This window comes from Cupriavidus sp. HMR-1, assembly GCF_000319775.1.
Lineage (GTDB): Bacteria > Pseudomonadota > Gammaproteobacteria > Burkholderiales > Burkholderiaceae > Cupriavidus > Cupriavidus metallidurans.
Map to the genome: position 1 here is coordinate 57,672 of NZ_ANKP01000235.1, position 57,671 is coordinate 115,342.

The 57,671-nt window shown below is 65.1% G+C and carries 46 protein-coding genes (2 of these 46 cut by a window edge); 22 read left to right on the top strand and 24 right to left on the bottom strand.

The window, feature by feature from the left end:
• The 4 genes from torA to D769_RS24380 form a co-directional block, all read right to left on the bottom strand.
• Positions 1-2,443 carry the 5' portion of a trimethylamine-N-oxide reductase TorA gene (gene torA, locus D769_RS24365; protein ID WP_008650520.1) on the bottom strand. Its footprint begins 35 nt before the window's first position, so 2,443 of the gene's 2,478 nt are visible here — the first part of the coding sequence; the start codon lies at positions 2,441-2,443; the stop codon falls past the left edge of the window.
• A complete protein-coding gene (locus D769_RS24370) occupies positions 2,433-3,125 on the bottom strand; it encodes a molecular chaperone TorD family protein (protein ID WP_008650521.1) in 693 nt (230 codons plus the stop codon). Before D769_RS24370 ends, torA begins: the two co-directional genes overlap by 11 nt.
• Positions 3,122-4,720, bottom strand: a complete 1,599-nt coding sequence (locus tag D769_RS24375; RefSeq protein WP_040011227.1) for a c-type cytochrome — start codon at positions 4,718-4,720, stop codon at positions 3,122-3,124. Before D769_RS24375 ends, D769_RS24370 begins: the two co-directional genes overlap by 4 nt.
• A 554-nt stretch (positions 4,721-5,274) precedes the next feature.
• Complete coding sequence (locus D769_RS24380) at positions 5,275-6,177, bottom strand: flagellar brake protein (protein ID WP_008650523.1); 903 nt, start codon at positions 6,175-6,177, stop codon at positions 5,275-5,277.
• A gap of 303 nt (positions 6,178-6,480) precedes the next feature.
• Here D769_RS24380 and D769_RS24385 point away from each other — a divergent pair, with 303 nt between their 5' ends.
• Together D769_RS24385 and D769_RS24390 are read left to right on the top strand one after the other, a co-directional pair.
• On the top strand, positions 6,481-7,182 hold the full coding sequence (locus tag D769_RS24385) for an FCD domain-containing protein (RefSeq protein ID WP_008650524.1): 702 nt from the start codon (positions 6,481-6,483) through the stop codon (positions 7,180-7,182).
• 33 nt (positions 7,183-7,215) lie between these two features.
• Entirely contained in the window at positions 7,216-8,322 is a 1,107-nt protein-coding gene (locus D769_RS24390; protein WP_008650525.1) for an NAD(P)/FAD-dependent oxidoreductase, read from the top strand.
• An 82-nt stretch (positions 8,323-8,404) separates the two neighbouring features.
• Here D769_RS24390 and D769_RS24395 read toward each other — a convergent pair whose 3' ends face one another.
• The 5 genes from D769_RS24395 to D769_RS24415 all read right to left on the bottom strand — a co-directional run bounded on the left by D769_RS24395 (position 8,405) and on the right by D769_RS24415 (position 13,978).
• Positions 8,405-9,502: an MFS transporter gene (locus tag D769_RS24395; protein WP_008650526.1), complete on the bottom strand. Its 1,098-nt coding sequence runs from the start codon at positions 9,500-9,502 to the stop codon at positions 8,405-8,407.
• A gap of 83 nt (positions 9,503-9,585) precedes the next feature.
• Complete coding sequence (gene aroC / locus D769_RS24400) at positions 9,586-10,695, bottom strand: chorismate synthase (RefSeq protein ID WP_008650527.1); 1,110 nt, start codon at positions 10,693-10,695, stop codon at positions 9,586-9,588.
• A gap of 56 nt (positions 10,696-10,751) precedes the next feature.
• A complete protein-coding gene (locus D769_RS24405; protein WP_008650528.1) occupies positions 10,752-11,525 on the bottom strand; it encodes a glutathione S-transferase family protein in 774 nt (257 codons plus the stop codon).
• 2 nt (positions 11,526-11,527) lie between these two features.
• Positions 11,528-13,432, bottom strand: a complete 1,905-nt coding sequence (locus D769_RS24410; protein WP_008650529.1) for an MFS transporter — start codon at positions 13,430-13,432, stop codon at positions 11,528-11,530.
• A gap of 90 nt (positions 13,433-13,522) precedes the next feature.
• Complete coding sequence (locus D769_RS24415; protein ID WP_008650530.1) at positions 13,523-13,978, bottom strand: CBS domain-containing protein; 456 nt, start codon at positions 13,976-13,978, stop codon at positions 13,523-13,525.
• Between the two features lie 230 nt (positions 13,979-14,208).
• On the opposite strand from D769_RS24415, the gene D769_RS24420 reads away from it, so the two are divergent.
• Genes D769_RS24420 through D769_RS24430 form a run of 3 tightly spaced genes read left to right on the top strand, consistent with a single transcriptional unit; the run spans position 14,209 to position 16,676 of the window.
• Positions 14,209-15,510 carry an O-acetylhomoserine aminocarboxypropyltransferase gene (locus tag D769_RS24420; protein WP_008650532.1) on the top strand — a complete coding sequence of 434 codons (1,302 nt, stop codon included), beginning with the start codon at positions 14,209-14,211 and terminating at the stop codon, positions 15,508-15,510.
• Positions 15,510-16,325: an alpha/beta hydrolase gene (locus D769_RS24425; protein ID WP_008650534.1), complete on the top strand. Its 816-nt coding sequence runs from the start codon at positions 15,510-15,512 to the stop codon at positions 16,323-16,325. The genes D769_RS24420 and D769_RS24425 overlap by 1 nt, the downstream gene beginning before the upstream one ends.
• Positions 16,326-16,358: 33 nt before the next feature.
• On the top strand, positions 16,359-16,676 hold the full coding sequence (locus D769_RS24430) for a DUF962 domain-containing protein (RefSeq protein WP_008650535.1): 318 nt from the start codon (positions 16,359-16,361) through the stop codon (positions 16,674-16,676).
• 136 nt (positions 16,677-16,812) lie between these two features.
• Here the strand turns inward: D769_RS24430 and D769_RS24435 are convergent, their stop codons facing one another.
• Complete coding sequence (locus tag D769_RS24435) at positions 16,813-18,156, bottom strand: YihY family inner membrane protein (RefSeq protein ID WP_008650536.1); 1,344 nt, start codon at positions 18,154-18,156, stop codon at positions 16,813-16,815.
• A gap of 108 nt (positions 18,157-18,264) precedes the next feature.
• Here D769_RS24435 and wrbA point away from each other — a divergent pair, with 108 nt between their 5' ends.
• The 3 genes from wrbA to D769_RS24450 are packed head-to-tail and all read left to right on the top strand — an operon-like array spanning position 18,265 to position 20,749.
• Positions 18,265-18,858, top strand: coding sequence for an NAD(P)H:quinone oxidoreductase (gene wrbA / locus D769_RS24440; RefSeq protein WP_008650538.1), 594 nt, complete (start codon positions 18,265-18,267; stop codon positions 18,856-18,858).
• Positions 18,855-19,319 carry a DUF2069 domain-containing protein gene (locus D769_RS24445; RefSeq protein ID WP_008650542.1) on the top strand — a complete coding sequence of 155 codons (465 nt, stop codon included), beginning with the start codon at positions 18,855-18,857 and terminating at the stop codon, positions 19,317-19,319. The genes wrbA and D769_RS24445 overlap by 4 nt, the downstream gene beginning before the upstream one ends.
• Before the next feature lie 5 nt (positions 19,320-19,324).
• Positions 19,325-20,749, top strand: a complete 1,425-nt coding sequence (locus D769_RS24450; RefSeq protein ID WP_008650544.1) for an FAD-binding oxidoreductase — start codon at positions 19,325-19,327, stop codon at positions 20,747-20,749.
• Positions 20,750-20,792: 43 nt separating this feature from the next.
• On the opposite strand, the gene D769_RS24455 is transcribed toward D769_RS24450, so the two are convergent.
• From D769_RS24455 to D769_RS24480, 6 genes are all read right to left on the bottom strand, one after another.
• Positions 20,793-21,086 carry a hypothetical protein gene (locus D769_RS24455; RefSeq protein WP_008650545.1) on the bottom strand — a complete coding sequence of 98 codons (294 nt, stop codon included), beginning with the start codon at positions 21,084-21,086 and terminating at the stop codon, positions 20,793-20,795.
• Positions 21,083-22,510, bottom strand: coding sequence for a PLP-dependent aminotransferase family protein (locus tag D769_RS24460; protein WP_008650546.1), 1,428 nt, complete (start codon positions 22,508-22,510; stop codon positions 21,083-21,085). Before D769_RS24460 ends, D769_RS24455 begins: the two co-directional genes overlap by 4 nt.
• Before the next feature lie 55 nt (positions 22,511-22,565).
• Positions 22,566-23,426, bottom strand: a complete 861-nt coding sequence (fdhD, locus tag D769_RS24465; RefSeq protein WP_008650548.1) for a formate dehydrogenase accessory sulfurtransferase FdhD — start codon at positions 23,424-23,426, stop codon at positions 22,566-22,568.
• 14 nt (positions 23,427-23,440) lie between these two features.
• A complete protein-coding gene (locus D769_RS24470; protein ID WP_008650550.1) occupies positions 23,441-25,747 on the bottom strand; it encodes an FdhF/YdeP family oxidoreductase in 2,307 nt (768 codons plus the stop codon).
• Positions 25,748-25,909: 162 nt separating this feature from the next.
• Positions 25,910-26,821 carry an amino acid ABC transporter substrate-binding protein gene (locus D769_RS24475; RefSeq protein WP_008650556.1) on the bottom strand — a complete coding sequence of 304 codons (912 nt, stop codon included), beginning with the start codon at positions 26,819-26,821 and terminating at the stop codon, positions 25,910-25,912.
• Between the two features lie 4 nt (positions 26,822-26,825).
• On the bottom strand, positions 26,826-28,118 hold the full coding sequence (locus tag D769_RS24480; RefSeq protein WP_008650557.1) for a dicarboxylate/amino acid:cation symporter: 1,293 nt from the start codon (positions 28,116-28,118) through the stop codon (positions 26,826-26,828).
• 459 nt (positions 28,119-28,577) lie between these two features.
• Between D769_RS24480 and D769_RS24485 the strand changes: the two genes are divergently transcribed.
• The 13 genes from D769_RS24485 (at position 28,578) to D769_RS24545 (ending at position 47,436) form a co-directional block, all read left to right on the top strand.
• Complete coding sequence (locus D769_RS24485) at positions 28,578-31,712, top strand: multidrug efflux RND transporter permease subunit (RefSeq protein ID WP_008650558.1); 3,135 nt, start codon at positions 28,578-28,580, stop codon at positions 31,710-31,712.
• Positions 31,713-31,851: 139 nt separating this feature from the next.
• On the top strand, positions 31,852-32,352 hold the full coding sequence (locus tag D769_RS24490; protein ID WP_008650559.1) for a sigma-70 family RNA polymerase sigma factor: 501 nt from the start codon (positions 31,852-31,854) through the stop codon (positions 32,350-32,352).
• 96 nt (positions 32,353-32,448) lie between these two features.
• Positions 32,449-33,477 (top strand): FecR family protein, encoded by a 1,029-nt coding sequence (locus tag D769_RS24495; RefSeq protein WP_008650561.1) that lies wholly within the window; start codon positions 32,449-32,451, stop codon positions 33,475-33,477.
• A 197-nt stretch (positions 33,478-33,674) separates the two neighbouring features.
• Positions 33,675-36,089, top strand: a complete 2,415-nt coding sequence (locus tag D769_RS24500; protein ID WP_241227900.1) for a TonB-dependent receptor — start codon at positions 33,675-33,677, stop codon at positions 36,087-36,089.
• A 98-nt stretch (positions 36,090-36,187) separates the two neighbouring features.
• Positions 36,188-37,213, top strand: a complete 1,026-nt coding sequence (gene sbnA / locus D769_RS24505) for a 2,3-diaminopropionate biosynthesis protein SbnA (protein WP_008650565.1) — start codon at positions 36,188-36,190, stop codon at positions 37,211-37,213.
• On the top strand, positions 37,210-38,277 hold the full coding sequence (gene sbnB, locus D769_RS24510) for a 2,3-diaminopropionate biosynthesis protein SbnB (RefSeq protein WP_008650566.1): 1,068 nt from the start codon (positions 37,210-37,212) through the stop codon (positions 38,275-38,277). Before sbnA ends, sbnB begins: the two co-directional genes overlap by 4 nt.
• Positions 38,274-40,043, top strand: coding sequence for an IucA/IucC family protein (locus D769_RS24515; RefSeq protein ID WP_008650567.1), 1,770 nt, complete (start codon positions 38,274-38,276; stop codon positions 40,041-40,043). The genes sbnB and D769_RS24515 overlap by 4 nt, the downstream gene beginning before the upstream one ends.
• Before the next feature lie 2 nt (positions 40,044-40,045).
• Entirely contained in the window at positions 40,046-41,233 is a 1,188-nt protein-coding gene (locus tag D769_RS24520) for an MFS transporter (RefSeq protein ID WP_008650568.1), read from the top strand.
• A 4-nt stretch (positions 41,234-41,237) separates the two neighbouring features.
• On the top strand, positions 41,238-43,046 hold the full coding sequence (locus D769_RS24525; protein WP_241227898.1) for an IucA/IucC family protein: 1,809 nt from the start codon (positions 41,238-41,240) through the stop codon (positions 43,044-43,046).
• A gap of 5 nt (positions 43,047-43,051) precedes the next feature.
• Positions 43,052-44,929 carry an IucA/IucC family protein gene (locus D769_RS24530; RefSeq protein ID WP_008650570.1) on the top strand — a complete coding sequence of 626 codons (1,878 nt, stop codon included), beginning with the start codon at positions 43,052-43,054 and terminating at the stop codon, positions 44,927-44,929.
• Complete coding sequence (locus D769_RS24535; protein WP_040011228.1) at positions 44,917-45,681, top strand: aldolase/citrate lyase family protein; 765 nt, start codon at positions 44,917-44,919, stop codon at positions 45,679-45,681. Before D769_RS24530 ends, D769_RS24535 begins: the two co-directional genes overlap by 13 nt.
• Positions 45,682-45,719: 38 nt before the next feature.
• A complete protein-coding gene (locus D769_RS24540; protein ID WP_008650572.1) occupies positions 45,720-46,913 on the top strand; it encodes a type III PLP-dependent enzyme in 1,194 nt (397 codons plus the stop codon).
• Between the two features lie 154 nt (positions 46,914-47,067).
• The gene (locus tag D769_RS24545) at positions 47,068-47,436 is read left to right on the top strand and encodes an STAS/SEC14 domain-containing protein (RefSeq protein WP_008650574.1); all 369 of its coding nucleotides are present in this window, start codon (positions 47,068-47,070) and stop codon (positions 47,434-47,436) included.
• Positions 47,437-47,494: 58 nt separating this feature from the next.
• Here D769_RS24545 and D769_RS24550 read toward each other — a convergent pair whose 3' ends face one another.
• The 4 genes from D769_RS24550 to D769_RS24565 form a co-directional block, all read right to left on the bottom strand.
• The gene (locus D769_RS24550) at positions 47,495-49,711 is read right to left on the bottom strand and encodes a TonB-dependent siderophore receptor (RefSeq protein ID WP_241227899.1); all 2,217 of its coding nucleotides are present in this window, start codon (positions 49,709-49,711) and stop codon (positions 47,495-47,497) included.
• Between the two features lie 105 nt (positions 49,712-49,816).
• Entirely contained in the window at positions 49,817-50,179 is a 363-nt protein-coding gene (locus tag D769_RS24555; RefSeq protein ID WP_008650577.1) for a DUF3325 domain-containing protein, read from the bottom strand.
• A complete protein-coding gene (locus D769_RS24560; RefSeq protein ID WP_008650578.1) occupies positions 50,176-51,804 on the bottom strand; it encodes a PepSY-associated TM helix domain-containing protein in 1,629 nt (542 codons plus the stop codon). The genes D769_RS24555 and D769_RS24560 overlap by 4 nt, the downstream gene beginning before the upstream one ends.
• Positions 51,804-52,103 carry a DUF3649 domain-containing protein gene (locus D769_RS24565; protein ID WP_008650580.1) on the bottom strand — a complete coding sequence of 100 codons (300 nt, stop codon included), beginning with the start codon at positions 52,101-52,103 and terminating at the stop codon, positions 51,804-51,806. The genes D769_RS24560 and D769_RS24565 overlap by 1 nt, the downstream gene beginning before the upstream one ends.
• A gap of 359 nt (positions 52,104-52,462) precedes the next feature.
• Between D769_RS24565 and D769_RS24570 the strand changes: the two genes are divergently transcribed.
• Positions 52,463-54,649, top strand: coding sequence for a TonB-dependent siderophore receptor (locus tag D769_RS24570; RefSeq protein ID WP_008650582.1), 2,187 nt, complete (start codon positions 52,463-52,465; stop codon positions 54,647-54,649).
• Positions 54,650-54,710: 61 nt separating this feature from the next.
• On the opposite strand, the gene D769_RS24575 is transcribed toward D769_RS24570, so the two are convergent.
• The 4 genes in view from D769_RS24575 to cysS are tightly spaced (at most 50 nt apart) and all read right to left on the bottom strand, a layout consistent with a single transcriptional unit that may run on beyond the window.
• Entirely contained in the window at positions 54,711-56,108 is a 1,398-nt protein-coding gene (locus tag D769_RS24575) for a dihydroorotase (protein ID WP_008650592.1), read from the bottom strand.
• A gap of 50 nt (positions 56,109-56,158) precedes the next feature.
• On the bottom strand, positions 56,159-56,719 hold the full coding sequence (locus tag D769_RS24580) for a hypothetical protein (protein WP_008650594.1): 561 nt from the start codon (positions 56,717-56,719) through the stop codon (positions 56,159-56,161).
• Positions 56,716-57,300 (bottom strand): 6-carboxytetrahydropterin synthase, encoded by a 585-nt coding sequence (locus D769_RS24585; protein WP_008650596.1) that lies wholly within the window; start codon positions 57,298-57,300, stop codon positions 56,716-56,718. Before D769_RS24585 ends, D769_RS24580 begins: the two co-directional genes overlap by 4 nt.
• A gap of 26 nt (positions 57,301-57,326) precedes the next feature.
• Positions 57,327-57,671: the 3' portion of a cysteine--tRNA ligase gene (cysS, locus tag D769_RS24590; RefSeq protein WP_008650598.1), read on the bottom strand. The gene runs 1,074 nt beyond the window's last position; 345 of the gene's 1,419 nt are visible here — the last part of the coding sequence; its start codon lies off the right edge, out of view; its stop codon occupies positions 57,327-57,329.

The window sequence follows — 57,671 nt, forward strand, 5'->3', positions numbered from 1 at the left end:
CGACGGCAGGTGCCGGTTCCCGGTACTTCTCGACGTCGGCCATGGCAGTGTGTCCGCAATTGCCTTGCGCCAGCTTCGAGGTGCCGATGCCAGTCGTCAGGTTGTTGACGTCGCCATATCGGCACAGGGTCCCGGGCTTGCCTGGCTCTGCAGGGTCGTACCACCCGCCTTCGCACACGCGGATAACACCACGGCGTATGTCATCGGTAAGCCTGACACCCACCAGCATCTGCCCGCGATCGTTGAACACACGTACGATGTCGCCATCGGCAATCCCACGGGTCTTGGCATCTTCCGGATGCATCAGGCACGGCTCGCGTCCCTTGATGGCATAGCTCCCGCGCAGCACCGTGCCGCACAACTGCGAATGCAGGCGACTTCTGGGGTGGCTGCTGTCGACGTGCAACGGATACCTGGTCGTGGGTCCACCCAGCCGTTCCAGCGGCTCCATCCAGGTGGGATGAGGCGGGCAATCGTCGTATTTCATGCGTGCGATGTTCGACGAGTAGATCTCGATCCGTCCCGACGGCGTGCCGAGCGCGTTGAGCAGCGGGTCATCGCGGAACTCCTTGTGCCGGATGTAACCCTTCGCCTCCTCGCCGATCGGGAACGCCAGCGGCTTGTTGCTGTTCCAGAACACATCGAACACTGGCATTTCCATGCGCTTACCGCGTGCCTGAACGCGCGCCGCTTCGTAGAACGTTCGAATCCAGGCCATGTCGTCGCGCCCCTCGGTGAACGCCTTGCCGGTACCCATCCGCTCGCAGATCGCCGCGAAAATGTCGTAGTCGTCGCGCGCTTCGAACAATGGGGCCACCACCTTGCGCATCGCCAGGATGTGGCTCATCGAGTAGTCGCCAATACCTTCGATGTCATTGCGCTCGTAGCTCGTCGTGCACGGAAGCACGATGTCCGCATGACGCGCGGTGGCTGTCCACTGGAAGTCCTGCACGATGAACGTATCGAGCTTGCGCCACGCCTTGATCATCCGGTTGCGATCCTGATGATGCATGAACGGATTGCCACCGACCCAGTAGGCCAACCGGATGTCAGGGTACTTCGAGCGCTTGCCGTTGAAGTCGTACGGCTTGCCGGGATTCTCGAGCATCTCGACGATGCGCGAGACCGGTATCGTCTCCGTCCCGCCCGCTTCGAGCCACTCCGATCCCGGCGGCGGCTTCGCACCGCCGACGATACCCGGCAGCACTGGCCCGGTAGCCGTGGGGCTGCCGCCATTGGCATAGTGATAGGTGAAGCCATAGCCCCCACCGGGCAATCCGATCTGCCCCAGCATCGACGCCAGCGTCACCAGCATCCAGTGTGACTGCTCGCCATGATGCTGGCGCTGAATGGACCACCCTGCCGCCAGCATCGTGCGCTTCGAAGCGAATCGACGCGCGAGATCGCGGATCGTCTCCGCAGGTATCTCGCAGATGCTCGCCGCCCACTCCGCATTCTTGGCCACGCCATCGGACTCCCCCGTCAGATAGGGAACGAATCGATCGAAGCCGGTGGTATAGCGGGCCAGGAACTTCGCATCGTGCAGCTTTTCCGTGTACAGCGTATGCGCGATCCCGAGCATCATCGCGACATCGGTATGCGGGCGCGGCGCCAGCCATTCGGCATCGAAATAGCGACAGGTGTCCGTTCGCACCGGATCAATGCAGATCACCTTTACGCCCTTGCTCTTCAATGCTTCCATGCCAGGATAGGCGCCATGGTCAGGCACCTGCCAGCCGATCTGGTTCGTGACCATCGGATCGGCCGCCCAGAAGACCATCAGTTCCGTATGCTCGGCCAGCACCGGCCACGCGGTAGGTTGCTCGTAGACGTCGATCGATCCCACCACGTAAGGCAGGATCACCTGTGCCGCGCCGGTCGAGTAGTCCCCGCTGCGACTGACGAATCCGCCGTTGACGGTCAGCGCGCGTGCCAGCAACGTCTGGCAATTGTGCAGTTTGCCGGGACTCTTCCAGCCATAGGAGCCACCGAAGATCGAGGTCGGGCCGTGTTTCTTTCGCACACGCACCAGCTCCGCAGCCACGAGATCGAGCGCCTTCTCCCAACTGACCCGAACGAAATCGCCCTTGCCGCGCCCTTCGGGATCGGCGCCGGGCCCCCGTTCAAGCCAGGCCCGGCGCACCATCGGATGGCGGATGCGCGTCGGTGAGTACATCGAGTCCAGCACACCGGGCAGTTGATGCGATGGCTTCGGGTCCTTCTCCCACGGCCGGACGCCCGTTACCCGGCCATCGTCCACACGCATGTAGAACGCCCCCCAGTGCGATCCAGTCAGGACCTCGCGACTGCCCGCCGTCGCCGCCCGCGCACCCGACGCCAGTAGCGTGGCCCCAGTGGAACCTAACGCACCCGCGGCCAGCGCGCCCTGGATAAAGCGCCGGCGAGACATGTTCGTGTCCGACTTCCCAAATTCATTCGACATGGTGACTCCCGTCTTGTCCATCGATCACGGAGACGAGGTGGGGCTGACCATCGGGCCCCGGCGCCTCCAGCAGATTCAGATTGCCCAGCAGCCGCGCCAGCCCGCCATAGAAACCGTCCGGGTCCAGCGCGATACATTCGTCGATCAATGCCGGCATCCAGCCTGCCAGCCGCGCCCGCATCAAACCCTCGCCGGTGAGGTGACCCTTGCGCAACAGCGCCGCAAGGAGCGCGAGTTCGATCGATATATGGTCAGAGGCTTCGCGCGTGGCGCCGAGGCCCATCCTGAATTGCCGCAGCAGCGCATCCATCTCGCCTGCGGCGCGGCCGTACAGCCTCGGCTGCACCGGCACCTCGCAGTCGGCAACTGCATAGGTACTCTCATAAAGTGATACGGCAGGATTGCCGCAAACGCCTTCGAACAACCGCGTGTAGCTGACGGACAAATCCGCAGCCACGGTGTCCGCTGGCTTGCAAGGGTCCAGCGCCCTGCGAATCTGGAGCATGGCGGCATGACTCGACCATTCCGCCGCAATGGCGCCGAGAACCGCGCAACCCTCCGGCGAGCGCAATCGCGCGATCTGGTTCCCGGTCGGTGGCGCCACCAGCAAGCCCGCAATCCATTCGAGCACCAGCGTCACCGTCACGTCCGGGATTCCGCTCTCTTCCGTGGCACTCGTCATGGATGGCTACCCTTCGACGACGTACCGACGTCCTTCGAGTGATACTGCAGCCACGACAGCAGCAACCGGTACTCGGCATCGTCCAGCGACGTGTAGCGCTTCATGGCGCCGAGCGTCCCGATCCATTGGTTCGCGAGGAAATCCTCGCTGTGCGGCAGTGCGTGGCACGTGGCGCAAGACGCGCGATACGTTTCATCGCTGTGATGCCAGAGTTGTGCGAGATCCGCCGACAATCCCTTCTGAGCGATCCATACCTCCAGACTGACCTGATGCCACTGCTGGCCCGTATGCTCGTCCTCGATCGACGACAAACGCTTCACCCTGGCAATCGCCTCGGGCGACAGCACGGCCTGCAGGATCCGTTGCCCCTGGAGCGCGTAGACCGCGCTGTCCGAGCCATCGAGTTGCCAGCCGTCGACGCGTACCCGCATCCGGCCCCCGTCTCTCGACAGGACGGCAACCTTTGTGGCGCCAAGCAGCTTGCCATCCTCGGCCGTGCCGCTCGCCTCCAGCGTGAACGGCGCGGGAGAAACGACGTAGAGCGCATCGCTCTTGCCGATCACATCGGGCGATGCCAACAGCGCAGCCAGTTTCGAGGGCCCCGCCGCCGCATGGGCAGCCGGGAGCATGATCACCTCTGCCGTGCGGTTCGGCTTCGGCGCACCAGCGTTCGGTGCTTCGACGGCCGGCACAGACTTCAGGTACTCGGCCATCGCCAGTCGATCCTCGTGCGAAAGCCGCGCGGTGTTCTCGATGACCTCTTTCATGTCGCCGCCAGCCTTCATGCCGATCGGGCCGACACCGTCTTCAAGATAGCGCGCGATATCGTGCACGGACCAGTACCCGATGCCCGTCTCATCGGGCGTGATATTTGGGATGTATCCAGTGCCTTCGGGATTGGGACCCCCGGAGAAACGTTTCGAGAATGGCACGGCACCCGCCACGTTGCGCGGAGAGTGGCATTCCACGCAATGGCCCACGCCTTCCACCAGATACCTGCCGCGCCGCCAGAGTTCACTCTTGTCCGCCGCAACCTCCGGCAACGGTTTGCCATCGAGGAAAGCCAGCCGCCACAGGCCGACGCCGCGCCGCATCGAAAACGGGAATCTGAGTTCGTGATCGGGTATCGTGCCGGCCACCGGCTGCAGCGACTGCATGTAGGCGAACAGGTCGCGCAGGTCATTGGCCGTCATGCGTTGGTACGACGTATAGGGGAAGGCCGGATAGGCATTGCCCTTGCCAGGGATGACCCCCTCCCGCATGGCCATGATGAACTGCTCCAGCTTCCATTGGCCGATACCGTCGTTCGGATGCGACGAGATATTCGGCATGTGGAACGTGCCGAACGCGGTCTCGAGCGAACGTCCGCCGCCGAGCAGCGTATCGTCGCCCTTGCCTACCGACGCGTGGCATGTCGCGCAGTCGCCAGCGACGAACATGACACGTCCGTTTTTCAAGTCGGGGGGAGATGCGTCAGGCAGGTCACGTGACGCGTGCAGCAATCTCCAGGTGGTGGGAGCGGTAAGCGCGAGGAAGACAACGATGCCAATCGCCACGATTGCCGTGACGACGCGCAGGGACCATTTGCTTTTCATGTTTGACGACCTCTGTTGGGGAAACCCAAGTCGTCCATCACGCTACGCTTGCGAAAACGTGCGTGAATTGATGCTCGACAATCGAGCGTTAACGATGGCAGTTTGGTACAGACTCGATTCGCGATCCGCTAACAGGCCGCACTGTCGAGCGGCGCCCGGACAGCGTTATGGTTTGTTCGGCGGTCGATTCCACGGTGCCGCCTTAACAACGCCGACTACCTGAAGTCGAACCCCACGCTCAAGAATGCATGGAGGCCGACGGCACCTGATGTGCCTTGTGCCCATGCCACGGGCTGCCATATCGAAGTCGTTGGTACTACGCCGCGCCCGCTTGTTCAAGGCCTGTTCAAGGCCAGGTCGGGTCCAGGCGGGATGTCGACGCCCACCAGTGACGGCAATGCGCCGACACCAGCCCACAGTCTCGGCCGATGACGCGGATGGCACGGCGACGGCTACCGCCACGTCGCCATCCATCGTGCCATGCACCGGCGGCTGCAGGGTTCACTAGCCAAAGTACGCGCGTGCATTGCAGCGCGTCTCGATTCAGAACCGCGTCAAACCGGCATGCAGGTGGTGGCCAGCAACTGCTCGTAGATGAAGCATTGCAGCAGCGTCAACTCGCGCTCCCCCAGCGCATCGAATGCCACGCCGAAGGCCGGGAATTCGTCATCGTCCTGCGAAGCCGCGCTGCGCACCGTGCCGTCGATGATCACTTCGGCATCGAGCGAAGCCGTCTTCAGACGAAAGCGCAGACGCACCTTCTGACCCACGGCAGGGGCCAGGGAGGATGTCTGCACAAGTGCCCCGCCGGTGCTGAGATCGGACAGCACGCCCAGCCGCGCCATCCCTTGGCTCATACGATCATCCATGCCGGCATTGGACGGCTGACCATCCTCGTCCGCGCCTTCGGTCAGATACGCCGCCAATCGCGTAGGCACACGCGCCGCACGCCGCACGGGCATCTGCTCGGTCTGCGCCGGCGCCGACAGCACCAGATACCGGAACGGGCTGCGGCAGACCGCCGTGATCGTCGAGGTGAAGCTGTGGATGGCCTGGCCCGAGAAGCCGCGTAGCAGCAAGGGCTCGCCGGCCTGCAGCATCAGGTCCCGCCCCCCGAGTGTTGGCCACGTGATGAACAATCCCTGATCGACAAACCCGATCAGGCGGCTGGCGGCGGCGCGCGACTTCTCGCCTGGCGTCTTCACGTGCAGCAGCGTGCCAACCTGCAAGCCGAGCGGGCCAGCGGAGAGGCGCGAAGCGGTTTGCACCTCGGGTTCGTTGCCGGCTTCGGGTATGTCATCTGGCCGGCAGACCTGTCCGTGGCGGAAGACCAGGGCCAGGTCGCGGGCGTCGGGAATGATGCTGCCGCTGTCGAGCATCAGGTTGCCCTGCTCGTCGAGCAGCGACCAGGGTAATGGCTGCCCCACTGGCAGGTCCTGGGGAGATAGCAGAATCATGGTGTGAACGCGGCTCCATGAGATGCGCCGGGACCGGACGAGCGGAAATGCGGCGCGATGCATGTATGAAAGGCGGCCGTGCCAAACCGATGGACTCCCGGCCCTTGAAGGCTGCTATCGGCCAATGTGACGAAACCTTGACCCTTCTGGGAGCAGGTCCCCGGCAGACAGCACACCTCAGATAGCGGGCGATCATCGGCCACCTGTAGCGCTCGGGCAGATTGCCGCTTGACGCGGCTCAATCATCACCGCAAAATCAGCCACTTGCGCAAAGCTGTCTGACAGCCTGACATATCGAATCCAATGAATCGTCTCTCCCGCCCCGCCTCCCTTGCCAGCCGCATCGCCCAGGCCCTGCGCGACGATATCGCCGCCGGACGCTTTGCCGCCGGCGCCCGGTTGCCGGCCGAGGCCACGCTGGCAGAGACGTTCGATGTAAGCCGGCCGATCGTCCGCGAAGCCATCGCCCTGCTGAAGGCCGACGGGATACTGGTCACCCGCAAGGGGTCCGGCGCCTATGTCTCCGAGACACCGGGCGGGCAAGTCTGGCGCGTAGCCAGCGCCCCGGACGGTGGCCCGACGCTGGCCCAGCTATTCGAATTACGGCGCGTCGTGGAAACCGCGTGCGCCGAAATGGCGGCCGCACGCCGCACCGATGCCGATCTGGTCACGATCCGTGCCGCACTGGCCACGATGCAGGTCCACGCCACAGACTTCCCGAGCGCGGCCGCCGCCGACATTGCGTTCCACCACGCAATTGCCCAGGCTGCCCACAACCCCTGCTTCACCGGACTGACGGATTTCGTCAGCCAGCAATTGCTCGTGGCGCGCCAGCACGCCTGGGAGAACAGCGCCCGCCTCGGCGCATTGCATGGCACACCACGCGCTGCCGACGCCGAACATGCGGCCCTGGTCGAGGCCATCGCGGCCGGCGACCCCTCGGCAGCCCGCGCGGCGGCCACCGCCCACCTGTCCGCCGCCGCTGCGCGCATGGGCCTCGACTGAACAACAGATATCAGAGCAACAAGGAGCAGAGAAATGGAACAAGTAGATTGCGTCGTGATCGGCGCTGGCGTGGTCGGCCTGGCCGTTGCGCGCGCGCTGGCGCTGCAGGGCCGCGAGGTCATCATTCTTGAGGCCGAGAACGCGTTCGGCACGATTACGAGCGCGCGCAACAGCGAGGTGATCCACGCCGGCATCTACTATCCCGCGGGGTCGCTCAAGGCCGAACTGTGCGTGCGCGGCAAGGCGATGCTCTACGACTACTGCGCCAGCCACCATGTCGCCCATCAGCGCTGCGGCAAGCTGATCGTGGCCACCAGCACCGCCCAGGTGGCCACGCTGGAAGGCATCCGCGCCAAGGCCGCCGCCAACGGCGTGCATGACATGCAACTGCTGACGCGCGACGAAGCGCGGGCGATGGAACCCCAGCTCGAATGCGAAGCCGCCCTGCTCTCACCTTCCACCGGCATCATCGACAGCCACGGCCTGATGACCGCGCTGCTTGGCGATGCCGAGCGGGCCGGCGCGATGCTGGCCGTGCAGTCGCCGGTGCTGTCGGGCGCGGTGACGCCGGACGGCATCCGGCTCGAGGTCGGTAGCGATGATGGATCGACCGTGCTGCTCGCCCGTACGGTCGTCAATTCGGCGGGGCTGACCGCGCCGGACCTGGCGCGCCGCATCGACGGCATTCCGCCGGAACATATCCCACCGCAGTACTACGCCAAGGGCTGCTATTTCACGCTCGCCGGCCGCGCCCCGTTCTCGCGGCTGATCTATCCGGTGCCCGAAGCAGCCGGGCTGGGCGTGCATCTGACGCTAGACATGGGTGGTCAGGCACGCTTCGGCCCCAACGTGCGCTGGATCGACGAGATCGAATACAGCGTGCCGCCGCACGATGCCGACAGTTTCTACGACGAAGTCCGCCGCTACTGGCCCGGCCTGGCCGACGGCGCACTGCAGCCGGGTTATGCAGGCATCCGGCCGAAGGTCAGTGGCCCGACGGAGGTTGCGGCCGATTTCCGGATCGACGGGCCTCGGACGCATGGCGTGCCGGGGCTGGTGAACCTGTTCGGCATCGAGTCGCCCGGGCTGACATCGTCGCTGGCGATCGCGGAACGCGTGGCAGGGTTGCTGGAGAACTGATGGTTTGCACCCCTATTCCGCGCGCGGTGTAGAGACCGGAGAGGGGTGCGTGTAGTGCCGGACATCCGTCAGATCGACAATCTCAGGCCCGTTCGGCCTCCCCACGAAAACTCATCACGGCGCATCCCGCGCCAATCAGTGCCGCCAGCGCCGCCAGCCCGAACGTGTGCATCGGCGCGAGCGTCTTCCACGTCCAGCCCATCGCCAGGCCGCCGAGCGTGCCGCCCACGCCGTAGGAAATCCCTGTGTACAGCGCCTGCCCCCGCCCCTGCAGCGGGCCGGCGAACCAGCGTTGCAGGCGCTTGAGGCTGGCACTGTGGTGCGCGCCAAAGGTGGCTGCGTGCAGGATCTGCACTAGCGCCATCAGCCAGGCGTACTGCGCGAAGTAGCCGGTCAGGCCGAAACGCAGCGCGGCCAGCACGAATGTGCCAGCCAGAATCGTGCGCAGCGCCAGCGCGCCGAACAGCTTGCCCTGATAGAAGAAGAACACGATCTCGGCCACCACGCCGATGGTCCACATCACGCCAATCGCGAACTTGCTGTAGCCAAGCTGTTCCAGATAGAGCGAGTAGAAGACGTAAAGCGCCGCGTGAGCGAACATCATCAGGAAGGCCGATGCCAGGAACCAGGCCACATCGGGCCGCCGCAGCAGAGGCAGCGCCGGTGGGGGTGTCGCGCGCGGGCCCTCGTCGGGCGCGTCGCGCATGCCGAAGACCACCAGCGCGAACAGCGCCAGCATCGTGCTGGCCAGCCACGGAAACGCCGGCATGCCGAAGCGCTCAAACAGCGCGCCGCCCGTCAGCACCGCGGCGATAAAGCCGATCGAGCCGAACATCCGCACACGCCCATAGCGATGGTCGAACGCACCGTGGCGGCGCAGCGTCGAGATCGTCAGCGCGTCGCCCAGCGGCGACATGGCGCTCGTGATCAGGTTGAGCCCGATCATCATCGCCATCATGCCGCCGTAGCTCTGGATACCGGGCACGGTCAGGAACGCCAGCAATGCCGTGACCGCGGCCAGCCGCAACAGCTTCACGCGTGTGTGCATCACGTCCGAGAGCCAGCCCCACAGATACGGGCCCACGATGCGGGATAGCTGAAAACAGGCCATCAGCACGCCGATTTGCACCGGCGAATAGCCCCGGTCGGCGAAAAACAGGCTGACGTACGGCGATATCACGCCGACGTAGCCGTAATAGCCGAGATAGAAGAGTCCGAAACGGAAATAGGTCCCCGGGTCGATCGACCCGGAAACGCGGGTGCTCAGGATTTGCCCGGTGCTTGCGCCGGGATGCGCGGGGTGTCGACGCGGACGTCACCGCATTGGGCGCGATGCCGCAATGCGTGGTCCATCAGCACCAGCGCGAGCATGGCTTCGGCGATCGGTGTGGCGCGGATGCCGACGCACGGGTCGTGGCGGCCGAACGTTTCCACGCTGGCCGGGCTGCCAGCCTTGTCGATCGACTCACGTGCGGTACGGATGCTCGACGTCGGCTTGATCGCCAGCGATACCTTGATGTCCTGTCCCGTGGAAATCCCGCCGAGCACGCCACCCGAGTTATTCGTGCGGAACCCCTCCGGCGTCAGTTCGTCGCCATGCACGGTGCCGCGCTGGGACACGCTGTCGAAGCCAGCGCCGATCTCGACGCCCTTGACCGCGTTGATACCCATCATTGCGTGCGCGATATCGGCGTCGAGCTTGTCGAACAGCGGCTCGCCCAGACCCACCGGCACATGGCTGGCCACCACTTCAATACGCGCGCCGACGGAGTCGCCGTCGCGGCGCAACGCATCCATGTAGGTTTCCAATTCGGGAACGATATCGGCGTTCGCGGCGAAGAACGGGTTCTCCGGCACGTATTTCCAGTCGGAGAACGGCACTTCGACCTCACCGAGCTGCGACATGTAGCCACGAATCTCGGTGCCGTACTGCTCATTCAGCCATTTCTTAGCGATTGCCGCGGCGGCCACCACGGGCGCGGTCAGGCGCGCCGACGAGCGGCCACCACCGCGATAGTCGCGGATACCGTACTTGTGCCAGTAGGTGTAGTCGGCATGGCCGGGGCGGAACGTCTCGACGATGTTGCCGTAGTCCTTGCTGCGCTGGTCGGTGTTGCGGATCAGCAGGCAGATTGGCGTGCCCGTGGTCTTGCCTTCGAATACGCCGGACAGGATCTCCACCTGGTCCGCTTCCTGGCGCTGCGTCACGTGGCGCGACGTGCCGGGCTTGCGGCGGTCCAGATCGATCTGGATATCGGCTTCAGTCAACGACATCCCCGGCGGGCAGCCATCCACTACCGCGCCGATGGCCGGCCCGTGCGATTCGCCGAACGTGGTAACTGTGAAAAGCAGGCCGAGAGTATTGCCAGACATGATCGAAACCGCACAGGAATTGGGGACGGCCTACATTGTACGGCTATTTTGCAGGGCTATTGCTGCCCGAAAGCCGCCTCGGGCCGGCCTGCCGTGGCGGCGGAGGCTGGCGCGAAGACCCCGCTACCCTGGAAATCGGGGTAGTACCGGGCCCGCATCCGGGCCATATAGGCAATCAGGTTCGGATGTGACTCGGCCGCGGCGCGAATCGGCGTCTCGAATACCGGGGACAGCAGGCTGGCCGCGAATGCGAACAGCGTGGCGTCCGCGCCGCATGGGTTGTTTCCCATCAGGTAGGGCTTGTCACCAAGGATGTCGGTGATCGCCTTGATGCCCTGCACCGCCATCGCCGTCATGTCCTGCTCGCTATGCCGACCAAGGCCCTGCGCCCAGAGCATCTGCCGCACCTTGCGGCGTACCAGCACCTTGACCAGGCCACGCAACGGCCCCGGCACGACGTTGAAGAACTGCGCTGGACCGCGCTCGAAGTTGTCACGCTCCAGCCAGCGCACACGCGCCACCGCCCAATAGAGGTTGTCCTCCATGAGCTTTTCCACGGCCCAGGCGGTGCCCCGCTCGGCCGGGCTCAGTCCTTCGTCGAAATCGACGTGATATGTCTTCTCGATATGCCAGCGGATCAGCGTCGAGTCCGCGACGATCCGGCCCATGTCGTCCAGGTACGGCAGCTTGCCCTTGGGCGCGCGCCGCAGGTTGCCACGCGCGGTCTGGTACGGCAGGCCGGCCATCTTCAGCAGCAACTCGGCCTTCATGACGAACGGGCTCGCATCGGGCAGGCCGAACGACGGGCCGAACGTGAAGAGCGTGATCATGGCTATTTCCAGTCGCCGCGCAGCGCGAGCACCATTTGTTGAAGACTCTCCGGCGTGGCCGCTTCGGGCGGCACCGGCTCACCAACCACCAGTTCCAGCTTGCTCAGGATGCCGCGCCGGAACGGACGGGTCATCGCCGGCGCGCCTTTGCGCGAGAAGAAGCTTCCCCAGAGCCCGCGCAACGCCATCGGCACCACCGGCACCGGCGTTCGCTCAATAATCTGGCGCACACCGCTCTTGAACGGATTGACGTCGCCAGTGGCTGTGATCTTGCCTTCGGGGAAGATGCAGACGAGGTCGCCATCAGCCAGCGCGGCCGCCACGGTGTCGTAGGCGCGCGCCAGCATCTCCGGATTTTCGTGCGCGGGTGCGATCGGAATCGCCTTGGCCTGCCGGAAGAACCACGACAGCAACGGCACCTTGAAGATGTTGTGGTCCATCACGAAGCGCACCGGCCGGGGGCTGGCCGCCATCAGCACCACCGCATCGGCAAAGCTGACATGGTTGCAGACCAGCACCGCCGGCCCCTCCTCCGGGATGCGTTCGGCGTTGATGCGGCGCAGGCGGTAGATCGTATGCACCAGCACCCAGGCGATAAAACGCAGCAGGAACTCGGGCACCAGCGTGTAGATGTAGATCGCCACCACGGCGTTGAGCAGCCCCACCACCAGGAACAGTTGCGGAATGGTGTAGCCGGCCTGGGTCATGTACACGCCCAGCAGCGAGGCGCCGATCATGAAGAAGCTGTTCAGGATGTTGTTGGCCGCGATGATCCGTGCGCGGTGCGTGGGTGCGGACCGGCTCTGGATCAGCGCATAGAGCGGCACGCTGTAGAAGCCGCCGAACATCGCCACGCCGAACAGATCCACCAGCACACGCCAGGTGCCCGGCTGAGCCAGGAATCCGGGGATGCCGTTCAGCGAGGCGCCGGCGCCGAGCCCGTGCGAAGCCAGGTACAGATCGACGGCGAACACCGTCATGCCGATCGAGCCGAACGGCACCAGGCCGATTTCCACGTGACGCCCGGACAGCCGCTCGCACAGCAGCGACCCGGTGCCGATGCCGATCGAGAATACGGCCAGCAGCAGCGTCACCACGTTCTGATCGCCGCCCAGCACGTCCTTGGCGAAGCTGAAGAACGAGGTCAGGAATGTCGCCCCGAGAAACCAGAGCCACGAAATACCGAGCAGGCTCAGGAACACCACGCGGCGCTCGCGCGCAAGCATGAGGTTGCGCCAGGTCTCGGTGAACGGGTTCCAGTTGATGCGGAGGTCCGGCTGCGGGGCGGGCGACAGGGGGATACCCTGCGACACCGCCCGCCCCGCCACGGCGATAGCCACACAGGCGATACCGACGTACAGCGGACCGATCACGGTGCCATCGCCGCGCGCGATGCCGGCCATCTCGCCGCCAAGCAGCGTGCCGAACAGAATGGCCACGAACGTGCCCATTTCCACCAGACCGTTGCCGCCGACCAGTTCGGTCTGGTCCAGATGCTGCGGCAGATAGGCGAATTTGACCGGGCCGAACAGGGTCGAATGCAGCCCCATCAGGAAAGTGCCGAGGTATAGCAGTGTGGCGCTGTGCAGATAGAAGCCGGCCAGCCCGACCAGCATGATCGCGATCTCCAGCGACTTGACCAGCCGGATCAGCTTCGATTTTTCGATCTTGTCGGCAATCTGGCCGCTCGTGGCGGAGAACAGCACGAACGGCGCGATGAAGATCGCTGAAATCAGGAATGCCGCGCTGTGGGGGTCGACACCCTCGAACAGCGTGGCATGGTAGGTAACCAGGGAAGTGAAAGCGACCTTGAAGACGTTGTCGTTCATCGCCCCAAGGAACTGCGTCCAGAAGAACGGCGCAAACCGGCGCGCGCCAAGCAGGCGAAACTGGCTTTGTTGGCTCATGAGCAGCGTTTCTTATTGACCCCGGTTACCCGCCGGGGCATCAGGCCGCCGCCATCATACCTGCAAGGGGCGCCAGGACTGCCGAGGGGATCAGCCGGCGCGCTCTTCCTTCTCTTCGGGCCAGTCGCGGATATAGGCCTTGAGCATCTTGTTCTCGAAGCTCTGCTCTTCCACCACGGATTTGGCTACGTCGTAGAACGAGATCACGCCCATCAGTGTGCGATTGTCGAGTACTGGCAGGTAACGGGTGTGGCGCTCCAGCATCATGCGGCGCACTTCGTTGACGTCGGTCTCGGGGGTGCAGGTCAGCGGCGCGTCGTCCATGAGCTTGCGGATGCTGTGGGTGCCCAGCGTGCCGTTGTTGGCGGCCATTGTCTCGATGATCTCGCGGAAGGTCAGCATCCCGACGAGATCGCCGTATTCCATCACCACCAGCGAGCCAATGTCGTGCTCGGCCATCGCCTGGACGGCCTGCATCAGTGGCGTATCCGGCGTGACGGTAAAGAGCGTGTTGCCCTTGAGTTGCAGGATATCGCTGACTTTCATGATGGTGTCTCCGCTGCTTTGCGTATTGCTGTGCCTGATGGTATTCAGGCTGGTTTCGTGAGGGGCGCGCCCGATGGTCGATCCTAGCCCAAACCGCCGTCTCAAGTAAAGCGAGCGCGGCTTCCAGCGCCCGTCCCGCCGTGGATTCCCGGGTTACGCATGTGGCGTATGGTGCTACGATGCCGGACGGAGACAACTACCCATGGCTCGGCAAACCGAGCCCTTTCACCATGTCCGGTACCCGCTTTGACACGCTGGCCCTGCACGCCGGCGCCGCGCCCGACCCCACCACCGGGGCCCGCGCCACACCGATCCATCTGACCACATCCTTCGTATTCCGCGACAGCGAGCACGCCGCATCGCTGTTCAATATGGAACGCGCCGGACACGTCTATTCGCGCATCAGCAACCCCACGGTCGCCGTGTTCGAGGAGCGCGTGGCCGCGCTGGAAAACGGCGCGGGCGCCATTGCCACGGCCTCGGGCCAGGCCGCCCTGCACCTGGCCGTAGCCACGCTGATGGGCGCGGGCGCCCATATCGTGGCGTCCACCGCGCTCTATGGCGGGTCCCACAACCTGCTGCACTACACGCTGCGCCGCTTCGGCATCGAGACCACCTTCGTCAATCCGCGCGACATCGACGCCTGGCGCGCCGCGATCCGCCCCGAGACGAAGCTGCTCTTCGGTGAAACACTGGGCAACCCCGGCCTGGACGTGCTCGACATCGCCACCGTGGCCCAGATCGGCCAGGAACACGGCATTCCGCTGCTGGTGGATTCGACGTTCACCACGCCCTACCTGCTGCGCCCGTTCGACCACGGCGCCGGGCTGCTCTACCACTCGGCCACCAAGTTCCTGGGCGGCCATGGCACGACGATCGGCGGTGTGCTCTCGGAAGGCGGCACGTTTGATTTCGAAGCCTCGGGCCGCTTCCCGGAACTGTCCGAGCCGTACGAGGGCTTCCACAACATGGTGTTCACCGAGGAAAGCACGGTTGCGCCGTTTCTGCTGCGCGCGCGGCGCGAGGGCCTGCGCGACTTCGGCGCCTGCATGAATCCGATGGCTGCCTGGCAGCTCCTGCAGGGCATCGAGACACTGCCGCTGCGCATGAGCCGCCACGTCGACAACACGCGGCGCGTGGTGCAGTTCCTGGCCAGCCACCCGATGGTCGAGTCGGTAGCCTATCCGGAGCTCGAATCGCACCCGGACTACGAACTGGCCAAGCGCCTGCTGCCGCGCGGCTGCGGCGCGGTGTTCAGCTTCAACCTCAAGGCCGACCGCACCGCCGGCCAGCGCTTCATCGAAAGCCTGTCGCTGTTCTCGCACCTGGCCAACGTGGGCGATGCACGCTCACTGGTGATCCATCCGGCGTCCACCACCCACTTCCGCATGGACGCCGCAGCGCTGCGCGCGGCCGGCATCGGCGAAGGCACAATCCGCCTGTCGATCGGCCTGGAGGATCCGGACGACCTGATCGACGACCTGAAACGCGGCCTCAAGGCCGCCGAGAAGGCCATGGGAGGGAAAGCCTGATGGAACTGAACCTCTCCGGCCACAAGGCCTACGCCTACACCGGCGGCAAGCCGTTCGACCCCGCCCTGCCCTGCGCCGTCTTCGTGCACGGCGCGCAGAACGATCACAGCGTCTGGGGGCTGCAGACGCGCTGGTTCGCCAATCACGGTTTCTCGGTGCTGGCCGTCGACCTGCCCGGCCACAATCGCAGCGAAGGCGCGCCGCTGACGTCGGTCGAGGAATTGGCCGACTGGGTGATGGCGCTGGTCGCGGCAGCCGGCGTGAAGGCGCCGGCACTGGTGTTCGGCCACAGCATGGGCTCCCTGATCGCGCTCGAATGCGCGGCGCGGCACCCCCAGGCGGTGCGCGCGATCGGCCTGCTGGCCACCGCCTATCCGATGAAGGTGTCCGACGCCCTGCTCGACGCCGCCTTGAACCGCGAGGGCGATGCCATCGCGATGGTCAACCAGTGGTCGATCTCTAGCCTTGCCAGCAAGCCCTCCTCCCCCGGCCCGGGCGCGTGGATGCACGGCGGCAGCCAGCGCCTGATGGAGCGGATCTCGGCGCGCAATCCCGGGGCACATGTGTTCCATACCGACTTCTCGGCGTGCAACGGCTACGCGCATGGCGAGGAAGCCGCAGCGGCGGTGGCATGTCCGGCGCTGTTCGTGGTGGGGACCAAGGACATGATGACGTCGCCCAAGGCAGCCCAGGCCCTGGCCGGCAAGATGAAGAACGCCAGGATCGTCACGGTGCCGAGCGGACACGCCATGATGGGAGAAAAGCCCGACGAGGTGCTGGACGCCCTGGCGGGATTCGCGAAGACCGCCCGCTAGGAAACACCAAAAAGAAGAAAACAGGAGACTGCCATGGCCCAGGCCCACACCAAGGAGTTCGCCAGCTTTGCCGATTTCTACCCGTTCTACCTGAACGAGCACCGGAACCGCACCTGCCGCCGCCTGCATTTCGTCGGGTCGACGGTCGCGCTGGCCTGCCTGGTGACGCTACTGGTCACCGGCAATGCGTGGTGGCTACTGGCGGCCCTGGTGTCAGGCTATGCGTTTGCCTGGGTCGGGCACTTCGGCTTCGAGAAGAACCGCCCGGCCACGTTCAAGCATCCGTTCTACAGCCTGATGGGCGACTGGGTCATGTACGCGGACATCCTGCGCGGCAAGATCAGGTTCTGAACGGCTGTCCTGCCACCCAAAAACGGAAGCCGTATAGGGATGAAGCGCAGCCGTTCTGGCTTGACGCGGGGCGCAAACAGTACCGGTGGTACGGCAAGGCCCCGCAACGACGCCAGAAACAATCTAAAACGGTTTCCTAGACCTGCCCGTGCCAGCCCGGCGGGACGACTTCCACCACCTTGCGATCGCGGCGGCCCGTTTCCTCGTTCGCGGCCGCCCCGGCCGTCTGCTGGCGGAACACCGCGTCCAGCGTCTGCTCGAGTTGCGGATTCTCCAGGATCGACCGCAATGCCTCCGCCCCCTGCATCTGTTGGGCCAGCGCGGTGCGCGGCAGGCGCGCCATGTTCAGCACCAGCCTGTCGTGCAGCGTGCGTAGCGTGACCTGCGACGGATCGCAGAGCAACGCCCAGTGTGCCTGCCCCCGATCCTGCTGAAGCTTGCCCACCAGATGCATGGCCTTGAGCTTGGTCAGCAGGCCGGAGAGATAGTCGGCCTCCATCCGCAGCTTGCGACCCATATCCAGTTCGCCGACGGTACGCGGCACCTCGTCCCGCGCGCGGTACAGCAGATACAGGATGCCAAGGGCATCGAAGAACTCACTGCCCGCGAACGTCCGCCGACGCCAGTGTCCCTCGCGGATCACCGGCAGATTGGCCGCGATCGTCGCGCCGAGCAGCGTCACCAGCCAGCTCACGTACATCCACAGCAGGAACAGCGGCAGCACGGCGAAGGTGCCATATACGGCTGTGTAGGTGGGGATATGGGTGATGAAGTAGCCAAAGCCGCGCTTGGCGACTTCAAAGGCGACAGCCGCCACGATGCCGGCGACGATCGCATCGCGCCACTCCACGTAGGCATAGGGCACCGCCATGTAAAGGAAGGCAAAGGCGAGCGCGGAGAGCAGCACCGGCACCAGGCTGATCACGACCCCGACGCCGAACGGCAGGTTGCCGACGTAGCCCATCGAGACCGACATCAGGTACGAGCTGACGGACAGGCTCGCGCCGATCAGCACCGGCCCGAGCGTCAGCACGGCCCAGAACACCAGCACCCGTTGCGCGAATGGCCGGCGCCGCCTGACGCGCCAGATCGCATTGAGCGCGTCCTCGACGGTCAGCATCGTCAGCACGGACGTCACCATCAGCCCAGCCAGGCCCAATGCCGTCAGGCCACGCGCGCTGCGGGAGAACTGTCCGATATAACGCGACACCGAGTCGCTGACATTGCCGCCCGGAATCAGGTTCTGGAACAGGAACATCTCGATCTGGCCACGGAAATCCCGGAACACCGGAAACGCGGCCAGCAGCGCGAAGGCAACGGTCAGCACCGGCACCACCGCCAGCACGGTCGTGAACGTCAGGCTGGCCGATACCTGGGGCAGGCGGTCCTCGCCGGCGCGGCGCAACGCATAGCGGGCAAGTGCACGCACTTTCTGCAGGTTCCACTCCCTGCGCAGGCGGGCGATGCGTACAGCGGTCATGCGGGGGCTTTCTCCTCGATCGGATGATCCTCAATGGGATGATGGCAAACTCACGCAAATATAATACGCGCAATGCACTTGCGCCGACCGCGCCCCGCCAAACCATCCATGACCGACATTCTCGTCCTTTACTACAGCCGTCACGGCGCCACCCGCAAGCTCGCCGAACTGATCGCCCGCGGTATCGACAGCGTGCCCGGCGCCCAATCCCGCCTGCGCACCGTCCCACCGGTTTCCACGGTCTGCGAGGCCACCGCGCCGGACATCCCGCCCGAAGGCGCCCCGTATGCCGAACTGCGCGACCTCGAGGAATGCGCCGGACTGGCGCTGGGCAGCCCGACGCGCTTCGGCAACATGGCCGCGCCGATGAAGTACTTTCTCGACGGCACCGTCGCCCAGTGGCTCTCCGGCGCGCTGACTGGCAAGCCGGCCTGCGTGTTCACGTCGACGGGCAGCCTGCACGGCGGCCAGGAGACCACACTGCTCTCGATGATGCTGCCGCTGCTGCACCACGGCATGTTGATCGTCGGCCTGCCCTACGCCGAGTCCGGCCTGATGACGACCACGGCAGGCGGCACGCCGTATGGCCCGAGCCATTACGCCCACGTGGACAATCACGGCCCGATCACCGAGCAGGAAGCATCGCTCGCCACCGCGATGGGCCGCCGCCTGGCGGAAACCGCATTGAAGCTGGCGCGATGAACTCACCGGACATCCATCGGGACGGCTCGCCCGACGCCCTGCACAACCCGGCGCTCTGGCGCCTGAGCCTGGCCAGCCTGATCGCCCTGATGCTGCTCTGCATCGCATGGGAGTGGTTCCTGGCGCCGTTGCGTCCGGGCGGTTCCCGGCTGGTCTTGAAATTCGTGCTGCTGCTGCCGGTGCTGCGCGGTGTGCTCGCACGCAACCGCTATACGATGCAGTGGTCGTCGATGCTGATCCTGCTCTACTTCACCGAGGGCATCGTCCGCGCGACCAGCGACCGGGCCCCCTCTTCCTGGCTGGCCTGGGGCGAGGTAGCGCTGACGCTGCTGTTCTTCTCCAGCACGATCCTCTACCTGCGCCCCTTCAAACGGCGCGCCAAGGCATTGGCCAAAACAGCGACCAAGACGGCAACCAAAACGGCAACCAAAACGGCAACCAAAACGCAATCCAACCACTGACTGCCATGCACTCCGATTCCTTCCTCGATCTTTGCCGCGCAGCCATCGGTTCGCAGAACGTGCTGACCGACCCGGCCGACAAGGCCCCCTACCTGACCGACTGGCGCCACCGTTACACCGGCGACGCGCTGGCCGTGCTGCGTCCCGGCTCGACCGAGGAAGTCGCGGCGGTGATGCGTGCCTGCCATGCGCACAAGCTGGCCGTGGTGCCTCAGGGCGGCAACACGGGCCTGTGCGGCGGCGCCACCCCCGAGCCCGGCGATGCCGCCGCGCGTGGCACGGTGGTGCTGTCCCTGCAGCGCATGAACCGCGTGCGGCAGGTCGACCCGCTCAATAACACGATCACCGTCGAGGCCGGCGTGATCCTGCAGCAATTGCAGGAGGTCGCGCAGACACACGGCCGGCTGTTCCCGCTCTCGCTGGCGGCCGAAGGCAGCTGCACGATCGGCGGCAACCTGTCGACCAACGCGGGCGGCACGGCCGTGCTGCGCTACGGCAACACGCGCGAACTCTGTCTGGGGCTCGAGGTCGTGAACATCAAGGGCGAGGTCTGGGACGGCCTGCGCGGCCTGCGCAAGGACAATACCGGCTATGACCTGCGCGACCTGTTCATCGGCGCCGAAGGCACGCTCGGTATCATCACCGCGGCGGTCATGAAACTGTTTCCGGCGCCGCGCGCACGGGTCACCGCGCTGGCCGCCGTTGAAAGCCCACGCGCCGCGCTGGCGCTGCTGGCCATCGCGCAGTCGCACGCGGGCGCCATGCTGACCGGTTTCGAGCTGATGTCCGCGATGTGCATGGATCTGGTGACGAAGCACTACCCGCAGTTGCGCTACCCGTTCACCGCCCATCATCCGCAACTCGTTCTGCTGGAACTGTCCGACAGCGAGAGCGAGGAACACGCGCGGACGATCTTCGAAAAGATGATGGAGGTCGCGTTCGAAGCCGGCGTGGTCAAGGATGCCGTGGTAGCCGAATCGGTACAGCAGTCACGCGATTTCTGGAACCTGCGCGAACACATTCCGCTGGCGCAGGTCGAGGAAGGCAAGAACATCAAGCACGATATCGCCGTGCCGATCTCGCGCGTGGCGGACTTCATCGAGACCACCGACACGCTGCTGCAAGACGCCTTCCCCGGCGCGCGCATGGTCACGTTCGGCCATCTTGGCGATGGCAACCTGCACTACAACGTGTCACCGCCGGTCGGCGTGGATCATGACCAGTTCCTGTCGCATCAGGATGCGATCAACCTGATCGTCCACAACAGCGTGCACGTCCACAACGGCTCGATCTCGGCGGAACACGGTCTTGGCCAGCTCAAGCGCGAAGAGAACCGCCGCTACAAGAGCGAGGTGGAGCTGACGATGATGCGGGCCATCAAGCAGGCGCTGGATCCGCAAGGCTTGATGAACCCCGGAAAGGTGGTTTGAGAGTTCGGGCGGGGCATGGCAACCACATGCCCCACATGCCCCGTCAATGCGGCATCCGCCCGTCATCCCCCTCGAACAACTGCCCGCACAACGCCTCGCCCTCCTCCGTCAGCCGCGCCGAGCCCCGGCCATCCTCTTCCAGCGTCATCACCGCCAGTCCCGCGTCGGCCAGTTGCGTCAGCACCCGCCTCAGCACGCTCATCTGCGCCTCGGCCCGCTTGCTGAGTCGCGCCAGCGACAGGTCGCCGCCGGCTTCCCGTGCATGCTCCCAAAGCGCGCGGAGGATCGCCTCCAGCACCGGGTCGATGCCCTCCTGTTCGTTCACGTCATCGCTCATATTGCCTCCCGCGCCTGCAATGTCGCCACCAGCTTGCCGAGCGTGACGACGGCCGCTTCCATGTCTGGCGTCCACGCGCTGCTGTAGTTGAGTCGGATGCAGTTGGCATAGGTCGGCACCGGCGAGAAGATGTGGCCGGGTGCCACCGTGATGCGTCGCTCCAGCGCCGCGTGATAGAGGGCCATCGCGTCCACCTCCTCCGGCAACTCCACCCACAGCACATACCCGCCAGCGGGACGCGACACGCGCGTGCCCTGCGGAAAGAAGCGACGCACGGCCGCCGCCATGATGTTGGCCTGCTGCGCATAGGCTTTGCGCACGCGCCGCAGATGGAAGTCGTAGCCGTCCTTGCGCAGGAATTCGGCGATGGCCAATTGCGGAATCGTCGAGGTGGTCAGCGTGTTCAGGAACTTGAGCCGCTCCACCCTCTCCCGGTACCGTCCCGGCAGCGCCCAGCCGATGCGGTACGCATTGGTCAACGTCTTCGAGAACGACGAGCAATGCAGTACGATGCCGGCCCGATCGTAGGACTTGAGCGAGGTCGGATGCACGTCGCCGTAGAACAGCTCGCCATAGACGTCGTTCTCGATCACCGGGATATCGCGCGCCGTCAGCAATTCCACCAGCGCCTGCTTGCGATCGTCCGGCATCTGGAAGCCAAGCGGATTCTGGAAATTCGGCATCACCATGCACGCGGCCACGGGGCGTTCGTCGAGCAGCTTCGCCAGCGCCTGCACGTCGATGCCCTCCACGGGATCGGTCGCCACTTCCACGGCACGCATCCCCAGCCGCTCGATCGCGTGCAGCATCGCGTAGTACGTTGGCGATTCCACGGCAATGGTGTCGCCCGGCTTTGCCACGGCCTGCAGGCACAGGTTGATGGCCTCGGTGGCGCCGATCGTGACGATTACTTCGTTCGGATCGACGGCCAGCCCGTTCTCCAGGTAGCGACGCGTGATCTGGCGAATCAGTGGCGGCGCGCCGGGTGGCAGGTCGTCGAGCACGCTCCACGTGTCGTAGCGCTTGGCGATGGCATTGGCGTACTGCGTGATGCGCTGCCACGGATAGAGCCGGGGGTCGGGATATGGCGAGCCGAGCGGCACCGCGTCATCGACACGGATCGAGCGCAGCGTCGACAACACGAGCGCGCTCACATCCACCGCCGAAGGGCGTGCCGCGGGTCGGGTCGGCAGCAGGTCGATCGGTGGCTCGCCGGGCCGGGCACGCACGAAGTAGCCTGATTGCGGCCGGCTCTCCAGAATGCCGCGCGACTCCAGCAGCAGGTACGCACGCACGACCGTGGTGATGCTCAGGCGATGATGCTGCGCCGCCTGCCGCACCGAGGGGATCTTTTCGCCCGGAAGCAGTACGCCTTGCTGGACCAGCGCCTCGATATCGGCCGCAAGTTTTTCGTAGAGAGTCACACCGCCAACCTTTCGCCAGTAATTTCCGATCTGGCTGGCGGTGCCCGGCCGGGCGTCAGCCCGGTACCGCCAGCGGCTCAGATCGTAATACGAAACCCTCGTTCTCTGCTGGCGCCGTGTACTCGACGAAACCGTCCTTGCGGCAGAAACTCAGCAGGCGCAGGCCGGCCTGCGTGGCAATGCGGATAGCCAGCGACGTCGGCGCGGAGATCGTGGCCAGCATCTGGATGCGCATTCGCGCGGCCTTGCGCACGAGTTCATAGCTGGCGCGGCTGGATAGCAGGACAAAGCCATCGCCGAACGTCGTGCGGGTGCGGGCCAGATGGCCGATCAGCTTGTCCAGCGCATTGTGGCGACCCACGTCCTCGAACACGGCAACGACGTTGCCCTGCGCGTCGCACCATGCCGCCGCGTGAACGCCTCCGGTGGCGGCCATCAACACCTGCCGTGCCTGCAATGCGTCGGTGGCGCGACGGAGCATCGCAGGCGTCGGTTCAATCCGTCGCGCAGGCACGCCAACCGGCGTCGGCTCCAGATCGAGCAGCGCCAGGCTTTCGGTTCCGCACACGCCACAGCCAGTACGCCCGGCCAGCGTGCGCCGGTGCGCGCGCAGCGCCATGAACGAACGCTGGCCGATCTCGATACGCACCTCGATGCCGTCGCAGCCCGGCGCGATCTCGATGTCGCGGATCTCGGCAACGCTGTCGACGATCCCCTCGGTCAGCGAGAAGCCAATCGCGAACGCTTCCAGATCGAGCGGCGTGGCCATCATCACGGCGTGCGAGATGCCGTTGTAGACCAGCGCGACCGGCACTTCTTCCGCCACGTCATCGATCTCGGGAACGGTGTGGCCCCCGATGTGGCGCAGAATCTCGCGCTCGACGTAGCCGGCCTGCCCATACTCGTCTTCCACCATGCTCCTGCCTCCGGTCAGCCCGCGCGCCGCAGCCGCACGGGAATCGATTTCGACGTCGGGGTGCCGGATCGGTCGCCGATGCTCTCCAGCGGCACCAGTGGATTGGTCTCCGGATAGTACGCACCCAGGCAACCCTCGGGGATGTCGTAATCGACCAGACGGAAATCCTGCACATGGCGCGTCACGCCGTCTTCCCAGACGCTCGTGATATCGACGTGCTCGCCTTCCGCGAAGCCCAGCCGGGCGCGGTCCGCGGGATGGATGAACACCACGCGGCGCAGCCCGTACACGCCACGATAGCGATCGTCGAGTCCGTAGATGGTGGTGTTGTACTGGTCGTGCGAACGCGTGGTCATCATGACCATCATGTCGTCGCCGTAGCGGGCGCGGGCGCGCTTGATCGGCGTGTCCTTGTCGATGGCATGCACCAGGAACTGGGCCTTGCCCGACGCGGTCTTCCAGACCCGGTTGCGCGATGCCGGGGTCAGATGAAAGCCACCCGGATGCGCCACGCGCTCGTTGAAGCGCTCGAAGCCCGGAATCACCTTTTCAATCGCGTCGCGGATGCGTGCATAGTCCTGCGCGTACCAGCGCCAGTCGACCTTGTCCGAGCCGAGCGTGGCGTCGGCCATGCGCGCCACGATGGCGGTCTCCGACAGCAGGTGCGGCGATGCCGGCTTGTTCATGCCGTACGAGAGATGGACCATGCACACCGAGTCCTCGACCGTCACACCCTGCGGCACGCCGTTCTGCTCGTCGATCTCGGTGCGGCCCAGCGTCGGCAGCAACAGCGAATCCTTCCCGATCACCAGATGGCTGCGGTTGAGCTTGGTGGCGATATTGACCGTGAGATCGCACTGGCGCAGCGCCTCCCACGTGCGCGGCGTATCGGGTGTGGCGATCGAGAAATTCCCGCCCAGACCCACGAACACCTTGACCTTGCCGGCCAGCATCGCGTTGATCGCGGCCACCACGTCCTGCCCGTGGGCGCGCGGCGGCTTGAAATCGAACGTGGCGCCAAGGCGGTCCAGGAAGGCGTCGTCAGGCTGCTCCTCAATGCCCATCGTGCGGTCGCCCTGCACGTTCGAGTGGCCGCGTACCGGCATCAGGCCTGCGCCGGGCCGGCCGATGTTCCCACGCAACATCATCACGTTCGACAGCAACTGGATCGTGCGCACTGAATCCTTGTGCTGCGTCAGTCCCATGCCCCAGCAGGCAATCGTGCGTTCGCTGTGGACATAGACGTCGGCCAACGCATCGATGTCCGCGCGCGTCACGCCGGACTCCGCGACGATATCGGCCCAGCTCTCGGCGCGCAGATCCGTAGCGAAGGCATCGAAATCGGCGGTGTGCTCGCGGATGAAATCCACGTCCACCACACGCTTGCCGCCCGTGGCAACGGCCGCGTCGTCGAGTTCGATCACACGCTTGCCCAGGCCCTTGAGCAGCGCGAAGTCACCGGCCAGCTTCGGACGAACGAACATCGTGGCGATCTTCGTGCTGCCGCCGGTAAGCATCTCGCTGACGTGCTGCGGACTCGTGAAGCGCTGCAGGCCGCGCTCCTTGAGCGGGTTGATCGAAACGATTGTGGCGCCGCGCTTCGCCGCATCGCGCAACTCGTTGAGCATGCGCGGATGGTTGGTAGCGGGATTCTGGCCGAACACCATGATCGTGTCGGCAAGCTGGAAGTCATCGAGCACCACCGTGGCCTTACCCACGCCCACCGTCACCGGCAGGCCACGGCTAGTGGCCTCGTGGCACATGTTCGAGCAATCCGGGAAGTTGTTCGTCCCGTACATCCGCACGAACAGCTGGAACAGGAAGGCTGCCTCGTTGCTGGCACGGCCCGAGGTGTAGAACGTGGCGCGGTCGGGGTCGTCCAGCCGGCGCAGATGATCGGCGATCAGGCGGAATGCCTCGTCCCAGTCCACCGGCACGTACTTGTCGGTGGCGGCGTCATAGCGCACCGGGTGCGTCAGGCGACCATGCTGCTCGAGCTCGTAGTCGGACTGCCGCATCAGCTCGGTGACCGTGTACTGCGCAAAGAACGCGTTGGTCACGCGCTTGCTGGTGGCCTCGGCCGCCACGGCCTTGACGCCGTTCTCGCAGAATTCGAAGGTCGACGCGTGCTGGCGGTCCGGCCAGGCGCAGCCTGGACAGTCGAAGCCGTCCGGCTGGTTCTGTTTGAACAGCGTCTTGTACTTGCCGCCGGCAACCTTCTCCTTGACGAGGTTGATGGCGACCTGCTTGAGCGCGCCCCAGCCGGCGGCCGGGTGCGTATAGGGGGCAACATGGCCCTTTTCGGGCGTTGGGGTAGTCATCGGGGGGCGACTTTTGCTGCAATGCACGAGAGACTAGGCCCTCGATGTGACGCCCGTGACGTACAGAATTACCCCGCCAGGAAGAGTACAGTTTGCGCCATCGCGGCGCACCAATCCGGAACTGTGCTTGTCAACGCCGCATAAGTGCGCAAATGCGCATATCTATTCTGGCCGTTCCGGCGTGGCGTCGATGATGCCCTCCAGCTCCGCGCTCATCGGAATGCCCAGCCGCTCGCCGGTCGGCAACTTGTTCATGAACCATTGCTTGTAGAGCCGCTCCATGTCGCCCGAGGTGATCACGTCGCGCACGGCCTTGCCCACCAGCGTCGCGAACTGCGGATCGTTCTTGCGCAGCATGATCCCGTACGGGTCATACGAAATGAAGTCGCGCGTGATGATGAACTTCTTGCCGGCGCCGTAATGGGCCAGAAAGCCATACAGCAGCACATCGTCGCCAGCGTAGGCATCGGCGCCGCCCCGACTCAACACCGCGAATGCGTCGGCATGGTCGCGCACGCGGATCAGGTTGATGTTCAGGTCGAAGCGCTTCGACAACTGCGCGACGGCCTGCTCGTTGGTCGTGCCCGCCGTGACCACCACGGTCTTGCCCTTCAGGTCGCGGAACGACTTGATCGGTGACGCGCGCGGCACCATCAGCTTGGTGCCAGCGATAAAGATCACCGGGGAGAACGCCACGGTCTGCATGCGCTCGGCATTGCGCGTGGTCGATCCGCATTCGAGATCGATCCTGCCCGAGGTAATCGCCTCGAAACGGTTTTCCGACGTCACCGGCACCCACTTCACGGCCAGCTCGCGGCCCACCTCCTCGCTTGCGGCCTGCACGATGTCCGTGCAGATGTCGATCGAGTAGCCGATAGGCCGGCTGGCCTGGTTCAGGTACGAAAACGGCAGCGACGACTCGCGATAGCCGATCACCAGCGTGCCGGTGTCCCTGGCTTTCTTGAGCGTGCCGCTCAACACGGTGGCGTCCTGGGCCACGGCCAGCGTCGCGCCAAACGTCGCGACCAGCCCCAGCCACAGTGCGGCCAGCATTCCCGGCAAGCGCGCCGCCATGATGTCAGGCCTCCGCCGTGCTCGCATCGTCCGCAGCGATCGCGCTCTCGGTCTCGGCAACCGGCCCGGACGACAACTGCCCTTCCCACTTGGCCACCACGGCGGCGGCGATCGAATTGCCGACCGCGTTGGTCGCCGACCTGCCCATGTCGAGGAACTGGTCCACGCCCATGATCAGCAGCAAACCCGCCTCCGGAATGCCGAACTGGTTCAGCGTGGCGGCGATCACCACCAGCGAGGCGCGCGGCACGCCGGCCATTCCCTTCGAAGTCAGCATCAGCAGCAGCAGCATCGTGATCTGCGTGCCCAGCGGCAGGTGGATGTCATACGCCTGCGCAATGAACAGCACCGCGAACGTGCAGTACATCATCGAGCCGTCAAGGTTGAACGAATAGCCGAGCGGCAGCACGAAGCTCGAAATCTTGCGATCGACGCCGAAACGGTCGAGCGAATCGAGCAGCTTCGGATAGGCCGCTTCGGAGCTCGCCGTCGAAAACGAAATCAGGAACGGCTCGCGGATGAGCCGGATCAGTGTGAAGACGCGGCTACCGAGGAAAATGTAGCCGGCCAGCGCCAGCAGCGCCCAGAGCACAAACAGCGACAGGTAGAAGCTGCCCATGAACTTGGCGAAGGTCACCAGGATGCCGAGCCCCTGCGTGGTCACCGTCGACGCAATCGCCGCGAACACGGCGATCGGTGCCAGCCACATCACCGCGCCGGTGATCTTGAGCATGATCTGCGCGAGGTCGTCGATCACGCCGGCCATGCGCGCGCCACGTTCGCCGAGCATCGAGATTGCGGTGCCGAAGAAGATCGAGAACACCACGATCTGCAGGATCTCGTTGTTCGCCATCGCCTCGCCCACCGATCTGGGCACCAGATGGGTGACGAAGTCCTTCAGCGTGAAGGCGTTGGTCTTGAGGTTGGTCGCAGAGCCCACGTCGGGCAACGGCAGGCCGATGTTGTGGCCCGGCGCCAGCATCGTCGCCATGATCAGGCCAAGGGTCAGCGACACCAGCGACGCGGTAATGAACCACGCCATCGCCTTGCCGCCCACCCGTCCCACGGTGCCCGCATCCCCCATATGGGCGATGCCGATCACCAGGGTAGAGAACACGAGTGGCGCGATGATCATCTTGATCAGTCGCAGGAACACATCCGTGATGAGCGAGATGTACCCGGCCACTTCCTTGGCCACCTTCGGGTCGGGAAACGCGATGTAGCACGCATAGCCAACGGCGGCACCCAGGATCATCGCAATCAGAATCCAGGTCGTGATATGGGACTTCGTGCTCATGACATCTCCTTTGGGGGGGGCGGCCATCCGGATGTCCTGCGTGTCCTGCGTGTCCTGCGTGTCATACGTGCCGTGCCAGCCTGCATGTCCTGCGTCTGCGCCAGCACTCTAGGTAACGATAGGACGTGCTGGTGCAATTCCGCAAACCCGGAAAACACCTGCGCGTCCCGATGACCCATCGCGCGTCATGGCTCGATTGCGACGCCCATGCGCCATGTATATAATCCGCCACACTCGCCCCCGCATCCATCTTTGCCGGAGCGTCATACCGACAAGCGCGCGCAGCGCCACCCGGCTGAGCCACCGGGCCGCGCGGACCGTGCCCCCGGGCCTTGCCGGCCCGCGTGCCGCCTATTTCTTCCGGCGGCCGATTTACATACCTACCTAACCCACGCCGAACCTCGGTGCGCCGCCGCATAGGCGGAGCAATGACCCGGCGTCAGCAGTCGCACGTCATACATGGCGCAATTCTTTCTTCGCCGACCCGCCTTCGCGTGGGTGCTGGCAATCCTGACCATGATTGCAGGGCTCGTTGCCCTGAAGAACATTCCGGTGGCCCAGTACCCGGCGGTGGCCCCACCGACGGTCATCCTCTACGCCGACTACCCGGGCGCCACCGCGCGCACCGTGGAAGACCGCGTCACGGCCGTGCTCGAACAGCAGATGCATGGGATACCGGGGCTGCTCTATATCGATTCGAGCAGCGAGGCCGGCACGGCCACGGTCACCATCGGCTTCCGGCAAGGCACCGATCCGCAACTCGCGCAGGTGAACGTGCGCAACCGCGTGTCCCAGGCCGAGCCGCTGCTGCCCGAGGTGGTGCGGCGCGGCGGGGTCTATGTCGATCAGGCCAGCGCCAGCCCGTTCATGTACGTGTCGCTGATCTCGAAGACCGGCACGATGTCCGAGACCGCGCTGGCCGACTACGCCGCCGGCACGGTCCTGCCCATGCTGCGGCGACTGCCCGGCATCGGCAAGGTGGAGGCATACAGCGCCGAGTACGCGCTGCGCGTCTGGTTCAATCCCGATCAGCTCAATGCCTATGGCCTGACCACGGCCGACGTGGAAGCCGCGATTCGCGCGCGCAATGGCAGCGTCACGCCGGGCCAGCTTGGCGGCGCGCCATCGAAGCCCGGGCAGTCCTACCAGGCGGTCGTGCGCCCGCCTGCGCCGCTGGCCAACCCCGAAGCGTTCGGTCGCATCGTGCTGCGCTCGGCCGCCGATGGCTCCGCTGTCTTGCTGCGCGACGTGGCGCGCGTGGAGATGGCCGCCGCCGACTATCGCTACAGCTCCACGCTCAATGGCCGCGAGGCCGCCTCGATGGGCCTGAAGCTCGCGGACGGCGCCAACGTACTGGCCACTTCGCGCACGGTCCGGGACGCGCTCGACGAGGCCGCCAAGGCCTTTCCGGCTGGCGTGGCGTATGACATCTCGTACGACACCGCGCACTTCGTGCAAAGCTCGATTTCGCGCGTGCTGATGACGCTGGCCGAGGCCACGGTGCTGGTGTTCCTGATCCTGTACCTGTTCCTCGGCAACCTGCGGGCCACGCTGATCCCGTGCATCGTCGTGCCGGTTTCGCTGCTCGGCACGGTGGCATGTCTCTACGCGTTCGGGCTGTCGCTGAACGTGATCACGCTGTTCGGCGTGGTGCTGGCCATCGGCATCCTGGTGGACGATGCGATCGTTGTGGTCGAGAACGTCGAGCGGATCATGCGCGAGGAAGGCGTCGATGCCTTTACCGCCGCGTCGCGTTCGATGCGCGAGGTCTCGGGCGCGCTGCTCGCGGTGACGCTGGTGCTCTGCGCCGTGTTCGTGCCGATGGCTTTCCTGGGCAGCGCCGTGGGGGTGATCTATCGCCACTTCGCCATGACGCTGGCCATCTCGATCGCGTTCTCGCTGTTCTTCGCGCTGTCGCTGGCGCCCGCGATGTGCGCCTCGCTGCTGCGCCACGGCGCCCAGCCCGCGCGCGGTCCACTAGCGTGGTTCGAGCATCGCTTCGCCGCGTTCACCACGCGCTATGCCGGTTGGGTGCAGCGGCTTCAGCAACGCCGCCTGCGGTGGCTGGCGGTCTATCTGGCCATGGCCGCGGTCTGCGCGATCGGGCTCTGGCAACTGCCTAGCGGCTTTCTGCCCGAGGAGGACACTGGTGAACTCGTGATCGACGTGGAGCTGCCGCCGGGCAGCACCCAGGCGCAGACTCGGGAGACCATCGCGCAACTGGAACAGTGGATGAAACAGCAGCGCTTTCCGGTCAAGACGTCGTTCGCGCTGTTCGGCTGGAACAGCGGCGGCTCTGGCGAGCAACGCGCCAGCGTGTTTCTGTCGCTCGACGACTGGAAGCTGCGTGGGCGCGAGAACGCGGCGGACGTCGTGCTGGCACGGCTGACCAAGGGCCTCGAGGAATGGCCCGGACGCGGCGATGCCCAGCTCTACCCGTACAACGGCACGGCGCTGCCGGAACTGGGCAGCACCAGCGGGCTGGACATGCGGCTCGTCACGCGACTGGAAGGCGGTCGTCCGAGCCTCTATGCCGCGCGCGACAAACTGATCGAACGCGCCAAGGCCGACCCGGTGTTCGCCGAAGTCCGCGCCACGGCGGGCCAGCCCGTGCCCGCGCTCGACCTAGCGATCGACTACCGCAAGGCCGAGAGCTTCGGCGTCGATACCGAGGCGATCCACCACGCGCTGGCGGCCACGCTCGGCTCCCGCTACATCGACGAACTGGCCCGCGACGGTCGCGTGCGGCGCGTGATCCTGCAGGCGGATGCGCCGTTCCGAATGCAGCCGGAGGATCTGGCACGCCTGCACGTGCGCAACGCGCAGGGCCAGATGGTGTCGCTCGGCGCGTTCGCCACGCTGGAATGGGGCAACGGCGAGGCCACGCTCGAACGCTACAACGGCCTGATCTCGGTACGTATCAATGCCGACGTGACGCCGGGTACCAGTACCGGTACCGCGATGGCGCGGCTCGAATCGCTGGTGCGCGAACTCGGCCCCGACTACGAGGTGCGCTGGAGCGGCCGCGCGTTCGAGCAGCAGCAAAGCGGCACGCAGGCGCCGTGGCTGTTCGCGCTGTCGATGCTGTTCATCTTCCTGTGCCTGGTGGCGTTGTACGAAAGCTGGACGCTGCCGCTGGCGGTACTGGCAATCGTGCCGGCCGGTCTGGTCGGCGCCGCGTCGGCCGTCTGGCTGCGGGGGCTGCCCAACGATGTCTACTTCAAGGTCGGTGTGATCGTGATCATGGGGCTCGCGGCCAAGAACGCGATTCTCGTGGTCGAGTACGCCGAGCAACTGCGGCGCGATGGACTGGAGCGCGTGCAGGCCGCCACCCAAGCGGCACGCCAGCGGCTGCGTCCGGTGGTGATGACCTCGCTCGCGTTCATCCTGGGCGTGGTGCCGCTGGCGATCAGCACCGGCCCCGGCGCCGGCGCCCAACGTGCGGTGGGCACGGGCGTGCTGGGTGGCATGCTCGGCGCGACGATCCTCGGCACGCTGGTCATCCCGCTGCTCTATGCCTGGATCGCCCGCTGGTCGAACGCGCGCGCCACCACCGAACCCGCCCAGGCGCCGGCCTCTGAACCCGGCGCCTGAAAGCGCCGCACAAGCCACAGCCGCCACACCCGCGACGTGCAGCCACACATTGCATGTCGCGGTTGACGCCTTCATCACCTACAAATGATAATAGGTCGCATTTGCATCAAAACGCTTACTCTTAGCTGACACTCCATCCATGGCCTCGACGCGCCTGCGTGCCCTCGGTCTGTACGTGCACTACCAGGAGCTGGTCGGTACCTGGACGCGCAGGCTCAGCAATCGGCACGAGGCCGAGGACCTGTCGCAAGAAGCCATGCTGCGCGTGCTGGAGGCCCGGGTGACGCCCGAGCAGCCGCGCGCCTATCTGCACCAGACCGCCCGTAATATCGCGATCGACACCTTCCGCAAACGAGACGGGCACGAGCACCTGCCGCTTGACAGCATCGAGTCGATTCACGCACCCTCCGGGAATCCCGAGGCAGACCTGCATGCCGTGCAGGTGGTCGCGGGGCTGGAGCGCGCGCTGGCCGAACTGCCCTTGAAGTGCCGCCAGGTCTTTATCTGGCAACGACTGGATGGGTGCTCCCAGCAGGAAATCGCCGAGCGGCTGAATATCTCGAAGAACATGGTCGAGAAATACATGATTCGCGCGATGCGACACCTGCGCGACCAACTGGGCCAACTCTCACCTCAATAGAACGATCTTGTCGATGCCTGCCCCCTATCCGTCTGGCGGCGTCTGCTCCCCCCCAAGCAGCCCATGCAGCGGTCTTGCGCCCCGGTCGAGAATCCGATGAGCCAATCCGTCGACGTCCGCGAAGCCGCGGCGCGCTGGTTCTCGCGCAATCAGGCCCCGGCGCTCAGCCCGGCCGAGCAACAGGCATTTGCCGCCTGGCTGGCGGCCAGCGCCGACCATCGCGCCGAATACGCGGCGCTCGAACGCGTCTGGCAAGCCGCGGCAGCCATCGATCCGGACAGGCTGCGCAGGCTGGCCGTGGATGAAAGCACCTGCCCGACACCCCCACTATCGCCTCCGCTATCGCCTTCACCCTCGCGCCGGGCATCGCCCGGCTGGCGCCCCGCCCTGCTCGGGCTGTGCGCGGCACTGGCCATCGGCATTGGCTGGATCGGCTGGCAGCATGACGCGGCGGTTGCCACCAACGGTGAATACCAGACCGCACCGGGCGAACGCAGAACACTGACGCTCGACGACGGATCGCGCATCGAACTCAATACCCGCTCGCGCCTCGAGATTCATTACAGCGCCGGCACCCGTCGCGTGACCTTGCGCGAGGGCGAGGCGATGTTCGAGGTGTCGCACGACGCCGCGCGCCCGTTCGTGGTTGATGCAGGCATGGGCACCGTTACCGTGACCGGCACCCGTTTCGACGTCCGGCGTGACACATCGGGCGTGGACGTATCGGTCGAATCCGGCTCGGTAGACGTCAGAGGCAGCGCGAAAGACGGCATAAAAGGCAACGCCAGCCGGACACCCGACACGCGCCTGTCCGCAGGGCTCGGCGCGCGCATCGCCAGCGACGGTACCGTGACCGGCGCGTCCTCGATCGACGTGCCCGGCGTCCTGGCCTGGCGCGAAGGCAAGCTCGTCTTCAACGACGCGCCGCTCTCGGCCGTGGCGGCCGAAGTCTCCCGCTATCGGCAACAGCCCGTGCGCGTGGCAGATGCCGCGACGGGCAGCCTGCGCGTCAGCAGCGTGTTCAGCGCCGACGACACGTCGGGCCTGCTGGCCGCGCTACCGCAGATGCTGCCGGTAGGCGTGCGTAACCTGCCAGACGGCAGCACCGAAATTTTTTCGCACTAGGCATTCAGGTTTTTCTTCCGGATTTCGTCTTCCTACCGATAGCCAGCAAAGCCGCGGCTGTCGTGTTCTGAAGTAATCCAAGAAAACCTGACGTGACACATTCAAATTCGACTACGGGGAACCGGGCCGGCGCCGCCGCCCGAGATTTGGGACGGCGTGGGTCCATGGCCGCGCTTGCGGCCGCCGTCCTGATGAGCATGGCCGTGGCACCCGCCACTGCCCAGACGCCGCGCGGTGACGTGCCAATCCACATCGAGGCACAGCCGCTGGCCGATGCCCTGCTGCAACTCGGCCGCCAGACATCGCTGCAACTGTATTTCCCGCCCGAACTGGTGGCGGGCAAACGGGCGCCGGCCGTGAACGGCACGATGCGTCCAGAAGCCGCGCTGGACTCGCTGCTCAAGGGCAGCGGCATCCAGTACCAGCGCAGCGGCAACCAGGGCTTCGTGCTGCGGCCGGTTTCCGCGGCACCGGCCGCAGCACCGGCGATGGCATCCGACACGCTCCACGCCACGGCCCAGCCCACCACCGTGCTGGCCGCGGTGGAGGTCACCGCGTCGCGGACATCGAGCGATCTGGTCCGCCCGACGCGTCAATCGACGGTGCTGGAACGCACCGAACTCGAGGAACTGAAAACGGGCTCGGACAGCCTGGCCACAGTGCTGTCCAAGGTGATCCCCGGCATGGCCGACTCCAGCCACACGGTGACAGACTTCGGCCAGACATTGCGCGGGCGCGGCATGCTGGTGCTGCTCGACGGCATTCCGCTGAACACCAATCGCGACTCCGCACGCAACCTGGCCAATATCGATCCGGCGCTGGTGGAACGCGTGGAGGTGCTGCGAGGCAGTAGCGCGATCTACGGCGGCGGCGCCACGGGCGGTATCGTCTCGATCACCACCCGGCCGGCTGGCGGCGAGCCCAAGGCCGATACCACGGTGACGATGTCCACCCCGCTTTCCCGACTGCGCGCGGACGGCCTGAGCGCCAACGTGCAGCAGCACTTCTCGGGCAGCAGCGGGATGCTCGACTATGCGTTCGACCTTGGCGCGCGCCATATCGGCAATTCGTATGACGCAAAGGGCCAGCGCATTGCGCCAGAGCCGAGCCAGGGCGATCTGTTCGACTCGAACAACTACAACGTCGGCGGCAAGCTCGGCCTGCGCTTCGCGCCCGACCAGCGCATCCAGCTAGCCTTCAGCCATTTTGACGCCAAGCAGGACACGCGCTGGGCATCGGATCCGAGCGTGGCCAAACTGCCGCCGGGCAGCGTGCCCGCACGCGCGCTCGATGGGCTGCAACTTGCCGACCAGAACCAGATCCGCAACACGCTCGTCAATCTCGAATACGAACACCGCGACCTGCTCGGCAGCCAGTTGTCGGCGCAGTTCTACTACCGGAACTACTACAGCCGCTTCACGCCGTTCGACGCCCGCGCCGTGCCCGTGCGCGGCGCCAACGTCGACCAGGCAATGCAGGATTCCGAGGTCTTCGGCAGCCGCCTGACCATCAAGACGCCGCTCGGCGCGGACAAGCGCACCCGCGTGATCTGGGGCATGGACTTCGAGCAGGAGACCAGCGACATGCCCATCGACATCTTCGACCCGAAGGCGTATGACGCCAGCGGCGGCCGGATCTTCAACAAGATCGGCACGCTGACCTACATGCCGCCGATCACCACGCGCAGCATCGGCGGCTTTGCCCAGTTGCAGCACAAGTTCAACGAGCAGTGGTCGACCGAGGGCGGCCTGCGCTACCAGTACGCGCGGGCGAGCTTCAGCGACTTCGTGCCGCTTTCGCAATCGCGGGTGACCAATCCCGCCACCGTCAGCGGCGGCGCGGTCAACTACAGCGCCGTGCTCGGCAATATCGGCGTGGCCTACAAGCCGGTGAAGGACCACGAGTTCTATGCCGCGTTCAGTCAGGGTTTCAACCTGCCCGATATCGGCCTGCAGGTGCGCAATGCGCGCGCGGGATTCGATATCGGCTCGTCCGACCTGCAGCCGGTCAAGACCAATAACTACGAACTGGGCTGGCGTGGCGCGTTCGGCAACACGCTCGGCTCGCTGGCGATCTTCTACACCACGTCGGACCTCGGCGACGTGCAGAGCTTCAACAACGGCCTGATCCTGACGCGCACCGCGGAAAAGATCTATGGCGTGGAAGCATCGGCCGACTATCTGTCCACCGACGAACGCTGGGGCACGGGTGGCACCTTCACCTGGATGCAGGGCCGCGAAACCCCGCAAGGCCGCGATAGCCAACAGATGACCGGATACCGCATCCCGCCGCTCAAGCTGACCGGCTACGTGCAATTCCGCCCCGTGCCGCGATGGAACAACCGGCTTCAAGCCACATTCTTCGCCGGGTACGACTACCGACTGAACGGCGTGACGAGCTTCGGCCGCCGCGACGTGAGCAGCTACACCACGCTCGATCTGATCAGCAGCTACCAGGTCACGAAGAAGGACACGGTCACTGTTGGCATCCAGAACCTGTTGAACCGCTACTACTACCCGCTCTACAGCCAGCTTCTGCGCAACAGCAACAACACAAGCCATCTCCCGGCGGCCGGCATCACGCTTACCGCCACCTACCAGCACCGCTGGTAACGGCGTGACAAGGCTTTTCGGGCCTTGTCACGGCCGAAATTAGTAACGATTCTCATTGCCATGCACAACAGCGCCCTATCAGCAAGGAGATTTGCACCATGGTCTGCAACAGCATCATCGAGAGTATCGGCAACACGCCACTGGTCCAGCTACGCCGCCTCTTCGGCCGCGCGGACGCGGAGGTCTTCGCCAAGCTGGAACTGCTCAATCCGGCCGGCAGCGTCAAGGACCGGCCCGCGCGCTACATCGTGGAGAAAGGCCTGGCCGAAGGGACGATCGGGCCGCACTCTCATATCATCGAAAGCTCGTCGGGCAACCTCGCCATCGCCCTGGCGATGATCTGCGGCCTCAAGGGGCTGCGCTTCACGGCGGTGGTTGATCCCAAGATCTCGCCCACCAACCTGAAGATCCTGCGTTGCTACGGCGCGGGCATCGAGCAGGTGACCGCGAAGGACAGCCAGGGCGGATACCTGGAAACGCGTATCGAGCGGGTGCGTCAGATGCTGCGCGAACAGCGCGATGCGATCTGGATCAACCAGTACGCCAATCCGCTCAACTGGGAAAGCCACTACTACGGCGAGGCCGCCGAGATATTGGCGCAGCTTGCCCAGCCGGCAGATGTGCTGGTGCTCGGCGTCAGCACGTCCGGCACCGTGCATGGCATTGCGCGACGGCTGCGCAAGGCGTGGCCGTCGATGCGCGTGGTAGGCGTCGACGCAGTCGGTTCCGTGCTGTTCGGCCAACCGTCGCAAGCGCGCGAGCTGCCGGGCATTGGCGCCAGCCGCGTGCCGGAATTGCTGTGCCGGGACGAGATCAACGAAGTGATCCATATCGACGACTACACCGCCGCCACGGCGTGCCGGCGCCTGCTGGCGCGCGAAGGCATCTTCGCGGGCGGATCTTCCGGCGCGGTCGTCGCTGCCATCGAGCAGGTCCTACACGCCACGCCGGTCAGCCATCGACCGCTGCGCATTCTCACCCTGTTCCCGGATCGCGGCGAACGCTATCTGGACACCGTTTATGACGACGCCTGGCTCGCACGCATCGCCGCGCGTCGCGCCGTGCCGAACCTCGCCGCCCTTCCCACTGTTGCCTCATTGATCCCCGCCGGAGTGTCCGCATGACCAACTCGCCCACGCTCTCATCCACCGCCTCTCCCTCTGCATCGGACCCCTCCCAGACCAAGCCCGAAATACGCTACCTGAGCCGCGACGACCTGATCGCGCTGGGCGCGGACCACTCCGACGCCTTCGTACAAGCCATTGCCGAAGGCCTCGCCATCCACGCGCGCGGCGAGCATGTGCAGCCGCTCAAGCCCTATCTGCGCTGGTCCGGCGCCGACCATATCGCCGACCGCATCATCGCGATGCCCTGCTACATCGGCGGCGACGACCCGATCGCCGGCATCAAATGGATCGGCAGCCGCCAGCACAACCCCGCGCGATTCGGTCTGGAGCGCGCCAGCGCGGTGATCGTGCTCAACGACGCCACCACCAACTACCCCGTGGCGATCATGGAAGGCGGCCTGATCAGCGGCATGCGCACCGCCGCCATCACGGCGGTGGCCACGCGGCATCTGGCGCGTAGCGGCTTCACCGATGTCGCCTGCATCGGCTGCGGCCCGATCGCCCAGATGCAGATGCAGACGCTCCTCGAGCAATTCCCGCAAATCCGCGCCGTGCACCTGTTCGATCTCTCGCGCGACGCCATGCATGCGATGCGGTCGATGCTCGGCAGCCGCTTTCCCGCCGTGGGCTGGGAACTGTGCGGCAGCGCCGAACTGGCCGTGCGCGCCGCCGACGTGGTGGTGACCTGCACGGTCACCGATACGCCGTACCTCGAACACGCCTGGCTCAAGACCGGCGCCTTCGTCTGCAACGTATCGATCATGGACGTGCACAAGGATGTCTATGAGAAGGTCGACAAGGTGATCGTCGACGACTGGGACCAATCCAACCGCGAAAAGAAGATCATCAACCAGCTCGTGCTCGAAGGCCGCTTCAGCCGCGAGCAGTTGCACGCGGAACTGGGCGAGATCGTGATCGGCAGGAAGCCCGGCCGCGAGCGCGACGACGAGATCATCCTGCTCAATCCGATGGGCATGGCGCTCGACGACATGGTCTGCGCGCGCCACTTCTACCACCTGGCGCTGGAACGAAACGCCGGCACGCGCCTGCCGCTGCTATGAGTGGCGGCTTCCATGAACGCCTGCTGGTGCAGGACCTGATCGACGCGCTGTGGCTGGAGGACCTCCACGGATTCCGCAACCACGCGCGTATCGTGGATCACGACGCAGGCGAAGGCGCGTCGCTCGTCATCGCCCTTGGTCGGGCGGGAGAGCTTCATGCATGCGGGCGACGCCTGCTCGGCATTCGCCCGTTGGCCGTGCAGGATGCCACGTTGACGCTGCGGCGCGATGGCGCCGAGACCACGGTCGATGGTACGGACGCATTGGCGGCACTACAGGGCGCCGACTGGTGGCCGCACTGCAGCGAGCGTTTGCGCGCGCTGTTCGAACTGGCTCGCGCCCAATCCGCCCACACATTCGACCACGAGGACGCCATCGTGGAGAAAGCGCGCGCCGCCCCCGATGTGCTGATGCATTGGGAAGCACTGACTTGCCTCCGTGACCGGCCCTTCCACCCCCTCGCACGCGCCAAGGGTTGGGGGAACAAGGCGCGCCCCGACACGCCCGGTTATCACACCGAAACGGGCCAACCGCTGCAGTTGCGATGGGTGGCCCTACCGCGCAGTCAGGTGCGCGGCAGCGCACGCGTGCCGGAGACCGGACAACCCATCGCCAAAGCCTTGTTGAACCCTCACGCCTTCGAGCGGCTGCACACTTGGGCGGAGACTGCCCGGACCGATGCCTCGCACCTCTGGTTTCCGATGCATCCGTGGCAGCGGCATCATCTGTCCGGCATGTCGTGGATTGATCTGGGCAGCCACGGCGATGCGTGGCCCACGGCTTCGCTTCGTTCGATGGCCGTCCCGGACTCATCGGAGCCATATCCGCTGCACGTAAAGCTTTCGCTCAGCGTGCAAGCCCTGGGCGCAACGCGAACACTGCCACCCCGGTATCTCCACAACGGCGTGCAGGCACAGACATGCCTCGCCCGGCTACAGGCACGTGATGCGTGGCTGGACCAGTACCTGTTCCTGTGCGACGAGCAGGACTGGTGGTCCTTGCGTCAGCACGACGTCCTGACGCGCGAGCCCGGCGAACTGGCTTGCCTGTTGCGCCGCTATCCCGCGCCAGAGCAACTGCCACCCGGTAGCTGGCTGATGCCGATGGCAGCCTGCGCCGCTGTCACCAGCGGCGGCGAACTCCCCGCGTTGCGTGCGCTGGGTGCCAGCGATTCTCAACAGGCATGGGACTGGTTCCGGCGCATCTCCCACCTGTTGCTGGAAGCTGGCCTGCGTTGCTTCGCGCACGGCGTCATGCCCGAGTTGCATGGCCAGAACGTGCTGCTGGTGATCGCCCCGACGGAAAGCGGTCCTGGCCTGCACGGTCTCGTGCTGCGCGATCACGACACGTTGCGCATCTGCCCGGCGTTGATGGCCGACGCTGGTGTGCCGGCACCCGACTATGCCATTGATCGCTCCACGCCCAACACGCTGATCCTGGACGCGCCCGATGCCTTGCTTGCTTACCTGCAGACGCTAGGCATTTGCGTGAACCTGTTCGCAATGGCGGTGGCCATTGCCGACGCGTACGAGGCAGACGAGAACACCGGCTGGCGCATCGTGCGTGAACGGATCGACGCACTGCTACGCGAAGGCGTCATCGCCAGACCTCACGTTGCGGTCATCGTCCGGAATGCCCTGCTGGAAGCCGACACGTGGCCGTTCAAGCAAGTGCTCGCGCCATTGCTCGCCCGGGAAACGATCGGCACGGGAATGCCCAGCGCGATGGGCCGCCTGCCGAATCCGCTGCGCCAGCCAGAGCCATAGTCATGCGTCCCAATCGCCCCCAAACGCTGACGGTACTGCTGGCCACACAGGTGGTGGTCACCACGGGATTAATGACGCTCGTGCCGATTCTGCCGCTCTACCTGCACGCCATGCCGGGCGCCCATGGCACCGACTGGAGCAGCGTCGCGCTGGCCGCGCCTGCGGTCGGGGCGCTCGCGGTGGCGCCGTTCACCGGCATCTGGTGCGATCGCGTCGGTCATCGCCCGGTCTTGCTGGTGTCACTGGTCGTCTTCACGGTCAGCGTGCTGGTCCTGGCCACTTCGCAGCATGTCACCGGATTCATCGTCGGCCGGGTGCTGCAAGGCGCCAGCGCCATCGGCGTGATGCTGACCGCATGCATCGGACACGTAAGCGCACCCGCCTCGCGCAACCGGGCGTTTGGCCTTCAGGAGTCGGCGGTGGCGGCCGGCGCATTGCTGGGCCCGGTGCTCGGCGGCGTGCTGCAGGATGTCTGGTCACCACGCCCGATGCTGTTTGCGGTGGCAGCGCTCAATGCCCTGCTGACGTTGGCGCTGTCGACCCTGTTGCGCGACATGCCGACTCACACCGCGCCAGCACTTTCCACCGGCAAGCGCAAGCCCATCCGCGATGTGCTGATGCTGCGCCGCTGGCTGGCCGCCGCCTGTCTGTCGCAGGCGGGTGCATTCGCGCTCGTCAACGTGTTCGTGCTCTATCTGCAGCAGCGCGCGCCGCACGATGCGCTGCTAGCCAGCAAAGCGGGCACGCTCCACGCGCTCGGCTGGCTAGCGGCGATGCTCGCCAGCCCCTGGTGGGGCGCGCGCAATGATCGCGTGGCGTCCGGGCGGCATTTTCTCCTTGCCGCGTCCGGATGCGCGGCGGCCATTGCACTGCTGCCGCTGGCCACCGCGCTCTGGCAGATCGCGCTGCTCCGCGTGATTCACGGCGCGCTGTTTGCCGCACTGGCGCTGTCCGTGCTCGCACATTGCCATCGGGTGCTTCCCGCAGCGCTGCACGGCACCGCGACGGGCGTGGCGCGTAGCGCAATGACGGCCGGCCAACTCGTCGGACCGCTGGCCGTGATGATCAGTCTGCCGCTCGGTGGCCCGAACGCCGCGCTCTGGGTGACGGCCGCCATGTTCGTCGTATCTGCCCTGCTGGTCCTGCCAGGCCGTTCTCCTTCATTCGCCCCTGTCCATGATGCGAGGTGACACCGTGTCAATACTCTCAGTCGAACCTGCAGTCTCCGTGCTGCACGCCAAACGTGTTTTCTCCGCGACAACCCCTTCGGTCGAACCGGTGGAGCGGCGCCTGATCGAGCAGTTTTTCAACACCTACTGCCGCGAAAGCGGCATCCACGATCCCTGCGGCCACGCTCACCTGCCAGCCGATCATTCTGTTCCCGCCGCGCTCGACCCAACATTGTCGATATGGCAGGCGTCAGGCCTCCGTACTGCCGTGATCGCACTACCCCACGCCGATGGCAACCACCGATGGCTCGCGGCCGCGCTCGACTACGTATCGCCGATCGGATACCACCGGGTCGCACACGCCGCAATGCTCGACCCCGAGGATGGCCAGCCCACGCCACTGGTCCAGGCCGAGGCCCTCGTCGACGCCATCGTCGATGCGCTGGCCGCCAGCTTCCCTGCTGCCGCCACGGACGAATGGCCCGTGCGTTTTGCCGCGCTGATGCGCAACGGTGCGCAGAAGGCCCGGCTCTATCACGCCGATGCGCCCGCACCTTCCGCGCCGTCGACCTTCATCGCCGCCGAGCAGCGGTTGCGCTTCGGCCATGTCTTCCATGGAACATCGAAGGCATCCGAAGGATTCACGCACGATGACCTGCGCCGATACGCGCCCGAGTTCGGCACCGCGTTTCCGCTGCACTACCTGGCGGTCGCCAACGAACACTTCGCATCCCACAGCTCCAATAACGGACCGTTGCCGATCGACCCGGAGGTCATGACGTTCGCTGCGCCCTTGCTGCGCGACGGCGAGTATCGGCTGCTGCCCTGCCACCCCTGGCAAGCTCGACACTTGCTGCAGCAACCCGCCATCCGCGCGCTGATCGCGCGTGGCGCGCTGCTGTCGCTCGGACAACGGGGTGAACTCGCCTGGCCAACGTCCTCGGTACGTACCGTATGGCTGCCACGCCAGCGCCTGTTCCTGAAGCTCGCGATCGATGTGCGGATCACCAATTTCGTCCGCAACAATCCTCCCGAGCACGTGCTGCGTGCGCTCGATGCGAGTCGCGCCATCGCGCGAGTACCGGCATCGGTCCGGGTCAACGATCGCTTCACGGTACTGACCGAGCTTGGTGGCGCGGTGCTGGACATCGATGACCCCGGACTCCGTGCCAGTACCGCGGTGATCTATCGTCAGGGCCTGCCCGAGCGACATGGCGATACCGCCCAGGTGCTGGCGACCGTGCTCGAAGACCCACCACACGGCACGAGTCTGCTTGCGGCCCACTTGCGCCAGGCGCTAGGCGCATCACCAGCCGTGAAAGACGTCAGCCGCTGGTGGGCGCGCTATCTGGAAGTCACCCTGCTGCCGCTGACGCGCCTGTTCGGCGACTATGGCATCAGCCTCGAAGCGCATCTGCAGAACAGCATGGTTGCCTTCCACGAAGGCTGGCCCGCGCACGGCTATGTGCGTGACATGGAGGGCGTCAGCATCAGCCGGGACCGGTATCCCTGGGCGGACGACCTCGACGGCAGCCCGGCGCTCTACGACGACGCCGCGGCGTTGCACCGCTTTGCCTATTACGTGATGGTGAACCACATCGGCCATTGCATCGCGTGCATCGCCCGTACCGGCCATTGCAGCGAGGAAACGCTGTGGCAACAGACTGCCCGCGCCCTGCATGACGACGGCCCCACTGCCCGAACGGTACTGGCACAGCTCGCAGCCATGCCCACGCTGCCCGCCAAGGCCAATCTGCTGAGCTGCTTCGGACGGCATGGCGAAACGCCGGCCTGGGTAGCCATCGACAACCCACTTCATCACCCGCACGCGTAACCGCCATGCAGATCGACGATTATCAAGCCCTGATCCAGAGCGATCACTATCGCCGTGCCACGCAACGCGTGATCCGCCAACTCATGGAGGCGCTGCTGTTCGAGGACGTGTTTCGCGACGTCCACTGGACCGCCGGGTCCGTCACGCTCCCAGCCGTTGCAGCCGATGGCCAACCGGTGCGGTACCGCTGCGCGGTCAGGCGCATCGATGCGTTCGGCCGCATCCGTCTGGACAACGTGATACGCGCACACGGTGGCGACGAGACGGCGGCGGACGATGTATCGCGCCTGCTGCACGAACTCGCCGGCCAGTTCGACGCCGATCCCCAGCGCATTCAGCAGTTCGCGATGGAACTGCTATCCACGCAAATCAAGGATGCGCACTCGCACCATGCAAATGGTGCCAGCGGCCAGTTGCTGCGCGACGCCGACTACGACACCGTCGAGGCACGCCTGACTGGCGCGCATCCCTACCACCCGTCCTACAAGTCCCGCCTTGGTTTCACGATGATCGACAACGCACATTTCGGCCCGGAATGTGCCTCGGCGGTACATCCCGTGCTACTCGCCGCACGGCGGGATCGTTGCTGCGCGTCGGCCAGCGCCACCGTCCCTGGGCAGAACGCTGGCGCCCTGCTGAGCGATGCCACGCGTCAGCGCTTTGATGCGGTGCTGGCCCAGTACGGTATGGACCCGGCCGACTACTTGCCGCTACCGGTCCACCCGTGGCAGTGGGCGGAGGTTGCCGCACCGACGTTCCACGCCGCCTTCGCGCAAGGCGATCTGATCGCCATCGGCACACTGCCCGAGCGCTACCTGCCCCAGCAGTCGATTCGTACGCTGGCCAGTCTGGATCACCCCGGAGCGCCATCGCTGAAACTGGCCATGAACATGGTGAACACGTCGACATCACGCGTGCTGGCGCCGCATACGGTCTGCAACGCCGCGCCGCTGAGCGACTGGCTGGCCTGCCTGGTGGCAAGCACGACGTGGACACCCCCGATGGCGGCGCCGATCCTGTTGCGCGAGGTGGCGGGCGTCAGCTACATGCCGCCGGCACCCGCTCAGGGACAATACGGCGCGTTGTCGTGCATCTGGCGCGAGAGCATCCACGGCCATCTCGCCCCGGGGGAACGCGCGCTGCCGATGACCGCCCTCGCCCATCGCGACAGCGATGGCCAGCCCCTGCTTGCGCCGTGGCTCGATCGGTATGGCGCCGCCACATGGGTGCGCCGGCTGATCGAACGCGCATGGCTGCCGGTGCTGCACCTGCTGTGGGTTCATGGAATCGCGCTGGAATCCCATGCGCAGAACATGCTGCTGATCCACGTGGATGGCCTGCCCCAGCGCGTCGCGCTCAAGGACTTCCACGACGGCGTGCGTTTCTCGCGCCAATGGCTGTCGACGGAGCCGCCCGCGCTGACAGCCCCGCCGCCCGAACACGCGCTGGTCAATCCGAACTCATTCATCGAGACCGACGATGCCGACGAACTGCGCGACTTCACCTGCGACGCCCTGTTCTTCGTCAATCTGGCCGAGTTCGGCGCGATGCTGGCCGACCACGGCTATCTGGAAGAACCCGCGTTCTGGCGCATCGTCGCCGGCGTAATCCGCGACTACCAGGCCGATCGTCCGGATCTGGCCGAACAGTTCGCGCGCTTCGACTGCTTTGCGCCGACCATGGCCATCGAACTGCTTGCAAGCCGCCGCTTTCTGCCGGAAGTCCGCCTGCGCACACGCGACGCGCCGAACCCGCTCGCGAGCGCGCTCGCATCGACGCCCACATCACCGCTCACCTCATCGCTCGCATCGGCGCTCGCATCGGCGCCCGCAACCAGGCTTGCAGCAGACCACGCACCGACGGAGGCATCGTGCAATCGTTGAAGGAGCGCTTGCTCACGCCAGGCAACGAACCGATCGTCGGCCTGTTCTGCTCGACGCCGACGCCGCTCACAGTGGAACTGATCGCCGCCGCTGGCTACGACTTCGCAGTGATCGATCTGGAGCACACGCTGATCGATGGCGCAGTGCTTGGCACGATGCTGCTGGCGGCGCGTGCCAGTGGCATCGCTGCGCTGGTGCGCGTGGCAGCGTTGCATCAGGTGGCACCGGCGCTGGACGCTGGCGCGCAAGGGATCGTTCTCCCACGCATCACCAGTGCAGCGCAGGCAAGCGAAGCGGTGGCTTGCTGCCACCACACCTGCGGCATCCCTACAGGCAAGCGCGGTCTCAATGCCACCTGGCACAGCGGCTACGGCCGGGACGATCTGCGCGATGCCACCGAGGATGCCGCACGGCACACGCTCGTGGTGGCAATGATCGAAGACGCCGCGGGCTTGCGCAACGCCGATGACATCGCGGCGCAACGGGGCGTCGACGTGCTGCTCGAAGGTGCGGCCGATCTCTCGCAGTCGCTGGGCGTGCCGTGGCAAACCCGCCATCCGCACGTGCGCGACGCCGTGGATACGATCGCCGCCGCCGCGCTGCGTCATGACAAACACTTCTGCGCCCTGCCCCGCACACCCGATGACGCCGTCGCATGGCGTGCACGGGGCACGCGGATGATGGTGCTTGGCGACGATCGCGGCATCGCCCGCCGTGCGATGGCCGCCCACCGGCAGGCGTGCATTGCCTAGCAGCATGAGGACATAAGCTGCCTCGAACAGGAACAACCATGGATCTGACACACGTTACCCGCTACATCGCCGGGCGGGATACTCGCGAGCCAGTCTGCGCCTATCTCTACGATCTCGACGATCTGCGCCTGCGCACGACGCGCTTGCGGGCGGCGCTGCCGGAGCAATGCGCACTGTATTACGCCGTGAAGGCCAACAGCGACGCGCCCGTCCTTCGGGCCCTGCTGGGTGTAGCCGATGGTTTCGAAGTGGCCTCGTTCGGCGAGATCGAGCGCGTCCGCGGCGTCGATGCCGAAGTACCCATCGCATTCGGCGGCCCGGGCAAGACCGATGCCGAACTCGAAGGCGCGCTGCGTCTTGGCGTCGGCATGATTCACGTGGAAAGCTCGCTGCAGCTAAGTCGGCTGGATGCCGTAGCAAGACGGCAGGGCCGCTGCGCCGATGTGCTGCTTCGCGCGAACCCCGCCTACGGTCTGCCCGGCGCCACGCTCCAGATGGGCGGCAGCGCCACGCAGTTCGGCATCGACGAGGCCCTACTACCCGATGCGCTGGCGCTGTCCCGCACGATGCCCAATGTGCGCGTGGTTGGCCTGCATGTGCACGCCGGGTCAAACAGTCTCGATGCCGACACCCATCTGGCCCTGATCGGCCGCCATATCGCGCTGGCCAAGCGCCTGCGCGACCTGCACGGCCTGACACTCGAGTGGCTGAACGTCGGTGGTGGCATCGGTATCGACTATCAGAATCCAGAGCGCCACTTCGACTGGGACCGCTTCTGCCATGGACTGGCCGCCCTGCTGCGGGAGACGGCGCCGAATACGCGCATCGTCTTCGAGTGCGGCCGCTTTATCAGCGCGGGCTGTGGCTGCTATGTTGCCGAGGTCATCGACCTGAAGCGGAACCACGACAAATGGTTCGCCGTGCTGCGCGGCGGCACTCACCACTTCCGGCTGCCCGTGTCATGGCAGCACAACCATCCGTTCCAGGTGCTGCCGAATGACCACTGGGACTATCCGTTTCCGAGGCCCGTGGTTGAGCGGCAGCCGGTGACGCTGTGTGGCGAACTCTGTACGCCGAAGGATGTGCTGGCGCGCGAGGTGCCAGTGGATCGGCTGCGTGTCGGAGATCGCATCGCTTTCACCATGGCCGGCGCGTACGGCTGGCATATCTCCCACCACGACTTCCTGAGCCATCCGCACCCCGAGCGCGTGTTCATCGGCGGTCAACCTTGATCCCACCGGGACGATACGAAAGGAATGCTTGCCCCGGGGGCGCGCGCGATATACGGTGAAATCGGACGGTCCGGTGGTGTGTCGTGCTCACCGGCCGGTCCGGTAACGATCGGGAGCGCGTGCCACGGCGCGCCGTTCCGCAAGGAGAACAACCATGATGGAAATTCTGGACGGCTTTCCCGCCAACGTCGTCGCAGTGCACGGCAACGGCAAGCTGACGCGGGATGACTACGAGAAGGTGCTGATTCCCGCCATCGATGCGGTGCTGACCGGCCGCGAGAAGGTGCGCCTCTACTACGAGCTGGGGCCCGACTTCACGATAACGAGCATGGAGCCCGGCGCCCTGTGGGACGATTTCAAGCTCGGCGTGTCGCACTACCTGAAATGGGAATCCGTTGCGGTGGTCACCGACCATGACTGGGTTCGGCACTCGATCAATGTGTTCCGGTTCCTGGTGCCCGGGCAAATCCGCACGTTCACAATGAGCCAGTCCCGCGAAGCCCGCGAGTGGATCGTCGGGTAGATGCCCGGGCCGTCGTCATGCCGGGTGGCACATCGCCGCCCGGCATGACGAGGCACGCTTAGTAGTCCACGGTCATGGACAGCTTGAACGTGCGAGGTTGGCCAACCACCAGATAGCCGCCATACGACGAGGCCCAGTAATCCTTGTCCGCAAGGTTTTCCACCGACGCACGCATCGTGTAGCGCATCTGCGCGGCCTTGAACGTGTATCGCGCGCCCAGATCGAAACGGTTCCAGGACGGCAGGCTGATCGTGTTGGTCGCATTGGCTTGCTGGCTGCCGGTCTGGATGTACCGACCCGAGACGGTCAGCCCCGGCACGAAGGGCAGGTCGTATTCGGCACTCGCCGTCAGCGTGTAGTTCGGCACGCCGATCGCCTCCTTGCCCTCGGTCGCGGCATTGCCGGTGTTTGACATCTTCGTATCGATATAGCCGATGCCGCCCAGCAGACGGAGCCCGCGTACCGGCTCGCCAAACACGCTCCACTCGACGCCACGGTTGCGCTGCTCGCCAGCCACCGAGAATATGTTCCCTTGCGTAATGCCGTTGGGCTGCTTGATCTGGAAGAACGCAAGCGTTGTGCCGTACTTGCCTGCATCGTATTTGACGCCAGCCTCATCCTGCTTCGACTTGATCGGCGGGAATACGTCGTTCCGGTTCGTAGCGCTCGACGGCGGCGTCGGCCCGGCGGCCAGTCCCTCGATATGGTTGTAGTACACCGACAGGTTCTGGAGCGGCTTGATCACGATGCCGAACATGGGCGACGTTGCCGAGTCGCCATATGGGGTGACCACGTTGGTGCCGTAGGCGTAGCCGCGCGTGTTGATCACTTGATGCCGGACGCCTGCGGTAAGCAGCACGCGGTCGTCCAGGAACGACATCGTGTCAGCCACCGACACGCCGTTCAGGTTCGTACGGCCAGTCACCTGCGGATCGGTCATGCTGCTGCCCGAATATGCCGTGGCTGGACGCGCAACGACAGGGGCATCGTAAAGGTTGGTCGCGTACGTGCGGGACATTTCGTAGGCCGACCGTTTCTCCTGCTCCAGTCCGGACCACCCCAGATTCACGCTGTGCTTGACGGGACCCGTCACGAAGCGACCCCGAATCCCAACCTCTCCGGTGGTTGTGTCCTGCTTGAACGGCACGCTGAGCCGCTGCGAGGTGCCGAAACCGTCGTTACCGACGGTGGCACCACCGTAGTTGCCGAACTCGTTGCTGTGGTGCATGCCGAATGCCGCATACGCCGTCCAGTCCTTCGCAAAGTCGTACTCGGCGCGAATCGTCCCCCACGTATCCTCGAGCATCGAGTTCGTCCAGGGTTGTGCGAAATTCGAACTCGCCGACGGCACGGGCGGCAGGGCCGTCGTTCCCGAGGCCAGCTGGATCGTGCTTCTTCCCTGATTCACTGTCTGCTTCTGATAGCCAAAATCGGCATTGACGCGAAACGCCTCGCCCTGGTAATCCAGCCCGAGCGTCAGCAGGCGTTGCTGACGGTTCTCCGCATCGACCGGCGTATCACCTCCACGCGCCATCGCGTTGACCCGCACCCCAAACTCCTTGGCGTTGCCAAAGCGGCGGCCGACATCGACTGCTCCGCCCACTTGGGCGTCACTGGTGTAGTCGATCGTTGCCTGCGTAATCGGTGCCACCGTGGCGTACTTCGGGACGAGGTTGATGCCCCCGCCAATGCCGGTACCGGTTGGCGATACACCGTTGAGGAACGCGCTGGCACCGCGGAAGGTTTCCACCCGATCGACCGCCTCCGCAGCCACGAGCTGACGCGGCGCGATGCCGAACAGGCCGTTCCAGCCCAGGTCGTCGCCTGTCAGCTGGAAACCGCGCACCATGTACGTCTCGGAGAAATTGCCGAAGCCATAGCTGGTGCGGATAAAGGGATCGTCAGCCAGCACGCCGGCAATACTGCGTGCCTGCTGATTCTGGATGGCCTGCGACGTGTACGTCGTCATGCTGAACGGCACATCCATGAAGTCCTGATTGCCAAGCACGCCAAGCCGGCCACCGCGTGCGACCTGCCCGCCCGCATAGGACGGCGGCAACTGATCGGGAGTTGCGTCGCCGTGCACGGTCACGGCGGGCAACGTCGCCGCGGCTTGCGGCGCGCCCGACGATTGGGATGGCTGCGCATCTGCCTGTGCCAGCGCCACGGACGGCAATACGCCGGCTGCCGCCAGCGCCACGACCAGATGGCGCAGGTAAATCGGGGATGGCCGCAAGGCACGCGGTTGAACACTACGCTCTACAGCAAGAGACAAGATAAGACTCCAAAAGGAAATAACCCCCTTGCGCCACGGCCCGATCCAGAAGCCATGAGGGCAAGGCATAACCCGTGTCCGCGAATGTTTTTTCCCACCCGTTCGCTACTGAGAGCAGATCAATGCGAGGGCAGTGGTAACGCCAATGCCGATCGCCACGTGTGCAAGACGTGGCGTGGCACGAGGCGCCCAGGTGAATGCGCTGATCGCAGTCAGCGCACCGATTGTCAGAAGGCCAGTCCAGTAGATGACGCCGAAAGCCCAGCCCTCGGCGAGCACACATGCAGCCAGCGCCGCCAGTAGCGCCAGCGTGCCGAGCACGCGCAGCCGCGCGACACGTGCGGGGGACGGCGCGCTGCCACGCCCGAACATGTCGGCGTGATGGCGCTCGATGGCCTGGGCTAGCCACGTAAAGCCGCCCACGGCAAAGGCAAGGCCGACGACGCTCGCGGCTGGCTCGACGCTCATGGCGACACCTCCGCCGCGCCGTGCCTGGCGGCAGGGACTGCGCGTTTTCCGGGGCGCCGTTTGCCAAGCATCCATGCGGCGGCACCGATACCAATGCCGATGGCAAGCACGGTCAGATCGAAGCCGGCGACGGCAATCGGGCCGTGGCGCAGCGTCACCCCGAGGTGCGAGGTAGTGGTGAAGGCGTTGAGCACAGGGAGTCCCGCAAACAACCCCGCTCCGGTCCACAGCAGCACGCGCCACATCTCCCGCGTGGGTTTCCATTGCGCCAGCAGCACCGCCACCGCCCAGGCGCCGAAGAAGGCCTGGATCTCCATGCTGGATCGCTGGGACATGTCGGCCGGAAGCAGCCGATTCGCCCAGAAGTAGGCAGCGAAGGCAATCGGCAAACCCGCGATGACACCGAGATTGAGGGCCTCGACGAGCCGCAGCCCGAACGGCACGCGCCCGGTGGCGGCGATATGCTTTGCATGGCTCTGGCGCGTCTTGACCGCCCATAGCAACGCGCCAGTGGCCACCATCAGCGCGCCGGCCAGCCCGGAGACAAAGAACAGCGCACGCAGTAATGGCGGCGCGAAATGCGCCACGTGCAAGCCGACCATCGTGCTGCGTGTGGCGCTGGCCGCGGCCACGCTTTCGCCAAGCGCGGACTGAACGGCACCAGTGGTGCCCGAAAACACCATGACCGGCAGCGTGGTGCCGATATCGCGGCTCTCCGCACGCGTCAGGGAGACGGTGGCATTGGCATTGTTGGGCTGCTCCACCGCTATCCGCTGCGGCGGCGTGCCATGCCAGCGCGCCATGGCCTGCTCCACCATCGGCGCGATCGGCGCCAGTGCCGCTGCTTCGTTCGCCGCTTTGACGCGCGGCGCGCGTGCCGCGAGTTCGGCGGTGAATGCCTTCTCGTCGCCCTTGTAGACAGCCTGGATGCCCCACGGCATGTACATGAACAGGAGCGTCACCAGGCCCGTATAGGTGATCATCAGGTGGAATGGCAGCGCCAGTACCGCCAGGGCGTTGTGCGCATCGAGCCAGGAGCGGGGGCCCTTGCGCGGACGGAACGTGAAAAAATCCGTGAAGATGCGCCGATGCGTGATCACGCCGCTGATGATCGCCACGAGCATGAACATCGCGCAGATGCCCACGATCCAGCGTGCCTGGACCGCGGGCATGTAGTGCAAGTCGAAATGCAGCCGATAGAGGAATTCGCCACCACGCGTATCGCGCGCGCCGGGAATCGGCATACCCGTGCGGGCATCGAGCGTGCGTGATTCGAGGCGCGCGCGATTGCCCTTGCCGGCATCAGCCGGGCCGGGCTTGCGCAACCAGAATACGGAGATCGCGGGACGCCGGGCGTCCGGCAGATTGATGAACCAGCGCTCGGCGCCAGGCGCCTCGCGTTGCAGGTATGCGTAGGCACGCTGCGCGACATCAGCGGCGGATACGTCTCCATCCGACGACGCGTGCAGCTCCGGCTTCATCCATAGCGAGATCTCGTCCTTGACGTAGCTTGCCGTGCCGCCGCAGAACACCAGGAACAGGACCCAGCACACCAACAGCCCCGACCACGTATGCAGCCAGGCCATCGACTGCCTCAACCCCTGCCCCTTCTTCAGTTCAGCCATCACGCACCGCGCAAGATCAACCACCCGGCGGCCATCAACACGCCAGGCACACACAACCCGACCCAGGCGCGCCAGGCGGTACTGGCCACGAACACCCAGATGACGGCCAACGCAAACCAGAGGAACGACATCAACGTGGCCGTCATCACGGCTTCCGACCGGGTGACATTCGTCCACCGCACCAGTGCCAGCGACAGGCAGCCAGTACAGAGTGCCGCCACCGCATAACCACCAACAACGGCGGCAATCACCCGCGAGCCGATTGCCACGCGATATCCAACCGACACACGCTGTTTCATGATTCGACGACTTCCACTCAGGCCCGACAAACACAAACGCATATGATAATGGTTTGCATTACGGATTTGAGCAGGAAGCGATGAACGACGGCTGTACGTCGGATAAGACATTGGCAGACATGTTGCTTTCTCGACGAATCGGTGCCGCGTATGGGGCAAAAAGATAGCTACAGCGCTCTTTTGTGGCCGATCGGATGCCTCTCTCCTGGCAACGACCCGAACATCGCCCCTCGTTTGACCCTCATCTGAACATCGTAATAAATGCAAATCATTTGCATTCGTATTAGTATTCCGGTCGAATTCAGCCGCATCCGGGTGCGGAGCCACGCACCAGAACAACAACAATCCAGGAAGTCTGTATGTCCATGCTTGATTCACTCGACAGGCACGCGAGCTTGCGCGCGCGTAATTCGACGCGTTCGGCGCGCCCGCTGCCGATCCTGTCGCCGGTAGCCATTGCCGCGCTGAGCTTCAGCCTTTCGCAGCCAGCGCAGGCACAGTCGCAGGACACAGCCGACGCGACCATGTTGCCGGCGGCTACCGTGGTGGCGGACCGCTCCGGGGAGGCCGTCAAAGTGGAACGGGTCAATAGCGGCGCGCTGGGCGACCGCAAGCCCGTGGATACGCCCTTCTCCGTGGTGGCCGTATCGGGCGACGAGATCCAGCAACGCCTGGCGCAGACGGCCAACGACGTGTTCAAGTACGACCCGGCCGTGTCGGTGCTGGGCGATAACGCGCGGACCGAGAACTCCTACTTCGCCGTGCGCGGCATGCGCGTGGACATGCTCAATGGCACCAAGGTGGATGGGCAGAACTTCGTCACGTGGGATGCCGACATGCCACTCGAACCATTCGAACAGGTGGAACTGCTCAAGGGGCTGTCAGGCTTCATGTACGGCTTCGGCTCACCCGGCGGCATCATCAACTATGTGGTGAAACGTCCGACGGACAAGCCATTGCGAGAAGTCACGGTCGGCTACCAGGCCAACAGCGTCTGGAGCGAGAAGGTCGACCTCGGCGGTCGCTTCGGCGTGGATGACCGCTTCGGCTATCGGATCAATGCGGTCAACGAGGATGGCAACACCAACGAGCCAAACGTGCATGTGCGGCGCCAGGCCTTCTCGCTGGCCACGGATTTCCGCATCACCCCGGACCTCACATGGAATGCCGACGTCATGTACTGGAAGCGCAAGTCGCAGGGCACGATCTTCGGCCTGTCGTTCGCGTCGGACCTGTCCATTCCGCCCGCCAGCAGCGTGGCCCGGAATCTGGCACAGCCGTGGTCGTCGCACGAGACCGACACGCTTACCGTAGGCACCGGCGTGGACTACCGCATCAACGATGCCTGGCAGGCCAGCTTCAAGTATCGATTTGCGCGCCAGAACCGGCTTAACGCCGACAGCTTCCTGTACGTTACCAATAGTGCCGGGGATTTCTCCGACACTAACTACCGCTGGAAGACCGCCTACTACTACCAGGCGTACGACGCAATGGTGCAGGGCAAGTTCGAGACGGGTGCGATCAAGCACGATATCGTTGCCGGCATTGGCTACCTCTCGCAGGTGCGCGAACTCGACAACGGTCTTGGCGGCAATGGCATCCCCATGGGCACCAGCAATCTGTATAACCCGGTGCCGCTGCCCGAGCAGCCGGGCGTGGGCAAGGACTACATCCCGTACCGCGACTACAGGATTCAGCAGAAATCGGTCTACCTGAGCGACACAATCCAGTTCACGCCACGTTTTTCGGTACTGGCCGGCGTGCGCTACAACGACTTCACGCAGGACAACTACGATCCGTCGCAAGTCAAAACCTCGCACTACAGCGCGACTCCGTTCACCCCAACCGTTGCGCTGATGTACAAAACCGACGACTTCTCCACGGCGTATGTCAGCTACGTGGAGTCGCTGGAGCAAGGAGGCTCGGCGGGCGTCACCAATGTCAACGCCGGGCAGACCTTTGGCCCACTCAAGAGCCGGCAGTATGAACTTGGATTCAAGACCGACCGCGACAAGTGGGGCGCCAACGTCGCGCTGTTCCGCGTCGAAAAGGGCTACGAGTACACCAACTCGGCCAACTACTTCGTGCAGGACGGCAGCCAGCGTTTCACCGGTCTGGACACAAGCGGCTGGTTGCGCGTAGCACGCGATATACGGCTGATGGGTGGTGTGTTGTGGCTCGACACGAAGACCTCTGGCGTCGACGATCCCCTGGTCAATGGCAAGCGTGTGTTCGCCACGCCGAACTACATCGTGACAGGCCGCATCGAGTACGACACCCCGTTCGCCCCCGGCCTGACGCTGTGGACCGGCGCCAAGGTAACCGGCGATATGTATGTCAATTCGGCCAACACGCAGCACATACCGTCATACACCACCGCCGATGTCGGCGCGCGCTACACCACACGCATGGCCGGCAAGACGCTGACGGTGCGCGCTGTGGTCAACAATGTGTTTGGACGCCGGTACTGGACGACCACGTACGATGGCTTTGTCCTGCCAGCGTCAACACGCACGTTCCTGGCAAACGCGTCGCTGCAGTTCTGACGGACACGCGCACCATCAGCATCCATTGGCTGCCCCGGCTGGGCCCGGCTACCACCTGATCTCAGATATCGGCTGGCACTCGAGGTGGCGCTTCAAGGAAGCGCAACGGTCGACCCAGAGGTGTCGTCCCGACGAGCGCTTCGTCCCGCACGACGATGTGGCCACGCACCACGGTATGGATCGGCCAGCCCGTAACGCCGATGCCGTCATAGGGCGTCCATCCGCTGACACTCGCGATCCAGTCGTTGCGGATGGTCCTGCGAGCCTCCAGATCGACCAGCGTCAAGTCGGCGTCGTAGCCAAGCGCGATACGGCCCTTCCCTTCGACACCGAAGATCCGGGCCGGTCCGGCGCTTGTCAGGTCGACGAATCGCTGAAGGCTCAATTGACCACGATGCACATGATTCAGCATCACCGGCACCAGTGTCTGCACACCGGTCATGCCGCTGGGCGAAGCTGGATATGGACGACTCTTTTCCTCAAGCGTGTGAGGCGCATGGTCACTACCGATGACATCGACGACGCCCTCGCGAATCGCTTGCCATAGGGCGTCCCGGTGGCGACGTTCACGCACCGGAGGATTCATTTGTGCCAGCGTCCCCAGGCGCTCGTAGCATTCTGGCGCCTCCAGGGTCAGGTGGTGCGGCGTCACTTCAACTGTCACGCGATCCTTCCGATCCGATAGGAAGGCAATCTCTTCGGCAGTCGAAACATGCAGGATATGAAGGCGCCGCCCAGTATCCCCGGCAAGCGTCACGATGCGCTGCGTGGCCAGCAATGCGCTGCTGGCGTCGCGCCAGACCGGGTGCTGGCGCACGTCGCCGCTCGACTCGGCGATGACCTTGCGGTCGCGCAGGCGGGCCTCATCCTCAGCATGCACGGCCATCCTGCGGCGGCCGTGCGCCAGGATCCGACATAGCACCTCGTTTTCATCCGCCAGCAGGTCGCCAAACGAGCTGCCCATGAAGACCTTCACGCCAGCACAGCCAGGCAGACTCTCCAGGTACTCCAGATGCTCGGCATTTACGGACGACCCGCCGATGTAGAACGCGTGGTCGCACCACGCTCGTCCCCGTGCCGCATCAAGCTTCGCCTGGAGATCCTCTGCACGCAATGTGAGCGGTTGCGTGTTCGGCATCTCGAATACCGCCGTGACGCCGCCTAGCACCGCACCGCGCGTGCCGGCCTCCAACGTTTCCTTGTGCGTCAAGCCGGGCTCCCGGAAATGCACCTGACTATCGATAACGCCCGGCAGTACGTGCAGACCCTTCGCGTCGAGCGTGGCATCGGCCGCCCATGAGTGCTGCAGGTCTCCAAGCGCCACGATGCGACCGGCCGCACATGCGACATCGGCGCGCTCGACACCGTTGGGGGTGGCGAGGGTGCCGCCAATCACCAGCAGGTCCGCATGGCGGCGTGCCGATGACCGCCCAACATCGGTGAATGTTCCATCCATCATGCTGTGCCCTCCATGATTGTGCGTGGCAGCGTAGGAGCAACCGACATGTTTCAGAACTCGTTCTGGATGGCTTTGTATCCGCGCACCAACGCGTTGTTGGTCAGCGCGACATCTTCGGAAAACTCGCTGGCGTCGACGGACACCTTGGGGAGTGTGGCAAGGTCTGTGGATCGTCCAATGCGCATCGTCGACGGAACATGGAAGCCGGCCGGCAGATGGCAGCCATCGACCACGGCGTTGAATCGCACCACGCAGCCGTCTTCCACGACGCAGTCGAATAGCACGCTATTGAATCCGATAAACACCCCATTACCGACCCGGCACGGACCGTGAACGATGGCACGATGCGCGATCGAGGTGCGTTCCCCGATCGATACCCGCGCGCCAGACTTGGAATGGATGACGACGCCGTCTTGTATGTTGGAATGCGCGCCAATCAGGATCGGCTCAAGCTGGCCATTGGCATCTACCTCGTCGGCACGAATCACCGCGTAGGGACCGATAAATACGTTCTCCGCAACAACCACCTTGCCGCACAGGACGGCCGTCGGGTCAACGAAGGCGCTCGGGTGAATCTGCGGCAGATCGCCGCTCGGGTTCTTTCTGATCATGTAGCGGATTCCTGGCGTGCTAATCCGCACGCGCGTTTTAACCGTTCGAACAACGCCGCGTCGCACCATTGCGCCGTGATGGCGGGCGCGAAGACGATGGATTCAAGCTCGATGCGCCCCATGCGGGGATTCTCGGCGTCCTCACGGAAACACTGCGCATAGCCGGTCTCCGTTTCATGGACGATGACGGAGTGCAATCGCACGTCTCCCTCGCCATTGCGCAAGGCGGTCGTGGCTAGCACCGCATCCACCAGCCGGAAGAACAACCTTGAGAATTGTTCGGCGCTTGGCGACACCGGTATCAACACCCAACGCTCTGAATGCTGGCGCATGGATGCCAGATACGCTGGGTCGTCGCCGGTCCATAGCGTGACCGCATGGTCGAAGGCGTCGATCAGCGTAAACGCGCCGCCCTTGAGCAGGCCGAAGTCATAGACCATCTGTCCATGGTCGAGTGAGTGTGCCTCCAGCAGTAACTCGATCTTGTACGAATGCCCGTGGATGGAATGCGAGCAGCGCCTCGTGCTGCATCCGCGCACGATATGGGCGTTCTCGAAGCGGAAGAGCTTGCGAATCAGCATGCCGTCGTCACGTGCGCCCGCCGCCCTTATGCTGGAGTTCCATCGACAAGGGTCCAGGTACTCCCATTGGCCGTGTCGTGAACCAGGACACCGGCCGCGCCAAGTTCCTCACGCAGTGCGTCTGCCCGTGCGAAGTCGCGGCGCTTGCGGGCCTGCTCGCGCTCCGCGACCAAATGGTCGATCCGTGCCGCGTCCGCAGCAGTGGCGAGACCATGGATGTCTGCTGGCCCGGCCAGTGCCTGGAGCGCGGAGTTTGGATCCTGCTGGAACAATCCGAGCAACCGTCCCGACGCCGTCACCCGCGCCTTGGCCACGGATCGGCCGGCATCGGTACCTGCCTTTTCCAGCTCGGCGAGCAACACGTGGAGTCG

Bases quoted from the DNA above. Each gene is read 5' to 3' on its own strand.
- D769_RS24370 (WP_008650521.1), bottom strand. From the start codon at position 3,125: ATGACGAGTGCCACGGAAGAGAGCGGAATCCCGGACGTGACGGTGACG.
- D769_RS24375 (WP_040011227.1), bottom strand. From the start codon at position 4,720: ATGAAAAGCAAATGGTCCCTGCGCGTCGTCACGGCAATCGTGGCGATT.
- D769_RS24380 (WP_008650523.1), bottom strand. From the start codon at position 6,177: ATGATTCTGCTATCTCCCCAGGACCTGCCAGTGGGGCAGCCATTACCC.
- D769_RS24385 (WP_008650524.1), top strand. From the start codon at position 6,481: ATGAATCGTCTCTCCCGCCCCGCCTCCCTTGCCAGCCGCATCGCCCAG.
- D769_RS24390 (WP_008650525.1), top strand. From the start codon at position 7,216: ATGGAACAAGTAGATTGCGTCGTGATCGGCGCTGGCGTGGTCGGCCTG.
- aroC (WP_008650527.1), bottom strand. From the start codon at position 10,695: ATGTCTGGCAATACTCTCGGCCTGCTTTTCACAGTTACCACGTTCGGC.
- D769_RS24405 (WP_008650528.1), bottom strand. From the start codon at position 11,525: ATGATCACGCTCTTCACGTTCGGCCCGTCGTTCGGCCTGCCCGATGCG.
- D769_RS24410 (WP_008650529.1), bottom strand. From the start codon at position 13,432: ATGAGCCAACAAAGCCAGTTTCGCCTGCTTGGCGCGCGCCGGTTTGCG.
- D769_RS24415 (WP_008650530.1), bottom strand. From the start codon at position 13,978: ATGAAAGTCAGCGATATCCTGCAACTCAAGGGCAACACGCTCTTTACC.
- D769_RS24420 (WP_008650532.1), top strand. From the start codon at position 14,209: ATGTCCGGTACCCGCTTTGACACGCTGGCCCTGCACGCCGGCGCCGCG.
- D769_RS24425 (WP_008650534.1), top strand. From the start codon at position 15,510: ATGGAACTGAACCTCTCCGGCCACAAGGCCTACGCCTACACCGGCGGC.
- D769_RS24430 (WP_008650535.1), top strand. From the start codon at position 16,359: ATGGCCCAGGCCCACACCAAGGAGTTCGCCAGCTTTGCCGATTTCTAC.
- D769_RS24435 (WP_008650536.1), bottom strand. From the start codon at position 18,156: ATGACCGCTGTACGCATCGCCCGCCTGCGCAGGGAGTGGAACCTGCAG.
- wrbA (WP_008650538.1), top strand. From the start codon at position 18,265: ATGACCGACATTCTCGTCCTTTACTACAGCCGTCACGGCGCCACCCGC.
- D769_RS24445 (WP_008650542.1), top strand. From the start codon at position 18,855: ATGAACTCACCGGACATCCATCGGGACGGCTCGCCCGACGCCCTGCAC.
- D769_RS24450 (WP_008650544.1), top strand. From the start codon at position 19,325: ATGCACTCCGATTCCTTCCTCGATCTTTGCCGCGCAGCCATCGGTTCG.
- D769_RS24455 (WP_008650545.1), bottom strand. From the start codon at position 21,086: ATGAGCGATGACGTGAACGAACAGGAGGGCATCGACCCGGTGCTGGAG.
- fdhD (WP_008650548.1), bottom strand. From the start codon at position 23,426: ATGGTGGAAGACGAGTATGGGCAGGCCGGCTACGTCGAGCGCGAGATT.
- D769_RS24470 (WP_008650550.1), bottom strand. From the start codon at position 25,747: ATGACTACCCCAACGCCCGAAAAGGGCCATGTTGCCCCCTATACGCAC.
- D769_RS24475 (WP_008650556.1), bottom strand. From the start codon at position 26,821: ATGGCGGCGCGCTTGCCGGGAATGCTGGCCGCACTGTGGCTGGGGCTG.
- D769_RS24480 (WP_008650557.1), bottom strand. From the start codon at position 28,118: ATGAGCACGAAGTCCCATATCACGACCTGGATTCTGATTGCGATGATC.
- D769_RS24485 (WP_008650558.1), top strand. From the start codon at position 28,578: ATGGCGCAATTCTTTCTTCGCCGACCCGCCTTCGCGTGGGTGCTGGCA.
- D769_RS24490 (WP_008650559.1), top strand. From the start codon at position 31,852: ATGGCCTCGACGCGCCTGCGTGCCCTCGGTCTGTACGTGCACTACCAG.
- D769_RS24495 (WP_008650561.1), top strand. From the start codon at position 32,449: ATGAGCCAATCCGTCGACGTCCGCGAAGCCGCGGCGCGCTGGTTCTCG.
- D769_RS24500 (WP_241227900.1), top strand. From the start codon at position 33,675: ATGGCCGTGGCACCCGCCACTGCCCAGACGCCGCGCGGTGACGTGCCA.
- sbnA (WP_008650565.1), top strand. From the start codon at position 36,188: ATGGTCTGCAACAGCATCATCGAGAGTATCGGCAACACGCCACTGGTC.
- sbnB (WP_008650566.1), top strand. From the start codon at position 37,210: ATGACCAACTCGCCCACGCTCTCATCCACCGCCTCTCCCTCTGCATCG.
- D769_RS24515 (WP_008650567.1), top strand. From the start codon at position 38,274: ATGAGTGGCGGCTTCCATGAACGCCTGCTGGTGCAGGACCTGATCGAC.
- D769_RS24520 (WP_008650568.1), top strand. From the start codon at position 40,046: ATGCGTCCCAATCGCCCCCAAACGCTGACGGTACTGCTGGCCACACAG.
- D769_RS24530 (WP_008650570.1), top strand. From the start codon at position 43,052: ATGCAGATCGACGATTATCAAGCCCTGATCCAGAGCGATCACTATCGC.
- D769_RS24540 (WP_008650572.1), top strand. From the start codon at position 45,720: ATGGATCTGACACACGTTACCCGCTACATCGCCGGGCGGGATACTCGC.
- D769_RS24545 (WP_008650574.1), top strand. From the start codon at position 47,068: ATGATGGAAATTCTGGACGGCTTTCCCGCCAACGTCGTCGCAGTGCAC.
- D769_RS24555 (WP_008650577.1), bottom strand. From the start codon at position 50,179: ATGAGCGTCGAGCCAGCCGCGAGCGTCGTCGGCCTTGCCTTTGCCGTG.
- D769_RS24560 (WP_008650578.1), bottom strand. From the start codon at position 51,804: ATGGCTGAACTGAAGAAGGGGCAGGGGTTGAGGCAGTCGATGGCCTGG.
- D769_RS24565 (WP_008650580.1), bottom strand. From the start codon at position 52,103: ATGAAACAGCGTGTGTCGGTTGGATATCGCGTGGCAATCGGCTCGCGG.
- D769_RS24570 (WP_008650582.1), top strand. From the start codon at position 52,463: ATGTCCATGCTTGATTCACTCGACAGGCACGCGAGCTTGCGCGCGCGT.
- D769_RS24575 (WP_008650592.1), bottom strand. From the start codon at position 56,108: ATGATGGATGGAACATTCACCGATGTTGGGCGGTCATCGGCACGCCGC.
- D769_RS24580 (WP_008650594.1), bottom strand. From the start codon at position 56,719: ATGATCAGAAAGAACCCGAGCGGCGATCTGCCGCAGATTCACCCGAGC.
- D769_RS24585 (WP_008650596.1), bottom strand. From the start codon at position 57,300: ATGCTGATTCGCAAGCTCTTCCGCTTCGAGAACGCCCATATCGTGCGC.